This window comes from Pseudomonas sp. GW821-FHT09E12, assembly GCF_059416085.1.
Genome location: NZ_JBWKOM010000002.1, coordinates 349,055 through 405,726, shown reverse-complemented (window position 1 = coordinate 405,726; position 56,672 = coordinate 349,055). Strand labels below are relative to the sequence as shown.

Below are 56,672 nucleotides of genomic sequence, written 5' to 3'. Positions count from 1 at the left end.
GGGCCGGCTCGCTGTCCGGCAGAATGTCGCAGACATAGCGGGTGTTGGCGCCCTTGCCACGCACGCTGCGCTTCATGCTCTCGGGAAGGATCAGCCGGGGGCCGAGGCCGTTGGAGCTTTTTGCAGTAGCGCCAGGCGCGGCGCAGACGGCGATCTGCACATCGCTCAGGGCGGTGACCTGGGCCTGGCTGCCGGGCGGCAGGTAGACGGCGAAGGGCGACTTGTCCTCGAACACCGATTGCCGGTCGCCGAGGTTGTCCCAGCCGAACGCGCCCTGCCCCGGCGCCTCGCCCTGGATGCCGATGCGCCCGCTGAGCAGCACCAGGCACAGCTCCCGGTCGCCGGCATTGACCGGCAGGCTTTCGCCGAGGCTCAGGCGGTAGGCGGCGAAACCGACGTACTGCAACCGGCCCTCGGCCAACTGGACCATGGTCCGGCCCTTGGCCGCGCTTTTTACCAGCAGGCTCATTGTCCCATCCTCTCGTTAAGCAGCGCGCGCAGGGTCTGGTAACCCTTCTTCGCGTAGACATAACTCGGTGCCACCGCCGGGTCCTGCTCGGCCTCCACCACCAGCCAACCCTGGTAATCGGCGGCCAGCAACTCGTCCAGCAGCGCGGCGAAATCGATGTCGCCATCCCCCGGCACGGTGAAGGTGCCGTTGATGATGCAGTCGGGGAAACTCCACAGGTGGTTGCGCGCCAGTTGCACCACCGGTTTGCGCACATCCTTGAAGTGCACGTGGCAGATGCGCTGGATATGTTTGCGCAGCACGTCCAGCGGTTCGCCGCCGCCCATGTAGCAGTGGCCCGAGTCGAACAGCAGGCCGACTTCGCTGCCGGTCAGGCTCATCAACTGGTCGATGTCCGCCGGCGATTCGACGTAGGCGCCCATATGGTGGTGGTACGCCAGGCGTACGCCCTGGGACAGGGTGAAACGCGCAAGCTCGGTGAGCTTGTCGGCGTATTCCTGCCAGGCCTGCTGGCTGTGAAAACGCGGACGCTCCACCAGGGGAATGCGCTGGCCCTGGATCGAGTCGGCGACCTCGCCACAGACCAGCACGGTGGCGCCGTTCTGCGCCAGCAACTGCACATGGCTGGCGATGGCGTCGATCTCCTCGGCCACCGAGCGCCGGGCCAGGCGGCTGGAATACCAGCCCGAGACCAACGCCAGGTCATAAGGCCGCAGTACATCGCCGACGCCCTTGGCATCCTTGGGGAACTTGCCGTTGAGCTCGAAACCTTCGTAGCCGATCTCCTTGCCTTCGCTCAGCGCGGTGCTCAACGGCGTTTCGCCGCCAAGGGACGGCAGGTCGTCGTTGCTCCAGGAAATCGGGTTGATGCCAATTCGGATTGCGGGCATGGCTGCACCTTTTATTGTTTTCTAAAGCAGTTCTGAAAAATCCCACCCGTAGCCGCTGTAGCCGCTGCCGAGCCTGCGAGGCTGCGATCGAGCTGGGCGGCATCCCGACGCAGCGCTCGCAAAACCTGACAACGCGTAGTGTCAGGTACAACGCTTGCGGTGGCTGCGCCACCGATCGCAGCCTCGCTACGCTCGGCAGCGGCTACAGGGATTTGTGCCAGGTTTACGTTCGGATTTGCGTTTGGGGTCGGGCCGTGCGCCAGGCGTCGATCAGCTCGACGAAGGTCGCCTGCACCCGGCGGATCAGGGTTTCGTCGTCGATCTCGCTGGCCAGCCAGGCCCGGCTCGGTTCATGGAAAATCGTCCGGCCCACGGCGAAGCCGCGGCAGGTGCGGCTGTTACCGGCCTGACGGAAACCCTCGGCCAGGGTCGCCGCCGGGGCGTTGAGGCCCAGCAGCACCACGCCACGGCAATAGGGATCGCGCTCCTCGATCAGCTCGTCGAGCCGCTGCCACTGCTCGGCGCTCTGCGCCTCGATCTTCCACCAGGCCGGGAAAATGCCCAGGTTGTACAGGCGCTTGAGGGCGCGGTAGAGCACGTCCGGGTGAGTCGAGGGGTGGTCCTTGGGCGGAATGATTTCCAGCAGCAGCTCATGGCCGCTGACCTGGGACGCCTGGTACAGGCCCTTGATCTGCGCTTCCTGCTCCAGGCGCAGCAACGGCTCGTCGTCCGGGTGGTATTGCACCAGGCACTTGATGATCTGCTCCTGGGGCCAGGCGATCAGGTTGCTGCCGATCGAACGCCCGTGTTCGAAAGCCAGCGGCCGCGAGCCCTGGACTTCCACCGGCCGCGCCACCCACCAGCCACGGCCGGTGGCGGCGTTCAACGAGTCCTGGCCGAAACGCTGATCGGCCAGCAGGCCGACATCGGCTTCGATGCCCTGCGCGCGCAAATCAGCCTCGACCCGCTCCACCGCCTGGATAAACAGCTGCTTGAGCTGGCCGATGGCCCTGAGCTCGCGCCCGCCCTTCTGCGCCAGTTCCACCAACTGCCCGCGATGGTCGAAGGCGAAGATGAACAGCTGCTTCCAGGCCTTGCGCGGCACGCTGACCTGATGCAGGCGCTGCAGGGTGCTGTCCTGGTCCGGCCGGGTAATGGGCACCGGGCTGTTGAACAGGTAATCCAGCTCGGCGCGGGTCGGCATCGCCGGCGCGCAGGCATGGCGCGACACCACCAGCCCGCCGCAGGCATTGGCCAGCTGGCAGCAGCGCTCGTCGCTGGCATCCTCCAGCCAGCCACTGAGGAAGCCGGACATAAAGGCATCGCCCGCCCCCAGCACATTGAGCACTTCGACCCGCACCCCGGGGTAGATCGCGCCGTCTTCCAGGCGCGCCGGGATCGCCCCGTGGATCACCGTGCAACCCTGGGGGCCAAGCTTGACCACCAGGGTCGCGGCGGTCAGCGAACGCACGGTGCGCAAGGCACTGAGCAAGTCGTCGCTACCACCGGCGATGAGGAATTCTTCTTCGGTGCCGACGATCAGGTCGAAGCGCGGCAGGATCTTCTGCACATGGGCGCTGACGTTCTGGTCGGCGACAAACCGGGTCTCGCCGTCGGCCTTGCCCGCCAGGCCCCAGAGCACCGGGCGGTAGTCGATGTCGAGCACGCGCTTGACGTCGTGCCGCTCGGCGTACTCCAGAGCCTGGAGGCTGGCCTGGTACACGCCGTCGGTGGAGAAATGGGTGCCGGTGATCAGCAAGGCCTTGCTGGAGGCGATAAAGGCTTCGCTGATGTCTTCAGCGCGCAGGGCCATGTCGGCGCAGTTCTCGCGGTAGAACACCAGGGGGAAGGTTTCGCGGTCCTTGAGCCCGAGCAGGACCAGGGCGGTCAGGCGCTGCGGGTCGACCTTGATCGCGCTGACGTCGCAGCCTTCGCGGGCCAGGGACTCCACCAGGAAACGCCCCATGTGATCGTCGCCGACCCGGCTCAGCATCGCCGAGCGCAAGCCCAGGCGCGCGGTGCCGAAGGCGATGTTGGCGGACGAGCCGCCGAGGTATTTGGCGAAGCTTACGACATCTTCCAGCCGGGCCCCGACCTGCTGTGCGTAAAGGTCGACGCCCAGGCGTCCGAGGCAAATCAGATCCAATTGACGCCCACTGGCAAAACGAGTCTGGCCCATGCTGGCTCCTGTTATTTTTATCAGCCTGCGCGTGGCACCGAGGAAGGCGCCGAACGCTCTTGGTGGATGCAGACTAAAACGTTCACCGGCACCAATCAATATTTTTTCTATAAATTTTTTACGTGGAATATTTTTTCCAATAAACTTTTTCAAGGCCGCTCCAGGCAGCCTGCATCGTTTCAGCAAGCGCCCCGTGGCCGCGTGGCTCAAGATTTTCCCCGCGCCGACCCTGTAGACTGCGCACAGCCCACCTATTGTCAGGGAGTGGATCAACCAGCCCGCTCCCATTAAGTACAAGCCAGTAAGCACAGAAGGATTGCCTATGTCCCGCACCGATCAGCCGGCCACGACCGAGAGCCCGCAAGACAGCGACCTCGCCAGCCCCCCGATCAATGCCGAGCGCCTGCTGCAGCTGATCACCCAGGAATACGAAAGCCTGCCGCGCCAGCTCAAGCGCATCGCCAGCTACATGAGCCAGCAGAGCGACCGGATCATGGTCGACCGCATCAGCGACATCGCCGGTGAATGCGAGGTGCACCCCTCGGCCATCGTGCGTTTCTCCCAGCGCTTCGGCTTCAGCGGCTTCAGCGAAATGCAGGCGCTGTTTCGCGAGGCCTACACCCACAAGACCACCCCGGTACAGAACTACCAGCAGCGCATCCGCAGCATGATCGCCAACAAGTCGCAGAAGGCCAGCGGCGGCGACCTGGCGCGCGAGTGCATCAACGCCACCCTGTCGGGCATCGAGCGCCTGGGCCTGGAGCTGGACGACGCGGCCTTCGACAAGGCCGTGGACCTGGTGGTCAACGCCGACAACATCTACGTGGTCGGGGTGCGCCGCTCCTTCGCCGTGGCCGACTACCTGGTGTACAACCTGCAGCACACCAACAAGCGCATTCACCTGGTGTCGGGCCTGGGCGGCAGCTACCGCGAACAGATGCGCAGCATCCGCCCCAACGACCTGGTGATCGCCATCAGCTTCACCCCCTATGCCAAGGAAACCCAGCACTGCCTGCGCATCGCCCAGCACCACCAGGCCAAGACGCTGATCATCACCGACAGCAACCTGTCGCCCCTGGCCAAGCGCGCCAACAGCGTGCTGCTGGTCAACGAAGGCAGCTCCTTCGCCTTCCGCTCCCTGAGCGCGACCCTGTGCCTGTGCCAGGCGCTGTTCATCGCCGTGGCCTACCGCCTGGAACTGAAGGTCGACGAGATTCACGAGCAGGCGGGGTTCGAGGACTGAGCCTCACCCCGCCGCGTGCGTATGCGCCTGCAACGCCCCCGGCACGCCGGTACGCAGCAAGCCGCCCTCTTCGACCCAGGTCAGGGTCTGCTGGTGGGCCCGTTGCAGCAGTTGCTCGGTCTGGCTGAAGTCGAACACCGAAATGCCCAGCGGGCACAAGGGCGCGACCACATGGATCGCCGCCTGTGGCGAATACAGCTCAATGTCCCGCACCAGCTGGCGCATGCTCATCAGGTTCAGGGTGTGCAAGGCCAGGGCGATCAAGCCGCTCGGCGGTTGTGGGCAGGCGCAACCGAATCCGGTCGGCACCACGATGACCCGGGTCGCGCCCAGCGACACCGCCGCGGCGATCGGGGTGTTGCTGGCGACACCACCGTCGACCAGCAGCTTGTCGCCGATCTGCACCCACGGAAACACCAGCGGAATCGCGGCACTGGCCAGCAGGGCCTGCTCGACGCTGCCGCTGGACAACAGCTCCTCGGCGCCCGTGAGCAGGTTGGTGGTGACGATATGCAGGGGCAGTTCGGTGTCTTCGATGCGGGTCACCGGCAGCGCCCGGCGCACCAGGCTCGCCAGCGCCGACGAGGGCAACAGGCAGCCGCGACGCCTGAGCAAGGAAGACAGCGCGTCAATCAAGGAAAACGGAAACACGTCGGCCTTGCGCAAGCCACGCCAGAAATCGGCCAGTTCGGCGACCCCGCGTGCATTGGGCCTGGCGGCAAAGTAGGCGCCGTTGAGGGCACCGACCGACGCGCCGACCACCAGGTCGAACACCACATGCTTTTCCAGCAGCGCCCGCAGCATCCCCACCTGGACAGCCCCGAGGCTGCCGCCACCGGCAAGGACAAGGGCAGTTCGGGTGGGATGCATAGCGCTTCTCCTGCCGATGTTCAGCCATTGCTCCCTAAACAATAGCGCTGCCGCACCCCGCTACGAAGCCGTCTGGCGGCTCCCTCGCCCTGGCCTGCTGTTCATCCGAAAGACCGGCACCGGCTACATCGCTCACCTACGCTGGGTAACGGATGCTCCACAGCACAATCATGCTTGCGCCGTTCAATCAAGTGCTGGTCATGGGCATCAGGACAAGTCCCTCGAAGTGCCAGGGAAGTTTGAGGTTCAAACTCACGCAAGGAGCGCATCATGACCGACAAAGCATACGCAATTCTTCTGTATTCCGAAGACGAGGATAATGGCTACCTCTACTTCCCCATTAAACGCGCCAATCTCGTGTATGGCGGCATGCCGCAGTTTTTCGGCGGCACCAAAAATGCGGGAGAAACGGATCACGACACTATCGCCCGGGAGATGAAAGAGGAAAGCGACGGTAAAATCACCCTGGAGCCCGACGGGCTGACTTTGGTACACAACTCTAAAGATGGAAAACTCAGATTTTATGTCGCTGAAGAATACAAGGGAAAATATTTCCTCGGTAACCTGACCAACAACGAGATGAGCAGTATCCAGCAGTTCTTCGTTCAAATCGGGCAGAAAGACGATGCCGAAGACCTGCTGAAATCACTCAAGATCGATCTGACCGAAGAGTTTGCCGAGTCCGAAACCTATAAGGCCTTCAATGAGGCAATCGAGTGGAGTGAACGATCAAAGAAACGGATGGTGATATAGCACTCACCCGATAGCGCTTTTGCCCCTTGAACCCGCAGCGCAACACCTGGCTGCGGGTTTCCAGCCGTTCCCCCCGGACATTTGCCGCCAACGCCGCTAGATTAGCCGCTGCCCTACCCATTAGCCGCTGCCCCTCCCCTGTCTCGTTGCTCCGCACAAGGAAATGCTCAATGAAACTCATCGGTATGCTCGATTCACCCTATGTTCGCCGTGTCGCCATTACCCTCAAGCGCCTGGAGATCCCGTTCGAGCATGAGGCGTTGTCGGTGTTTCGCACCTTCGAGCAGTTCCAGCGCATCAACCCGGTGGTCAAGGCGCCGACCCTGATCTGCGACGACGGCACGGTGCTGATGGATTCGTGCCTGATCATCGACTACCTGGAAGCCCTGGCCGGCCGCAGCCTGTTGCCGGCGGCGCCCCAGGCGCGGGCCCATGACCTGCGGCTGATCGGCCTGGCGCTGGCGGCGTGCGAGAAGTCGGTGCAGATCTACTACGAGTACCAACTGCGCCCCACCGAGAAGCGGCACGAACCGTGGTTGGAGCGGGTTCGCGGGCAGCTGGCGGCGGCTTATGGCGAGCTGGAAAAAGAACTGGAGAAACGCCCGCTGGCCACCGATGGCGATATCGATCAGGCCGGTATCAGCCTGGCCGTGGCCTGGAGCTTTACCCAACTGCTGGTGGCCGAGCATCTGGATGCCGAGCGGTTTCCAAGGGTCAAGGCGTTTGCGGAGTACGCCGAAGGGTTGGCGTTGTTTGTCAGTACGCCGATGGTTTGAGGCCACCAGGCGGCGCGGTGTTACCGCAGCACCGCGTCATCGTTCAGGTTCATCGCGAGCAAGCTCGCTCCTACCAGAGAACTGCATCGTTCTCGACTTCATGTACAACGCGACCTTTGTAGGAGCGAGCTTGCTCGCGAAAAACTTCAGGGAGACGCGATGCCTCAGGCCAGCGCCACCTGCAACGGCGCCACCGCCTGCAAGCCGAAACGCTCGGCAAGGAACGGCGTGATGTCCAGCGGCAACGCCTCCTCATTCACCAACCGATCCAGCAACACGCCGGTGATCGCCGAGGTCAGGATGCCGGTGCGGAAGTGCCCGCAGGCATTGAGGTAACCCTCTACCCCGCACATCGGCCCGAGGATCGGCAGTTCATCCGGCGAGCCCGGGCGCAGGCCGGCCCAGCAGCGCTTGAGGTTGACCTGTTCGAGCTGCGGCACGCAGCGCACCGCGCCCTGCACCAGGCCCTGGATTTCCCGGTAGGTGGTGCTGATGTCGAAGCCCTTGTCCTCGGTGGTGCTGCCGATCAGTATCTCGCCGTTGTCCTTCTGCGCCATGTAGCAGTCGCTGGTGGTCAGGCAACCGTTGAGCAGTTGCGGCATGCGCTCGGTGAGCAGGATCTGGCCCTTGACCGGTTTCACCGGAATGCTCGCGCCGGTGGCTTGCAAGCTCAGCTCGGCGGCCCAGGCGCCGGCGGCGTTGATCAGGGTGTCGCAATGGAACAGCCCCGCCTCCGCCGTCTGCACGCCGCTGATCCGGCTGCCCTGGTGCAGCACCCCGGTGACGTTGGTGTTGAAGTACATGTCCACGCCGTTCTGCCGCGCGCCTTCGGTGTAGGCGTCAGCCAGGCGGAACGGGTTGACCTGGTGGTCGCAGAGAAATTCCAGGGCACCCTGGGCGTGATGGCTGACATTCGGCTCCGCCTGGCGCAGCGCCGCCTGGTCGAGCCAGCGCACCTGATGGGAGAGGTGCGGGATGCAGGCCACGATGTGCTCGGCGTAGAGCCGGTCCTCGTCGTCGTAGATCACGAACTTCAGCCCGGTGCGCTCGAACTTGAAGTCCATGCCGTGGCGCTCGCGCAGCTCTTCATGCAACTGCGGGTACAAGCCGTTGGATTGCAGGGCGAAGTCGAAGAACGACTGCGGCAGGATATGCGGCGTGCTGGAGTCCACCAGCACCGCCGAACCCTGGGCCTGGCGCTTGTTGCGCGCCGACATCATGCGAAAGAAGATCACCCCGCAGCCCAGCCCCACCGACTCGCCGATGGCCCACAGGCCGCCGGCCGAGGCGCGGGTGGCATTGCCCGGACGCTTGGCGTCGATCAACGCCACCCGCAGGTTCTTGCGCTTGGACAACTGGTACGCGCAGGAAGCGCCGATCACACCGCCGCCGGCGATGACCACGTCGTAGAACTTACTCATGATTCACAGCATCCTTGCTCGGTTGAGGGAAGGCGGAAAAAGGAATCGGGTCCAGGGGGAAACGCGGGCGCAACCAGCCCACGTCCTGGCGCCCGGTGGCCTGGCGCAGGCGGTCGCTGCAATAGCCCACGCACATGCGGCCCTGGCAGTCGCCCATGCTCACCCGGGTGCGCATCTTCAGGCTGGCCATGTCCTGCACGCCCTGCTCCAGGGCGCGGTCGATATCGCCACGGGTGGCGTGTTCGCAACGGCAGATCAGGGTGTCGGCGGCCGGCAGTTCGATCTGCCCGGTGCCGCGTTCGGTGTAGCGGTCTACCGCGGCGCGGAAACGGGTGATGGAGGCCAGTTTGTTCTGGTACTTCTGGCGCCGCGCCAGGGCCTCCTCGTTGCTCAGCACATCGCGCTGCATCAGGATCGACAGCGCGGCGATGCGCCCGGTGAGCATCGCTGCCTCGCCGCCGCGAATCCCGCCCATGTCGCCGGCCAGGTGAATGTGCGGCTCGCTGCTTTGCTGCCAGACGTTGGCCGTGGCCCGCAGGTAGCCGTCATGGCTGAAGCCGTGGTTGAGGCCCATCTGCTGGCTGAGCTGGGTGCGCGGGATAAAGCCGTAGCCCACCGCCAGGGTCTGCGCGGCGACCTGTTGCAGGCGGCTCAGGTCCGGTTCCCAGCGCGCCGAGTATGGCGCCACGCTGACGCTTTCCAGGCCGCCCGCGCCCTGGGCCTCGACCACGCCCCAGCCGTAATGCACAGGAATGCGGTGCAGCTTGAGGTAGGCCAGCATGCTCAGGCCGTCGAGGAACAGCTGCGGCTTGTTCAGCAGCGCCAGGCTTTCCTTGGCGATCCGGCCAAAGGTGCAGGCCTCGTAGACCGCCGCCACGTTCGCGCCGCTGGCGTGCAGTTGGCAGGCCACCAGCGGCAGCAACGGCCCGCTGCCGGCGATCACCACCGGCCCGCGCGGCTTGACCACGCCGCTCTTGATCTGCAACTGCAAGCCGCCCAGCAGCATCACCCCGGGCAAGGTCCAGCCGGGAAACGGCACGCTGCGTTCATGGCAACCGGCGGCCAGCAGCAACTGCGGATAGGCCACTTCCTGCAACTGCTCGTCGGCATCCAGCAGGACCAGGCTGCCCTTGCCTTCGGCCCCCACCACCCGGTGGTTGAGGCGCACATCGATCATCTGTTCACAGTCGGAAAAGGCGCCGTGCAGTTTCGCCAGGGCCTCGCAATAACGCGGCCCCAGATAATCCAGCTGCACGCCGTCGCGCAGCGGTCCGCGATAGACCACGCCGCCCAGGCGCGAGGCCTCGTCGATCAGGGTGCTGCGCACCCCGTGCTCGGCCAGTTCGATGGCCGCGGCCATGCCTGCGGGGCCGCCGCCGACGATCAGTGGGTTGAGGCTCATAGCACCTCCTCCACCGCATGGATGCGGTTGACCTCGGTCTGCACCTGCATGCCCGGCCGCACCTGGGTCTGGCAGGCCCGGCGCTTGTGCCGGCCGTCGATCTGCACCAGGCAGCAATGGCACACGCCCATGCCGCAATAGGCGCCGGCCAGCTGGCCGTGGTCGTTGCGCGCCACCTGACGCAGTCCGAGGGACTGGATGACGCTGAGTACGGTTTCACCAATCGCCGCCGTCACCGGCTGGCCATTGAGGCTGATGGTCATATCCGCCTGTTGCAGCGGCTGGATATCGAAGGTTCGTTCGGTATGGCGCATCAGGAAATTCGTCCTTGAGTGAAGAGGAATGCCAGCGTCCTGCTGTGCATCGCCGTGAACCTGGTCATCGACCCTGATCACGGTTGCGCGACGCCAGCTCCTCGGGGCTGAACACCGGGCCAATCTAGTAGGTTTGTCGAACAACAACATTGATCTGGGCCAAGCAAAGCGCAAGGCTCTGGAATGCGCCTTGCGCCGCCCTGCCCTAACTGGAAAACACGTAGCGGCCCTTGACCTTGCGCGGCCCGATGAAAGCGAAATCCGGAAAGATCAGGCTACGCACGTACATCGCAAAAAACACCACCCCCAAGGTCATGGCCGCGCCGATCAGGGTCCCCAACGGGTCCTCGGCATAACCTTCGAACAACCGCGGGAATTGTGACAGGGTCAGAAGGGCATAGAAGGTGTAGGCGTTCGCCGAAGGTTTATGGAAGCCCCAGGCAAACAGCAGCGGCACCAGGCCCCCCAAGAGCGCGAATACCCAGGCAGCCTTGGGGCCGATGACCGAGCCGAGGAAGAACCCGGCCACCGCACCGACCACCGCCTGCAGCAACATCACCGCCAGCAGGAGCTGGATCTTGCGCCGGTGCCGGGCATAGAGCGCGGGGTCGGAATAGGCCGCGATCCAGAACGCCAGCAGCCGCTCCTTGATCCCGCTGCCGGCGAACGCGGCAAAGGTTTCGCCCCTGGAGCGCCCGGCCTCAAGGCTGGCGATGACTTGGCGCTTGGCTTGCTGTTTGTCCATCCGTGTTGTCCCCGAAAGTGGCCCCCGGCGGCGCCATGCCGGCAACGCTAGTAGAGGCGCCCGGGGCTGTCCAATCGGTGTCTGCGCGGGTTATTTGCGCTTGTAGCTTTTGCTGCCGCTCGGGGTCAGGCAGTAGACCCCGCCCCGTGGCCCGGTGCAGAAACTGCCACTGCCACAGGAGCAGCCGTCGCTGCTGCGCAACAGGCTTTGTGGACGCGCGGCCTGGCCCGGGTCGCCGTAGTGCGCGGAACAGTTCTTCTTGGAACCGCTGATGGAGCCGTCGTTGCACAAAAACAGCTCGCCGTCGCAACCGGCGATCCCGCCCTTCTTGCCGGAGCAGGGTTGATTGGCGGCGAACGCCGGGGCCGCCGCCAGCAGCAACAGGCAGACGCCCAGGGCTTTCCAGTCGAGGTCATGAGGTCGGTGCATTGCGTAGCGTCCCTGCCAGCCAGTAATAGCTGGATGATATCAACGAATGCCCGACCCGGCCCGCCTGCTACCCTGCGTTGGCCAGGGCACTGGCGCGAAGATGAAAGATTTTTTAGAAAGCCCGCGGCCATTTCTTGGCAAAATGCCGGCCTGTGTCATGAAATCCCAATCAGGTAAGCCCCTATGACCCGCATTCTGACCATCGAAGACGATGCCGTAACAGCCCGCGAAATCGTGGCCGAACTGAGCAGCCACGGGCTGGACGTGGATTGGGTCGACAACGGTCGCGAAGGCCTGGTGCGCGCCGTCAGCGGCGACTACGACCTGATCACCCTCGACCGCATGCTGCCGGAGCTGGACGGCCTGGCGATCGTCACCACCCTGCGCACCATCGGCGTGTCGACGCCGATCCTGATGATCAGCGCCCTGTCCGACGTCGACGAGCGCGTGCGTGGCCTGCGCGCCGGCGGCGACGACTACCTGACCAAACCCTTCGCCTCCGACGAAATGGCGGCTCGGGTCGAGGTGCTGCTGCGGCGCAAGAGCACGGTGCAGGAATTCGAAACCAGCCTGCGGGTCGCCGACCTGGAGCTGAACCTGATCAGCCGCGAAGCGACCCGCGCCGACCAGTTGCTGAGCCTGTTGCCCACCGAATACAAGCTGCTGGAATTCCTCATGCGCAACACCGGCCAGATCCTCTCGCGGATGATGATTTTCGAGGAGGTCTGGGGCTATCACTTCGACCCGGGCACCAACCTGATCGACGTGCATATCGGCCGCCTGCGCAAGAAGATCGATCCGCCCGGCATGACCCCGCTGATCCGCACCGTGCGAGGCTCGGGTTATGTCATTGCTGAACCCCTCTAAGGGCTGGCGCTCCTCCAGCAGCCGCCTGCTGGCGCTCTACAGTTCGCTGTTCGTGGCCTGGAGCTGCATCCTCATGGGCGTCATGTACTACGAGGTGTCCGGGTATCTGGAAAGCCTGGCCAAGCACTCGCTGATGCAGCGCCAGCACCTGTTCGCGCGCTTCCAGGGCGAGCAGCTGGAAGAGGCCCTGACCACCAGCATGACCTTCGACATGCGCGCCATCGACGCCTATGGCCTGTTCGACGAGCGCCGCCACTACCTCAGCGGGCCGATCCGCGAGATCCCCGACGACCTGCCGCTGGACGGGCAGATCCATGAGCTCAAGAGCTGCATCGACTCCGACGACCCCAACCTGCCCCGCGACAGTTGCGATGCGGTGGCCACCTACACCCGCGATGGCCGCTGGCTGATCCTGGTGCGCGACAACGGCTCGCTGTTCGCGGTGACGCGGATCATCCTCCACGCGCTGCTGTGGGGCGTGTCGCTGACCATCATTCCCGGGGCCGCCGGCTGGCACCTGCTCCGGCGCCGGCCGCTGCAGCGGATCCGCGCCCTACAGGCCAGCGCCGAGGCGATAGTCGCCGGCGACATGACCCACCGCCTGCCGCTGTCCAACCGCCGCGACGAGCTGGACATGCTGGCGGCCATCGTCAACGCCATGCTCGACCGCATCGAGCGGCTGATGAACGAGGTCAAGGGCGTGTGCGACAACATCGCCCACGACCTGCGCACCCCGCTGACCCGCCTGCGCGCCCAGCTGTACCGCATGCAGCAACAGGCGGTCGAGGGCACGCCGGAAGCCTTGCAGCTGGACCAGGTGCTGGCCGAGGCCGACCGGCTGATGGCGCGTTTTCGCGGCTTGCTGCGGATTTCCGAGATCGAGGATCACCAGCGTCGCTCGGGCTTTGTCGAACTCGACCCGCTGCCGCTGCTGCGCGAGCTGTATGACTTTTATTTGCCCCTGGCCGAGGAAGGCCAGCTGACCCTGACCCTGGATGTGCCCGCCACGCTGCCGAGCCTGACCGGCGACCGCGCCCTGCTGTTCGAGGCCCTGGCCAATCTGTTGAGCAACTCGATCAAGTTCACCCCGCCGGGCGGCGAAGTGATTCTGCGCGGTGTCGAGGATGGCGACTGTACGCGCCTGGAAGTCCTCGACTCCGGCCCCGGCATTCCCGAGGCCGAGCGCAAGGCGGTGTTCCAGCGCTTCTACCGGGTCGACGACAGCAACTCCCACGGCGGCTTTGGCCTGGGCCTGTCCATCGTCGCCGCCATCGTCAGCCTGCACGGCTTCAAGCTCGACGTCGGCAGCAGCGACCGCGGCGGCGCGCGCCTGAGCCTCGATTGCCGGCCGAGCCTGATCGCCAAGGGCTGAAGTAATCCCCGTAGGAGCGAGGCTTGCCCGCGAAAAAACCTCACGGCAACGCGCTGCGTCAGGTCCCGCGCGTTATCGTTGGCCATTTTTCGCGGGCAAGCCTCGCTCCTACGAAGAGCATGTCGGCGGGGGTCAGGACAGATGCAGCAGGCTGATGGAGTTGCTGCGCAACTCGTACCGCAGCTCCTCGATCATCGCCAGCACGTCCGCCTCAGTCTCAAGCAGCCGCGGGTCGATGCCGGTGACCACCAGGTCGACCCGGCCACTCTGCGGTTCGTAGATCCGCAGGGTGAAGGTGGAGTCGGAGCCGGTGCTGAAGGCACAGGCCAGGGGCGCGAAGCCCTGTTCGATGTAGCGGCGCAACTGCGCCCGGGAAATCACCCAGGCCTTCCTCAGCGGCGACGCCATAACAGGCCGGCCAGCAGGCCGATCCCGGCGAGGATGGCGACACTGGCCATGGGCTTGTTACGGACGAAGCGGGAGACGCGGTCCAGGGCATCGCCATAGGTTTCCTGCAATTGCCCGGCGGCCTGGCGGGCCGCCCCCTCCAGGCGCATCTGCTGATCGTCCAGCAGCTCGCCTACTGCACCCTGGGCCTTGCCGGCCGCCGTGCCCACCGCACCTTTGATCTGTTCGCTACGCATGTGCATTCCTTCAGCTGATGATGTTCGGTGCACGGCCCGTGTCCGCCACGGCACCGCACATCACCCAGCCTAAGAAACCCCGTCACGCCGCAGAAGCGCCATTTGTACTGGTGGCACTGGTGCATTTGCACCGGTCAGCGCTGAGCCTTGCCGCGACGGTCGCCGCTGAACAGCCCGCGTTCGCGAGCCCAGACGATGGCCTCGGCGCGGCTGTGCACCGCCAGCTTGGAATACACCGTGGCCACGTGATTGCGCACCGTGCTAGGCGCCAGTTGCAGGCGCGCGGCGATCTCCTTGTCGGCCAGGCCCTCGCAGATCAGCCCCAGCACATCGCGCTCGCGGGCGGTCAGGTCGGTAAAAGACGCACTGGGCTGCTCGGCCTGGTTGGCGCTGCGCACATTGGCCAGCTTTTCGATCAGGGTCTGGCTGAACCACGAGGCATCGCGCATCACCTCCTCGATCGCCGACACCAGCTCCAGCTCGGAGCGCTTGCGCTCGGTGATGTCCATCAGCACCAGCAGGTAGCTGGGCTTGCCCTGGATATCCACAGTGTCGGCCGAGACCACGCAGTCGAGCAGTTCGCCGCCCTTCTTCGCCACCCGAAGGTCGACGTTGCGCACATCGGCGCTTTTCTCCAGGGCGCCGAACAGGCTGGCGCAGGCCTGCGGGCTGGCGATGAAACCGACTTCTTCCACGGTCTTGCCCAGCAGCTCTTCGGCGACATAACCGGTGCTGTCGAGAAAGGCCTCGTTGACGTCGACGATCTGCTGGCTGTCGGCACCGCAGACCAGGGTCGGCACCGGCGTCAGGCGAAACGCCTTGGCAAAGCGCTCCTCGCTCTGGCGCAGGGCGGTCTCGGCCTTGCGCCGCGGTTCCAGGTCCATGAAGGAAAACAGCATGCAGTCTTCTTCGTTGATATCCAGTGGCTGGCCGGCAACGATCACCAGCTTGCTGCCGCCTTCGGGCAGGCGCAGTTCGGCCTGCATCTGCGGAATGGTCGCGCCCTGGTTCAGGCGTTCGATGGCCAGGTCCTTGCGCTCGGCGCCCTCCAGCACATCCACTTCGTACACCGAGCGGCCGATCACCTGATCGCGGGCATATCCAGTCATTTCCAGGAAGCCCTGGTTGACCTTGATGTAGCGCAGGTCGCTGAGGCGGCAGATCACCGCCGGTGCCGGGTTGGAATTGAAGGTCTTCTCGAAACGCTGTTCGGCGCTGGCCCACTCGGTGGCGTCGCTGAGGATCAGCACCAGGGATTCCACCTCGCCGGCGCGGTCGGTGAGGATCATGCTGCGCACCCGATGCACCCAGGTGCGTTCTTCCTCGCCCTCGCCGCTGCGCACCTCCACCACCACATCGCTGAAGGTTTCCCCGGCGGCGACCCGGTTGATCGGGTAGCTGTCCAGCGCCAGCGGGTGGTTGTTGCGATAACGCAGGGCGAAACGCTCGGCGTATTGCTGGTCGTCGGCGCCCAGCTCGGCGATCTCCTCGACCCCGTGCATGGCCAGCGCCGCCTCGTTGGCCCAGACAATGCGCCGGTCCGCCTCGAGCAGGATGACCCCGTCGGACAGTCCGGAAATGATCTGCTGCAACTGCCGGCGATTGGTTTCGGTGGCGAGTAGATCCTGGCTCATGGCGACTCCTCAAAGGCCCGGCGCCACTGGCGTGACGTCGAAAAAAGGCGGGCAGAAACTACGACCACGGCGCATCGCCATCGTGCCCTGGGCTAATACACCCTTACCGCCGAAACGCATCCCTGTAGCCGCTGGCGCAGCCTGCGATAGACCCGAAGGGTCTCTGGCGCTAGCAAGACCGCCGCGAGCGTGCCGCTCGATCGCAGCCTTCGGCAGCGGCTACACAAAGCATGAGCACGGCTCCATTATCGTGCCCGGCATTGCCCTTGTAGCCGCTGGCGCAGCCTGCGATAGACCCGCAGGGTCTCCTACGCCAGCAAGATCGCCGCGAGCGTGCCGCTCGATCGCAGCCTGCGGCAGCGGCTACACAGGCATGGCGCGGGGCCGGAATGTCGAGGGGATCGCCGCATCCCTGTAGCCGCTGGCGCAGCCTGCGATAGGCCCGAAGGGGCTCCGGCGCCAGCAAGATCGCCGCGAGCGTTCCGCTCGATCGCAGCCTTCGGCAGCGGCTACACAGGCATTGAGCAGGGCCGGAATGTCGAGGGACGCGCATATCCCTGTAGCCGCTGGCGCAGCCTGCGATAGACCCGAAGGGTCTCCAGCACCAGCAGGATCGCCGCGAGCGTTCCGCTCGATCGCAGCCTGCGGCAGCGGCTACACAGGCATTGCGCGGGGCCGGGATATGGCGTGGTTCAGGAAATGCCCAGGGCCTTCAGGCGTCGGTACAGGGTGCGCTCGCTCAGGCCCAGGGCCTTGGCCAGTTCGCTGCGCGAGCCTTCGAACACTTCCAGGGCATGGGCCAGTTGTTCCAGGTCCTTGCCCGCGCGGCGCCGGCTCGGCGGCGTTGTGGCGGCGCTGCCCTCGCGCAACTCCTCGGGCAGGTCCTCGACGCGGATCACCCCGTCGTCGCTGAACAAACGCGCCCGTTCGAGAATATTGCGCAGCTCGCGGATATTGCCCGGGTAGGCATACAGGCCCAGGCGTTCCAGGGCCTGCGGCGCGACCCGCGGCACCGCGCCCGGCGCCAGGCGTTGCAGCAGGCTGTCGATCAGCAGCGGCAGGTCGTCGCTGCGCTCGCGCAGGGCCGGCAGGCGGATCGGGAAGGCGCTGATGCGGTAGTACAGGTCCTGGCGGAAGGTGCCGGCGGCGACCATTTCCTTGAGCGGCTTGTGGGTCGCCGAGACCAGGCGAAAGTCCGAATGCACGGTGCGCAGGCTGCCCACCGGGCGAAAGCTGCCGGACTCGATCAACCGCAGCAGCTTGACCTGCATCGCCAGCGGCACTTCACCGATCTCGTCGAGAAACAGGGTGCCGCCATGGGCCGCCTCGGCCAGGCCGATCTTGCGTTGCAGGGCGCCGGTGAAGGCGCCCTTCTCGTAACCGAACAGTTCGCTCTCCAGCAGCGACTCGGTCAGGCCAGTGCAATCGACCACCACCAGCGGCCCGCCGGCACGTGGGCTGCCGTCATGCAGCGCGCGAGCGAACAGCTCCTTGCCGGTGCCGGATTCGCCCTGCAACAACACCGGGATCTGCGACGGCGCCGCCCGCTGCAGGGCACTCAAGGCCGCATTGAAGGCCGGTGAACGCCCCACCAGCCCCTTCTGCTGCGGTTGCACCGAGGCCACCGCCACCGAACTCAGGCGCTCGACGTAAGCCACCACCTGCCCCGTGTCGCCGAGGATCGGCCGCAACTCCACATCCACATGCTCCGGCCCGCGCGGGGTGTGATGGATATGCAGCAGGCGCTCCGGCAGGCGGGTCTCGAAGGCCTTGCGCATCGGGCAATGCTCGCCGGCCTGGTCGCACGGCACCGCGAACTGGTGGGACACCCGATAGCACTTGGCGCCGACATGGGGTTTGCCCTCGACACCGAACTGGCGCTGGTAGGCGGTGTTGGCGGCGAGAATGTTGTAGTCAGTGTCTAACAGGATCGTCGGCTGCGCGTCATGCTCCAGATAGGACATCAGGGCTAACATTTCAGGATTGGCGAGGGCATTCGGGGACTGGGGCATGGCAACTCCTGGGCGTTGCGCGGCAGCTTAAACCATGGGCCCGGGTTCTGCCATTTCCTGCCAGAAACTGCCAATCGACTGCCACCTACAATTGACAGTGACAGCCAGAACGCCCACCCCAGGCCTTTGAATTCAATGAATGGGCGGTAAAAGCAGCGCGCGCCGGTTGGCACGCTTATTGACAGTCCAAGGGACGACTGCCCGCCTTGGCCGACGTCACCCTATTGTTCGGAGAACCCCATGATCATCGGCGCATCGCTGTGCGTAGAAGCCTTTTTTGACAGCCAGACGTGGACCATCAGCTACCTGGTGATGGACCTCGACACCCGGCGCTGCGCGCTGATCGACAGCGTGCTGGACTACGACCCCAAGTCCGGCCGCACCCGCACCGAGTCCGCCGACAAACTGATTGCCCGGGTACGGGAACTGGACGCCCAGGTCGACTGGATCCTCGAGACCCACGTGCACGCCGATCACCTGTCCGCCGCGGCCTACCTCAAGGCCCAGCTCGGCGCCCGGGTGGCGATCGGCAACCAGATCACCGTGGTGCAGCAGGTGTTCGGCCAGCTGTTCAACGAAGGCCAGGGCTTTGCCCGCGACGGCAGCCAGTTCGACGTGTTGCTCGAAGACGACAGCCGCTTCGCCATCGGCAACCTCCAGGCCCGCGCCCTGCACACCCCCGGCCATACCCCGGCGTGCATGACCTACCTGGTACAGGTTGGTGAAGAGACCGTGGCCTTTGTCGGCGACACCCTGTTCATGCCCGACTACGGCACCGCCCGCTGCGACTTCCCCGGCGCCGACGCGCGCACCCTGTACCGCTCCATCGGCAAGATCCTCGCCCTGCCAGCGCAGACCCGGCTGTTCATGTGCCACGACTACCTGCCCAACGGCCGCGAACTGCAATACATGACCACGGTCGCCGAACAGCGCGCCCACAATATCCATATTCATGAAGGGATCGACGAAGACGCCTTTGTGCGCATGCGCGAAGCCCGCGACGCCACCCTGGAAATGCCGGTGCTGATCCTGCCGTCGGTGCAGGTCAACATGCGCAGCGGCCAGTTCCCCGAGCCCGACGACAACGGCGTGAGCTACCTGAAGATCCCGCTGAACGCCCTTTAAATCCTATAACGCCACTCCACCAGGAGACGCTGCCATGCGCCCGATTTCCCCCATCCCACGAGCCGTCAACGGCAGCCACCAGGTGCTGATCGTCGGCGGCGGCGCGGCCGGCATTGCCACCGCGTCCAGCCTGATCAGCCGCGAACCGCACCTGGACGTCGCCATCATCGACCCGGCCGACACCCACTATTACCAGCCCGGCTGGACCCTGGTCGGCGCCGGGGTGTTCCGCGCCGAAGACACCGCCCGCAGCATGGCCTCGCTGATCCCCAAGGGGGTGAAGTGGATTCAGGCGGCGGTGAGCAGCTTCGAGCCGGAGCACAACGCCCTGGTACTCAACGACGATCGTGTGCTGGGCTATGACCAGTTGGTCGTCTGCCCGGGCCTCAAGCTCGACTGGAACGCCATCGACGGCCTGAGCGAAACCCTGGGCAAGCATGGCGTGACCTCCAACTACCGCTATGACCTGGCGCCCTACACCTGGCAACTGGCGCAGAACCTCAAGCAGGGCCAGGCGCTGTTCAGCCAGCCGCCGATGCCGATCAAATGCGCCGGCGCGCCGCAGAAGGCCATGTACCTGTCCTGCGACCACTGGCTGCGCAACGGCCGGCTGGGGCAGATCAACACCCGTTTCCTGAATGCCGGCGGCGTGCTGTTCGGCGTACCGGACTACGTGCCGGCGCTGATGGAGTACGTGAAGAAATACGACATCGCCCTGGATTTCGGCCACAACCTGGTAGCGGTGGACGGCCCCGGTAAGCGGGCGACCTTCGTCCGCAACGGTGCCGATGGCCAGCAGGAACGCGTCGAGCTGCCCTTCGACATGCTGCACGTGGTGCCGCCGCAGACCGCCCCGGACTTTATCCGCAACAGCCCGCTGGCCGACGCCGCCGGCTGGATCGACGTCGACCCGCACAGCCTGCGGCACAAGCGCTACAGCAACATCCACGGCCTGGGCGACGGGACCAATACCAGCAACGCGAAAACCGCGGCGGCGGCGCGCAAGCAGGCGCCGGTGGTGGCCACCAACGTGCTGGTGAACCTCAAGCGCCTGCCGACCCGGGCCCAGTATGACGGCTACGGCTCCTGCCCGCTGACCGTGGAGCGCGGCAAGATCGTCCTTGCCGAGTTCACCTACGGCGGCAAGGTCGCGCCGAGCTTTCCGGCCTGGCTGCTGGACGGTCGCCAGCCGACCCGCCGCGCCTGGTGGCTGAAGGAACGCATCCTGCCGCCGCTGTACTGGCGTGGCATGCTCAAGGGCCATGAGTGGCTGGCGCGGCCAAGCCTGGTGACGGACCTGCCGGAATCATGAGTGAGTACAGCTTGCTGGGCGCCGGCCTCGGCGCACTGATCGGCGCGATCCTGGCATTGACCGGGGCCGGCGGCGGGATTCTCGCAGTGCCGCTGCTGGTGTTCGGCCTCGGCCTGAGCATGGTCGAGGCCGCGCCCATCGGCCTGCTCGCGGTGGGCCTGGCGGCCGCCGTGGGCGCGGTGCTGGGGTTGCGCGAAGGCATCGTTCGTTACCGCGCCGCCGGCTTTGTCGCCGCCATCGGCATCCTCATGGCGCCCGTGGGCCTGTGGCTGGCCCACCGCCTGCCGAACCTGCCGCTGGCCCTGCTGTTTTCCGCGGTGCTGCTGTACGCCTGCGGGCGCATCCTGCTCAAGGCCAGCCGCGAACTGCGCCACGGCCAGCCGGCACCCCGCGCGGCCTTCCAGCCCTGCGTGCTCAACCCCTTGCAGGGCCGGCTGCGCTGGACCCTGCCCTGCGCCCGCGCGCTGACCGTCACCGGCCTGCTCTCGGGGCTGCTCTCCGGGCTGCTCGGGGTCGGCGGCGGCTTCGTGATCATCCCGGCGCTGACCCGCTACACCAACCTGGACAGCAAAAGCATCGTCGCCACCTCCCTGGCGGTGATCGCCCTGGTGTCCGCCGGCAGCGTGATCACCGCCAGCCTCAGCGGTGTGATGCACTGGGCAGTGGGCGCGCCCTTCGCCATTGGCGCAGTGCTGGGGTTGATCGCCGGCCGCCAGGTCGCCCGTTACCTGGCGGGGCCGCGGTTGCAGCAGTTGTTTGCCTTGGTGGGGATGCTGGCGGCGGTGATGCTCAGCCTCGGAGCACTCGGCGCCTGGCACTGAACCCGCAATCGCGAGCAAACGCTCTTCTGTAGGAGCGAAGCTTGCTCGCGATAGCGCCCGCCCAGGCAACAAAAACATCCCGGCAATCAATCGTTCCTACAACCAAATCAGCCACTGCGTCGACGCTTGCAGATTCCTCCTAAATCCCTGCCCCGCCATTCCCGGTACGGTTTCCAGCGCCCCTTTCGCCTGAACCAGGACCTGCCATGGCCAGCAACGGACCCGGGCCGATGCCCAATCTTCTACGGCCCGCCAATCCCAACCAGAGCCCCGCCGAACGCGCCGCAGAGACCGACCAACCCAGCTACGGCGAACAGCTCTGGGCCCAGTATGAGAAATACGCCAAAGAGCCCGCACCACCGCCCGACAAGGTCCAGGTGGCGCTGCGCATCGGTGTGTTCTTCGACGGCACCGGCAACAACGCCAGCAACTCGGCCATGGGCCAGATTTGCGGCGCGCAGCATGCCATTGAAGCCAGGGATATCGATGGCAGCTGCAAGCCGTATATGAGGGATCCGGAGAGTAGTTATGGGAATGATGTGAGCAATGTTAAGCGGTTGAGTGATTTGTACTATTCCACACAAGAGCCCGAAGGTATGGGCCTGCAAAAGCGAGCCTCCTTTGCAATTTATCTTGAGGGTATCGGTACGCAGACGGGCAAGAAAGACAGCCTGATCACCTCAGGTACGGGGCGTGGCGACACAGGAGTCGCAGGATGTGTGCAGAAGGCATTCCGTGAGATCAAGGAACGTATTGCATTTTTCTTCGAGCAATATCCCGACAGTGAAATATCCTCGTTGACCTTCGATGCTTTCGGCTTTAGCCGAGGTGCCGCAGCAGCCCGGCATTTCGCCAATGAAGTTGTACGCTGGCTGGGGCCGCTTGAACTGATCCTGCACGACCACTCCAAGGCCTTCAGCCTCCGTTTCAACCGGCAGTACGGCCACGATGTTGATATGGGTTTTATCGGCCTGTTCGATACGGTGCCGTCGGTTGCCGGGCTAAGCAATCTAGGTAATGTGCGCAGCGCCATGACCCCAGGTATCAAGCTGCACCTCGACCGTCGCTACTTTCGCTCGGTGGTGCAACTTGTTGCCCGTGACGAGTACCGCGCCAATTTTGCCCTGAGCCGGGTCAAACCCGACCATGTGGAAATCACCCTGCCCGGCGCGCATTCGGATATCGGCGGCGGTTATCTGGATGAGGTACAGGAGTGTGTACTGGTCAGCCCAATGCAGGCACTGGAGGTGCCACTCGATACTGATGTAACCCAGACCTCGATTTACCGAGACGCGGTACAGGCAAAATCGCGCTGGCTGGCCAAGGGCTGGCCCGCACAATGGCTGGAAATCGTCACACCGGCGCCGATGGTTCTACCGCAAGATCGACAGGACCGTCTTGGTTTACGACAAAAGCGGGTGTATGTCGGCTTACAGCTCAACAGGCCAATGAGCAACAAACTATCGAGAGTGTATCTCCGTGTGATGTATGAATTGGCCAAGGAGAATGGCATACGCTTCAAGGCCATCGACGAACAAGATCCGGACTACACCATCCCGCAAGAGCTTCAAGCCCTTTGTGACAGATTTGTCGCCGGTGACTACAGTACGACTCCAGTTGAGGAGATCATGCTCAAGCTGCGTTATATCCATCTTTCGGCCCACTGGAACCACCCGTTTGGTAAACAGGATGGCGGCAGCCTTAAAGTCGTCTATATCAATGCCCCCACGGTGGATGCCGTGCGTGTGCAACACCCTCACGTACCTGACTGGACGCTTTGGTAATGAGAGTATTCATCGCCCTGCTGAGCACACTGCTACTAAGTGGCTGCCTGACCACCGATCCCCTATCCGGAAAAAACGACCCCAAAAGTCCCTGGTGGGATCTCGGTTTCACCGAGCCCAATTACATGGAAGTCTGGGTTGAAGACAGCGCGGTAGAAGATATCAATGGAAAACTGTTTCGCCGCACCGGCGGCGGAACTGCAGCAGGCGGACAACCCGAGGACAACCGGGAGTCTGCAAGGGGATGGACTGGAGTCGGGGTCGCTGGCAAATCCGTGGTCGGTGCCGACCTGCCCAAACGCATTTTCGTGCGCTGGCAATCGGTGGTTGAACCGCAAGCCTATCAGGTATGGATTGATATTCCGGAAGATGCCCGACAGATCATGCGCAGGGCGACCGACCGTCGTTGCTCAAAAACTCCAGAACAAACCGCCAGCTACATGGCCTCGGTCAATCTGGGGCTCGCGCCAGGTGGAATTGTTCAGGTTTGGGTAAGAGACGAATGCCGTCACCCGATCAAAGTCGCCCGCGTCCAAGCTGAGATTGAACCGCTGGGACCACACCTGGGTAAATCAAACGGGCACTATTACCCCCTGTCCGAGAACTCCAAGCGGTACATAGAGAAATATGGCATTCCCTATGGCAGTTGGTAGGCAGAGCCCTTCTGGTATCGAAAGTGCGCTGTTCAATAATCACGTCCACTCACATACCTGACTGGACGCTTTGGTAATGAGAGCATTCATCGCCCTGCTTGGCGCACTGCTGTTGACTGGCTGTCAGACCGACCCGCTATCCGGAAAAAACGCCCCCAAAGATCCCTGGTGGGAGCTTGGCTTCGTCGAGCCGTACTACATGAAAGTCTGGGTCGAGGACAGCGCCGTTGAGGACATCAACGGCAAACTATTCACTCGTACCGGTGGCGGCTCCGCTGCGGGTGGCGACATGGGTTACGACAAAGAGTGGGCCAGAGGATGGAGTGGTGGAGTTGGAGGCAACGGTAAATCGGTAGTTGGCGCAGACCTTCCCAAGCGAATTTATGTCCGCTGGCAATCCATCGTAGAGCCACAGACTTATCGCGCCTGGGTCGATATCCCGGAAGAAGCCCGAAAAATCATGTGGACCTCGACCAACCGACGCTGCCCGGAGACTCCGCATCAGACTGCCCGCTATATGGCATCAGTCTATTTAGGCCTGGCCCCTGGCGGCATCGTCCAGGTGTGGGTAAGGGATGAATGCCGTCACCCTGTCAAAGTAGCCCGGGCCCAAGCAGAAGTTGAACCATTAGGACCGGACCAAGGAAAAAACAATGGGCGTTACGCCTATAAGGTCAGCGAGAAGTCCAAGCGCTATATAGAGCAATACGGCATTCCCTATGGCAGCTGGTAAACACCCCCTAGCGAACAATCCCCACCAAGGCTAGTGTCCAGACCTACCCCTCAAAGGACGCCCCACATGGACTGTGAAATCCGCCCCGCCCACGCGCAGGACGCCGACGCCATCAGCCGCCTGATCATCGCCGCCCTGCAGACCAGCAACGCCCAGGATTACCCCGCCGCGGTAATCGCCCAGGTGCAGGAAAACTTCAGCCCGCACGCCGTGCGCCAGTTATTGAGCAAACGCCAGGTATTCGTAGCCCAGGCGGCCGGCGAAATCGTCGGCACCGCCAGCCTCGACGGCCATGTAGTGCGCTCGGTCTTCGTCGCCCCCGCACGGCAAGGCCAGGGCGTGGGTCGCCAACTGATGGCCGAGCTCGAACGCCAGGCCCTGGGCGCCGGCCTCACCCAGCTGACCGTGCCCGCCTCGATCACCGCCGAAGGCTTCTACGCCAACCTGGGCTTTCACACCCTGCGCGAGCAACACCACGGCGAAGAACGCACCCTGATCATGCAACGCGAGCTGACACCACCCCTGTAGCCGCTGCCGAGCAGCGCGAGGCTGCGACCGACTGCAAAGCAGTCGCCAAACCTGCAAGCACGGCCTATCTGAATAAACACCCAGGCCAACCTACAAAACCGAGCCCAGCTCAAGGCAAAGCCTCAAACCGCCCACTCCCCTCATTCCACTGAAACCCCGGCAACTTGCAGTCGCTCAAACTGAGCCGCAGGCTCTCCCCCTCCGCCTGCACCTGCAACATATCCACCCCTTGATACAGACAACCCGGCGCCGCCAGCGTCAGGGTCTGCAGCGGTTTGCCGCTGGCCTTGTCCACCACCTCGATCGCCGTTATCCGCTGGTCATTGCCCTGCATCGGCACCTGGAAATACCAGCGTTTGGTCGACGCGCTCTGCAACAGCGTGGTGTTCGGCTGCGGCCACGAACGGTCCGAGTCCACCAGCGCCACCAGCTTCAAGGCGATGGGCAAGGTCTTGCCGGTGCGATAGCTGGTCCAACTGCCGCGCACCTGCTCGCTCTGGCGGCTGACCATCAGCTCGTTGAACTGCAAGCGCGCCACCGGCAGGCCCTGCTCGTCCAGCTCGTCCATGGCCAGCACTTTGTTGCTGAAACTGAAGGTAGGCTTGAGGCGGATCGGCGTGCGATAGCGCTGGTAGGCATAGGTCCCCTGGTACAGCGCATTCTGGCTGCCCAGTGTCAGCACAATGGCCTGCTTGCCCAAGGTGCCCTGATACACCCCATGGGCCGCCTGCGCCGGCACTAGCCACGACACCAGCAACAACGCCGCCAGCCCGCGAAAGACATTAACCCGCCGCATCAGAAACGCTCCTCGCCAGACTGAATGAATTCCAGCCGGTCAGGGCTGATCACGCGGTAATAGTCCCTACGCTGGGTGCCCGCACTGAAGTTGATAAAGTCCTGCTTGCTGAACTCCATCTGCCCGCCCGCAAAGCGCACAGTGCCCTCGGCGGCCAACTGCTCCAGCTGCGGATGGCGCAGATACGCCTGGGTCTGTGGGTGGTACAGGTAATACTGGGTCGGCGCGCACAGCACACTGCCGTACGGGCCGTTCAAGCTGTAGCCCTGCACCTGGAAATCGAGGGTGGAATCGGCATCGAAATGCTCGAAGGTCAGGGTGCGGGTCCCGGTCGGAGCCATGCACCACTGCCCGCCCACCTCCTGCACCACCTCGCCGGTGGCCCGGCTCAGCACCCGGATGTTGTCCACCCGCCCCCTGTCCTCCCCGGCATTGCGCACGGCATGCACACTGAAATAGAACTGCTGGTCGGCCGCCGGCTGCAACAACTCACCGTCAAAGGCCTCCCGCTGACTCCCGCCAAAACGCATCACCCGCTGCAACCGCAACGGCTGCTGCCCCCCCGTGCGCAAATCGACCAAGGCCCCCTGCAACGCCTCGGCCCCCTCGGCAAAAGGCTGCAACGACACAGCCGCCGCCGGCAAGGTCGGGTTATCCATGATATTGATCAACAGCCCCCTGTCCGGGCGATACGGCGTGAGCTCCAAAGGCATCGGCAAGCGCTCGGCCCCGCTAAACCAATAGCCGGACATCCCGCCGCCATATTGCGAGTCATACACCAGCGCCAGCTCCACCGGCGTATCGCCGAGCGTGCCGCGATAGGTGGTGACCGGGTTGGCGCTGGCCGTCGGCACACTCAGCGCCAAACCCACAAACAGCGCCGGCGCCAACCGAAATAGAAAATGCCCCAGGCGAGACACACCACCCCACTTCCCTGTCCCTACTCGCCTACAGCCACCAACGGACTGGGTCATGCCTGCGCTCCTTGCAATGGGTAAAAGGCGCGCAGGATAGCAAAGTCTTACGCCCTGTAGCCGCTGCCGAGCCCGCGAGGCTGCGATGGGGCGCGCAGCGCCCCCAAACCGGCACACCCCGATTATCCAGCTACACCTCAACGGCTGAATGGCGCCACGGCCTGGACCTGCGGTAACTGCTACGGAGTTATTGCAAGCATCCCGTTCGCAACAGGATCAACGACTCAGCCTCGCCCTACCTACAATCGAGAGCTTTCCTACAGCCCTGCCGTTGTTCCTAATCCACCCCACACCTATAGTTTTCAGGTCTGCTGATTTCGGTCAGAGACAGGGTTTCGCAGCCCAACAGATACGATTAATCTAAGCCCCCCATAAAACATTGGTCGCCCATCGCGTCCTGAGTTTTCTTATGGCGGCTGTGTGCGGGAGATCTTCGGATCTGCCGAGTTCTCGTATCTTCGGTCTGCGAACCCGCGCATAGCTGCCACCCAATTCGATTCGCAGCGAATGGCAGCCGTATTTTCCGATACGAGGAGCAATGCCATGAAGACTCAAGATGAGCCCCAACGCTTTATCCCGCTGACGCCAATCGCCAGCGACACGCCTGTACTGTTTGTCGATAGCCATGCGCCTTTAGCGGATCTACATGCATGCGCCAGCGAGCGTTTGCGCACTACCCTCGACTACCTGAATTTGATGGCCTGCACTACGTTGCGAGATTCAAGCGACAAGGATATTGGCACAGTGACCAATACCGCCCGGTTGTTGCTGCAGGATGTGCGGGATGTACTGGCAGTGATTGAGACAAGGGCTTTTGGCGGGGTGATTTAGAGCTTAAGAAAGCCGGCCACAAGCCGGCTTTTTAATCGTCCAAGATCATCCGCTCCCATCCGAGAATCCTGCAAATGGCCTAACTATTACGGGCTTTTTAGGCATACCAACGACAGCGAAGTTCGGCCTTACTTACCAAGGTTACAGTGAGGCCGGAACGTAAGGCGCTCTTGAGAGACCTGAAACTTACATAGGGTAATTCAGGATATCTCCGGAATATCGGTATCCGCTTCTGAATATCGGAATTCCTTGACCTGCAACCAACACTCGAGCTTCTTGGCCCATTCGGAAATCATCCTCCCACCCGCACCACGGTGAAGCGCTTCATTTACTTCATGGGCCCAAGTAGCCAACTGTCTTTGTAGTTCAGGTGAAATGGCCTGAGCCTGCCAAACGTGGTGAAGGTTGAGATTATGTCCGAGTTTAAGTGCAAGAACCGAGACCGTGTACACAGTGATATTGCCCTGAAATGCTGGGAACAGAGGCCTGATCACCTTCTGAGCAGACTTGAACAAAATGGCCTTTGCAATCATATCCTTGAACTGGTGTTGATCCGGAATCACATCCACTCCAGCATTTTCCCGCTCTCCTAGCTCATCCATGAAGGCCTGAAAGTTTTTCTGACTGCCCAGCCCTACAACGTGGGGCTTCTGCTCCCAAGTGAACAAAAACTTTGCCAGATCCGGTTTGGTGATCTTGCGGTAGGGGGGAATTGCTACCTGCAGCTTTTTCTTTTGAACAACCGTGGTCGCCTCTTTTTCGAGCATCACTTTGTAACTGCCAGCCGAGCGCTCATAGAACCAGCGTCCCACACCATCTGGGCAATATGTGCGCATGGATAGCTTTTCCAGCTCTCGGTGAAATGGCTTGTTTGCTGAAAGATCTGATTGCTTTACAACGTTCTGGCTATTGGCATAGCGAGAGATATTCGAGATCAATTCCTCGTCATCACCCTGACCATTCCGGAGCACGATAATCTTCGCAGGAACTCGGACATTGCCAAGATCTATATCGGGGCTTTTTTTCTTGGCGAAGTAGATGGAGGCTGTGGTCTGTCCCCCATTGACGATTTGCATTCCCTGAAGCCATAGAATGCCAGTTGATCCGTCTGATGTACGGTCCAGCTTGGCAGCATCGGCTACAACAACAATGCCATTGTTGTAGGCCATGAATCGATCTGGGTTATGCCGCAAACTGTCACGGATTCCCTTGTTTACCCCTCTGCTGCCAACCCCCAGGAATGAACGTACGTTTGCTTCAAGAATGCGCGGCCCGTATTTCTCGTAGATAAAGCGCAGAGCCTCGCCAGGAATTGCCGTCAGGGCATAGTCGTATTCATCATCGCCCGCCCCGGGGACCCATACACTCGGCAATGCCGTACCACAGAGGTCCTGAAAGTTGACCACCAGTTCATCCCGCGGCCGCCCCTGCTGCCAATGGTTGAACAAACGCTGAATATCCATGACCTCAAGGCGAATTTGTTTGCCCTCGATATCCTGGGGTGCATAGTTCCTTGTCTTAACCTGACCATCAGTAATTACGAAAATCCGGATGCTATCCAGAGTTTTGAATATACGCTCAACTTCCGTGACGAGCGGATAAGCCTCGTTCGTTTCATCAAGTTCCTTTGAAAGCTTTCCCGTGGCGCAAAACTTGAGAAAATGCAGCCCTTGCTTGGCCGCTCTACCGATTTCAGGGTCCGGAATATCTTCAATATCTTCAAGTCCCTTGTAGAGACTCACGAACAAATCCAGTCGGTCAGGGTTTCCCTGTTCGTCGGTTGTGTCCGAGACCGAGTAGCCACTGATTTTGACCTTGTAAGATCCGACCTTGGCACCGTAATGACAGACTGTTGGCTCAAAGGTTATTCCTTCGTCGGCCATATGAGTCATCACATGTTCAGTAAATACAGCCTCTGCTGGCACAGGGAGCTCCCCCGGTGCAACATCCTTCACAATTTCTTCTCGGACCGATGCTTGGGTGTCCCGCAAAAAATCCACAAGTTCCATCAAATGACTCCAAGTTGCTCAAGCACATCCGCCAGAGGATGGTTATCAGCCGGTATCAATGCCAAGTCGAGCTCGTACTGCGCTCGACGAATGGCTGTCGAGATGCTGAAAGGCGTCAGCCTCGGGAATTCCGCATCAACGAGATGCATCCTTATCTCACTCAGCGAAAAGCGACGACTGTAGTTCTCTGCCTGCATATCCAGATACCCAGCCTGGTGAAGTGCCTGTTCGAAAAGCCTGGTCGCTGCGGGATCAGGCTCCAGTAGGCAGCGCAGATCCTCCACAAACTCGGGAAGTGACATTCCCGAATCCGCTGATCCGAAGCGTAGTGCGGCAAGGAATAGTGGCGGACACTGAGACTCGTCGAGTTGGTCCAGTGAGGCAATCCTCACCGGAAAGCCTTCCGTCGCCATTGTGGACTTAACCTCTATCGCCCCCATACCAATTTGAAAGTCATGAAGCCCATCGAGCGGCCCTTTCCACCCTTGCACTGCCGAGAAAAGTAGCACGCCTTCATCAATCAGCTGCCGCAGTAAACAGAGCTCACCAACAAGCCCCAGCTCAGCTTCAAGCCCCAGCCCCTCTCGTCCTTTGCGCATGAATTCCTGCCACCCGCGCACTCTTCCAAGCAGTCGCTGATATACAAGTTCTTCGGTGCAACCAATGCCGGAATCCAGCAGTCCGCATAGGTCGGAAACTACGGCTGCAAACAGCTCTAGGCTACCTTCAGGTTGACGAACAATGGCAAGCCAATGATGTTCACCTGCGGCCTCACCCAACCCGACATTTTCAATGCGAAATCCTTGCCCCTGAGGCAACTGCGAAGTAGGCGCTGTTCTGCAGTTTGCAAAACCGACCAGAACCGCCTCTTCATTTCCCGGCGCATGTCTGGCTGCCTTGACCCTGATTGTTGCTTTCTGAAAGAGATCAATCGACCGCCATCCTGGAGCAGACGCGTTTCCGGGAAGAGCCCGCCAGATACCAAGCAACTCGCAACTAGTCACTGCCGCCATTATTGTTGCTGCTCCCACATGAGATTAGTGACGACATAGGGCACCGATTTTCCCGAATTACTGGAAGGAAAGCTGATTGCAAATGCAACTACAGGTACATCAACTCCCAAGACTTTAGATTCCGTTGGGTCGAGAAGGTACATAAGCAGAAGCCCTCTTTCGGGATGTGGTGCTACTTTCCCACGTCCCTGACCACGAACACGCCTGATGCAAGGTCCGCTTGGTATCTCAGGCAACTCCTTGCCTCTGGAACGGCCAGGGTCAGGTTTCCAGTCTGTACGAGTCCACTCAAGTGCGGCATTCCATGAAGATTCATCAAGATCAAGAGCTTCATCCTGAGGAGAAAGCAAACGACCTATCGAATACTTATGATCAGCCTCTTTAGACTTGTTTTGCCGCTTCATTCGCTTTACCGAAAAGCCTGCAACATCCTCAGCTCTAGCAACACCACCACCAATAACGGCAACCGTCCAAGAGGTAAGCTCGCCCGACCTGCTCATTTCCTCAATGAAATTCGCAAGCAGATCACTTCTCACTTTTCGGGAATCCGGATGCGTCTGGTACGCCCTCAGAAAATCAACGACAGACTGTGCCTCGATACCATTCCAACTCACACCGTTCCAGCTATCGCTCCGACCGTTTCGACTCTGCGGAAGAATCGGTGATCCCTTACCCATGGCGCATACGAGGGAGTTGAAAGCCGCGATATTTTGTTCGAGTAGGTTGGAGTCCTTGAAGAAGCTGACCGTCTCGACAATATCTCCACTGAAAGACAGATGCAGGGTTTTGGCGGTCCTCATTTTCAGGGGCGAAGTCACCATCAACACCGGGTGAGAGACGACCTTGAGACCATACTGACGTGGTGTCAGGCCGCTTTCCATCATGAAGTCAAATTCGGCTCTCAACTCTTCCGCTGCGTCGGCGATGTGCTCGAACCATTCAACCAGATCCGTCGTGGTATAGAGACGACACAAGTCTAGGTAACCCGGTCGATAGCCAAACCATCGACCCATTTGCATCAGCGTGTCGTACATTTTGGAAGCGCGAAGAAAATAGCTGACACACAGGCCTTCAAGCGTAAGCCCTCGAGCCAGCTTGTCTCCTCCAATTGCAATGACTTTCAGCCCTGTGGCGCTATCAACATAGTCCAGAGCATCTTTTGCAGTGCCATTAATCATGCGCACATCAATCTGTTCCAGCAGATCAGGTAACACTCGCTCTATCTCGAGCCAGTCTTCGGCTTTGCGCCGATAGTCCTCTCCCATCTGCGTTTCAATTTCGTGACTTGTCGCTCGGATGTCTCTGTCCCACAGACTGCGCAGCTCAGCCAACACTCCTTCATGGTCAATGCGTCTTCTGAGCCGCTGCTTCAACTGCATGATGTAATTACGAACTTGCCCGTGTACATGCTGCTGAACCAGATTGAATCGCGTGACGTGTACTAGCATCGAGCTGTGCTCGGCACCCTGCCCCCGCAACTGGCGAATGGTACATGCCAGTACGAATGCCTGTATTGCCTCGACCAGCGAAGGAGGCATGATGTCGGAAGGCACGTAATTGCTTTTGTGGCCGACAGGCATCCAACCGCCCTTTCCATCAGAGGAACAGTGATCCGTGACTGGACGAACCAGATCAAGAGTGCCGAGGCGTCCATTTTCTCCTGCCAGTCCGAACACCCTAGACGGGCCGATGTAGCTGGACGGCGCAGACAAATTGGTAATGAATGCTGCGGGGAAAAGATCGGGCCCTTCCTTTGCTGTCTCGCCCTGTTCGTGGATATAGATATTTGCAAATGGTGTGGCCGTATAACCGACGTAGGCCTTTCTTGAGAAGGAGTGCAATATCTGGCGAATCAGTCTATTGATCGCAGTGGGTTCATGTTCGAGATCAGGCTGGCCATGTTCGTCCATTACCTTCTCACCAGTATCCACAGACGCATGATCCGCCTCGTCGTCAACGATCAGCAGCGGGAGATGGGTTACCAAGGGCCGACCGGTTTCCGGTTCCGTCGTTTCTGCGACATGCTTATGAATCCATTTCAGCAGACGCTGCAGAACCGTCTTGTTCTTCTTAACGACAAATAGCCACGGTTTCTGCTCCGGCGAGACGCCAAGATTTTTTACGAATTTGGTATTGAAGTCTCCAGTCTCTGTCCTATTGGTAACGTACTGGGGACGCAATGAAGGAGAGGGGTCAATTTTTCCAACTCCAATGGCCACGTTCCCCTCTCCCTCTATGGGGCTGGTTTCATAGCCGAGAAACCCCTCATCCAGTCGCATCTGAGTCTGGGAACGCAGGTTGTTGTGAAGCCCTGCCAGCACAATGATGATTTTGTATCCAGCGTCTGCCGCCTTGCAGATAAGCCCCGTATAGTTCCCGGTCTTGCCCGACTGCACGTGGCCGACCACCATGCCACGACGATCCCAGGGACCTTCACGCCTAGGATCTTCCAACATGGAAAGAACATTGTCGGTAGTTTCATCGAGTGCCTCCACAGCACTCCATGGCAACTTCTTTTCCTGCCACTCTCTGTAGCGGCGCCAGTAACGCCATTCTTTCTTGATCTCGCTGCTCAACCAAGGCATATGCCCGGCCATGTCGACAAGAGAGGACTCCTTTCCGACCCAGATACTGAACCGCCTGATCAGTTCGTCAGTGACGGCCTCGCGATCCAACCCCTCAGCCTTGTTCGGCATGATCCTTAGCACCATGTCGATCTTTTGCGAAATGAGTGCAGGTGTAATCGCCGACTTGCCCTGCTCGTCCGCAATCATCTCTTGGACAAACTTGACCATGCTCCACTTGTTGTCTTCAGACATTCGTTGCAGCTCCTTAAAAATTGTCGGGCAGGGCATCTACCAATGAAGGGAAAGCATGAAAAGGCTCCGTTGTCCGAAGCTGCTCCCTGGCAGAAGAAGGCGAATATCCCTTTTTCTCGATCATGCTGCGGTACATGACCATCAAAACCTCATTGACCTCACTGGACGGGGTCTTCTCAAAGCCTGTGCAGGGCGTATCCCTGTTTTCCGCCGTATCGATCCATATCCTCTGAACAGGGACTGTCTCCTCGATGACTCGCAGCATCGCTCTGATCTGCGGAAGCAGCCCCCCCGCATCATCTAGGACGTCTCTTATCGCGGGATGATCGCTGTCTATCCGGTATCGTATTCCGCTCGCGAGGCGCTCGACCTTCCAGGCTTCGGCAACCTGTTTATTGCCAAGCAATGTGGGCCTGCCTCTGTGAGCAAAGGCTCGGCGCGCCCGTCCACGGGTCGCTTCGGCAAGACGGGTCAGCCAGTCGCGTAGGTAAACCGGAGGTCTGGCAGTGGATTTACGAATATCGATCTTCCAGTCGGCATCAGCAGAGTTGGGTATGTCCAGACGAATTCTTGCCAATCTGTGAGCTTCATCCTTTGTCCAGGATCTGCCGGTCCCTAGGCCTAGCCAACTACCTGCAACCAGAAGGCGTTCGTTTCGGTAAACATAAAACCCTTGCTGGGCTGTCCAGCCTTCAGGACCGCCCAACACTTCAAAATCCTCGCCCGAGAGCATGTCTTTGTGCGGCAGAACATGACACTCAGCCTCGACCCCTTTTAAGGTCGGGTGCCTGAATACGGGAGGATTGTAGGGTTTTCCCGGATGGTCCGTCATGAAGGGATCCCAGGGCTTTACTGGCTGGCCATTGAGCAGAATTCTGAGGCGTGGTCGACTCCCTTCCAGATACCTGTGAAACACCATTCCAAGATGCTGCTCAACCTTGTCGGCCAGGTTCAGAAAGTCCTGAACTGTGCTTCCCGGAGTAATGATCCGATCCAGCTCCTCCCAAAGGACCAAGGTCCCGCAGCCGGCTTCGGAAAGTGGCTCGGCAAACCCTTCAGAACCAGGGTGGGAGCCCTCCAGCAAGTGCCAGCCACCATCGGAACTGTTCGCCAGATAGTCGAGATCCCAACGCAGAGACTGCACCCCATCCACACCGATAGTTGCCACGGTAAGTCTGCGACATTGTGAAAATGATGCAGTCTTGAGACCCAGCCCGAAGCGACCAAGGTCGGATGCTGATCGCTCTTCCAGCGGGTTGCGCTCTCCCAGCCTCATCGCAAGATCAAGCTCGGCTGCCGACATTCCGGCACCGTTATCAAGGCAGGTAATTCGACTCTCTGTCTGGGCCCAGACGAACTCGACTCTGACCTCCGAAGCCCCTGCAGCAATGCTGTTATCAATGATGTCAGCCAGTGCCGTTTGCGTGTTGTAGCCCAGCCCTCGCAATGCCTCGACCATTGCACTGGCCTTGGGCGGAGCATTTCGGCTCTTGAATGTGGGTGACAAAGTAACGCTCCCTGTCGTACCTGTAATGGTGGATTTGATCCTACTTCGCGTTTTTTCCACGCCTAACGATCCGGGCAACAACATCTGCAATTTGCCGAGCCAAAAGCGGCGGAACTGCATTACCCACTTGATGGAACTGTTGTGTTCTATTTCCGAGAAAGAAGTAGTTGTCGGGGAAAGTCTGTAGTCGTGCAGCTTCGCGAACAGTCAGACTTCGGCACTGCTTTGGATCGTAATGAATAAAGTAGTGACCGTCCTTCGCGATGTGGCTGGTTATTGTGGTGGAGGGAATACCTGCTCTCTGGACACGAAAACGATCACTGAACTTTCCCGTCGTCCAGTTCTTGTGATCAGGCGCCAGCCCGGGAAGATTGAAATCCTGGTGCCCCTTGGGTGAGTCCTTGTAAATCTCGGCAAAAGCGGCAGCGTAAACATACCTGCGCAGATCGGAGCTCATGTGCCCCCTAGCCTCGTGATTAAGCCAGTACTTCAGCCTCGAGTCCTGCAGCCAGCTATCAAGAGGAGTTCCCGTTACTCCGCTCCAGGCGTTCTTTTTCAGTACCCGCAGACCACCGGGGTTCATGTCGCGGCTGTCATAACTGTTGGCAAGAATGCCGAGTCTGGTTGCCAGCACAAGTCTTTCAGGTGTATCACTTACCAACTGAAGGCACTCATGATTCAGTTCCTTCAGGTGCTGACGTACTATGTCCGCCCATGCATCAGGAGAGTCTTTCAGCCGAGTAAGGCTACTGCGCAATGGCGGCAGACTACCAATTATCTGATCTATTGTCGGTCCAGAGACAGGAGACAGCTTATGATCGCCCAGTGCATCCAGATACTCCTCGGAAACACCGAGAAGTATCACTCGATGCCTCGCTTGGGGGACGCCGTACTCCTCTGCACAAATGATGTAGTTGCTTGGTTTGATGCTGTCAGAATCTGCTCCACTTTCGTAGATATCATCGGCAACGAGAGAACAGATTCTGTACTTCGGGCCATTGCCACTTTCTCCAAACGCTGCATCCGGGTCAGCAAGATCCCGCAAAATTTGGGGGAACATCTGCTCGCCGGCGACCTGTGAGGAAAGAATGCCCTTCACATTTTCCATCACGAAAACTGCAGGTCTCTTTTTCTGAATAATTCTCAGGTATTCGCGATAAAGAAAATGTCGATGATCATTCTCTGCACGATAATCCAACTTCCCGCGGTTTCTGGCTCGACCTACGATTGAGTAGGCTTGGCACGGAGGCCCCCCAATAAGAACCCATGGCCTTGTCTCATCGAGACGGCTTGCCAGAATTTTATCGAGCCTGGTGTTCCCCTCTTCGGTACCCAGCTCCAACAGCTGCGCTTCATTGTCCGCATGCCTCCATGCTTCCAGACTTCTGGGCGTATGGGGCTCAGGCACATCCGCAGTTTCACAAAAGTTGTAGTAATCCTCGAGGGCCTCGGGCTGTTTATTCTTCAGCAGCCGATAGAAGGCCCTGAGCCGAAGGGTGGAATGCGCAGAAGCCTCCATTTCGGCCGAGACCTTGATCTCAAAGGTTTCACCATTAATGTCCGAATGAGAGGAAAATCCTTCCCCAAGACCGCCAGGGCCGGCAAAGAGATCCACAACTTGAATGGGATAGCTACGACTCATGAAACCACGCTGTTTTGAGAAAATACGAAATGGATATCGTTGACCAAGCCACAAGATCCCGCATGATGGCAGGCATCAGGGGGAAAGACACCAGACCGGAGCTGGTTGTCAGACGCTTTCTGCATGCACATGGCTACCGCTTCCGGCTTCATCGAAGAGACCTGCCGGGAAAACCAGACATCATACTGCCTCGACTGAAAGTCTGTATTTTTGTGCACGGATGTTTTTGGCATCGCCATGCCGGCTGCAGGTACGCCGTATTGCCCAAGACACGCGTCGATTTCTGGACAAAAAAACTGGAATCCAACGTGGATAGAGATCGCAAGGCACTGCAGGAGCTGGACAGCGCCGGATGGCGGGTTTTCACCGTATGGGAGTGTGAGCTCAAGACTCCCGAGGCGGCATTGCCTGCACTGCTTAAATGCTTGAGGGCGCTTGAGTCACCGTAATCGATGAACAATCTGCTCACAAAGCGTTATCCAAGATGAGCAAAATATCTGAAACCCACGGATGGCACTCCCATCCGCCAGATCCTGATTTCTTCAGATAGTAGTTCAGAGAGCCCGATAGAAGCTTATTGATATCCGTCACGTGATACCCCAGCACTAGTTCCGCGTGAGCAGCTCGATCTCCCGGATTGTCTGCAAAGTATCTCAGTACATCTTGGGCTACTGTGCTGAGCTTGGCAGTGCGCTCCACAAGAGCCCTCTCTTCAGGCGATCTTATACTTGCAAGTGAAGGAAAGATTGAACCTTCAGTCCACAGAGCGTCGTCAAAAGGTTGGGTAAGATCAGGAATTACTGCCCCCTTTTCCTCAGAAGTATAAGAGCCGATAGCTCCCTGAATTCGACTTGCAGCAACCCTTAGCTCCATATCATCTATTTCTGGAGTTTGTGCCTCCGCTGACGCAGCCCAGTCCCAATCCTGCAGGCTTTCGTCCTCGATAATTGAGCCGATTTCTATTTTCGCCCCCAAACCATCAACTGAAGGAACTGCGTTAGTACAAAGGGCAACTGCACTTGATACCTCACTAGTAAGCAGTCGAGCCTGCAACAGACTACTTAATCTTTCCGAGTCGTGTTTCTCGCATAGGAAATACACTAACAGTTCGCGGGCTTCCTGTTCGAGCCCCATGAATGTCAATGAAGATATTGCACAGACAATCCCGTCAGGCAGGTTATCTCCAAACTGCATACGAAGAAGTGAGAAACACTCCTCTCTTAGAACCGGAAGTGAGCCTGGCAATAAACGTGTGACAAGTACTCTCCATTCAGCGGCATCGAGTCGCCTATCAATACCTGCCATGCTGCTTTCGCTTTCAACGTAGATACACCCGCCCTCTACCGGCCAAAGCCGCTCTCTGTAGATGACAACAGACCGGTCTCTATCCATTCTGAAAGAGCGTGTAATGCGGTCAATTTCACGCCCGCCGTACATTACTCTTATCGTCTCTTCCATATCTTTTTCGCCTAGTCGAACGGCTAGCAATGCTCGACAACGCAATGATGGCCACATGCCGTATCATGCCTAGAAAAGCTGCTACCTCCAAGAAGAGTTGAATCGTACCGGGTTTTCACCCTCCCCCTCTAAAACAGCTCATTGCCTCCTCAAGCAAGGTCACAAAAATCTCACTGCGCGTTGGTTGGAAGAAGCTGATGAAGGAGCAGCCCCGATTTTGCACAACTACAACCGATCTCATCATCAAAAACACCTTTCGCCCCATGGTTGTCTGAGGGATGAAGGGCTGCTCCCTGTACTGCACTGATCTAGAAACGGAGCCAGCGTCTGCAGAGGATTCTACGATGGAAGATGATGCCTCCAAACATCAGATCAACGGCTCCCCCCCCAACCCCACCAACTTCTCCGGATTCCGCACAATAAAAATCCTTTCTACTCGCCCACTCTCGTCATACCCAAAACTCACCACCGCCACCACCTCCCCGTCTCCCCGCAACACCACCCCACGCCCACCATTGATCTCCACCTCCTGCCACTGATACTCCCGCCAGTACTTGCTCAACGACTCGCCCACAAACCCCAGCACCGCCTCCAACCCATACAGCGTCTCGCGAATGGCGCTGGCTTTGCCGCCGCCATCGGCGCACAGCTCGACGTCTTCGGAGAGCATGGCGGCCAGGCTTTGGGTCGAGCCGCTGGTGATGGCGCTGTGGAAGGCGCTCAGCAGTTGTTGCTGGCGTGAGGGTTCCGGCTGGTAGCGCGCTTGGGTGTTGCCCAGGCTGGCTTTGGCGCGGGACACCAGTTTGCGGCAGGTGGCTTCCTGGACGCCGAGGGTTTGTGCGACTTGGGGGTAGTCCAGGTCGAAGATGTCGTACAGCAGGTAGGCGGCGCGTTCCTTGGGGGTCAGGCGTTCGAGCAGGAGCAGGAAGGCGGTGGACAGCGACGAGGCCAGTTCATGGCTCTGTTCCGGGGAGTCGTGATGCAGGCTGTGGATCGGTTCCGGCAGCCAGGTGCCGACGTATTGCAGGCGCGAGCGCTGGGCCGAGCGCAGCAGGTCGATGCAGTGCCGGGTGCAGGCGGTGGTCAGCCAGGCGGCCGGGGTGGCGATGGAGGCCTTGTCGGCCTCCAGCCATTTGATGAACAGGTCCTGCACCACGTCCTCGGCTTCGGCGCGCGAGCCAAGGAGGCGGTAGGCCAGGCCCAGCAGGAAGCTGCGACGGCTTTCGAACACCGTCGTTTCATCGATTCGATCCATCCTTTAGTGCCTCGACACCTGCAAGCGATTCCACAGGTTGATCATGCCGATATCGGCCGTCAAGGCGGCGATCTGCGCGTCGCTGAAATGTTCGCGCAGGGCCGCGCGCAACGGGCCGAAGTCGGTGTCTTCGCGCAGTACGGTGAGGGCTTCGGTCCAGGCCAGGGCGGCGCGTTCGGCGGCGTTGAAATCGCTGACATGGCGCCAGACCACCAGGCGGTCCAGGCGGTCGTTGCTTTCGCCGTCTTCACGGGCTTCGCGAGTGTGCATCTTCACGCAGAAGCCGCACTGGTTGATCTGCGAGGCGCGCAATACCACCAAGTGGTGCAGCTTGCGCGCCAGGCCATGGGCGTCGATCAGGCCGTGGACCTGGCCCAGGCTTTCGAAGATCTCGGGGATGGTTTGCAGCAGGTTGACGGCTTGGGTCGGGTGGCTGGATGACATGGGGTGGCTCCGTTAATTGAGGGATACACCGACATGACGGGCCAGGTGGGTGGTTTGTGACGGGGTGGCGGAAAAATAATTCGGGCTCCGATAAGGCAATTCAACCCGCGATGAAACAGCAGTAGATCCAGCACAAAATCGCGCCCGCCGACCTGCAACGGGTAGCGCGAAGCGACAAAACAGAAGTCGCGGCTCATTTCGATCAGAAAGTCTTTCAATGGATGGATGAATTCGAGTTCGTAGTGAAATACACAGCTGGCAAGCAGTGGCTGCAGATCAAGGCTGGACAACCCGTTGAGCAGATCGTCCATCAGCGTGGGCACACGGCCAGGCGGCGGTGCCATATCGGACAACACCGCGCTCATGTTCATGGGGAGTTGATGAGTATGGCGATACGGACAAGATCTCCGCCAAGCCGAATATGAAGCAGACCGGGGACTATATTACCGGGCGGTTTGGATAGGTTGGCTGGCAGGGCGGGCCCAATCTTCGACACCCCATGAGCCTTCAAACGAAGTCAGCGTTGGCTTGGGGCTGATGGATGCCAGCCCCGCGCCAACGCAACGTCACAGTCGCCAGGTTACTTGGGGGCTGACTTGAAAACAAAACTGACCCGCAACGTGGGGCAAATCCTGCTGGGGGAACTCGCGCGGTGGAGAATACACCCTGGAAATATGACGATACGGCCTGGCAGAGGCGCCACGGACTTTATGATCTCCCTGCCCTCACCGTAAAACAGTAACTCGGCGCCCCAGTCTTGTTGCCAGTCGTCGTGGGCGAAGTAGATTGAAGACAGATTGTCCTCTCGATTACTGTCCGTATGCGAATACCCTTCCGTGCCGTAGGTATGTCCATTGGCGTAGGCCCTGAGCAACTTTTGCGGCGAACCAATCATCGCCTCGATCTCTAGCCATAGTGAACTGACCGATTGCAAACCCTGCCTGTCGGATAAAACAGCGGCACTGTCTGTCTCGCTACTGGTATCACCACCGGCAAAATGTGAGTGCCAGAAAAAATAATTATCGTTTTGAACATTAGAACGCCAACCGTATTGCCAGATCGGCTTTTTGGCCAGCGAGCTCAACTGAGCGCCTAATTCGGTCGATATGGCTCCGTCATAAATTTTTATATCTTCGGCACCGAGACTCATTTTTACCCCCTATCCAATCCACACGATATATTCAATATCAAGCGCGCCATGCGTTTGAGTACATGGGCGCTCGTAACCATGACTAGAAAAACTACCAAGCCCCGCATCAGCGGCAATAACACTCAGTTGCTGGGCCACGAACCCTGCGCTTAACCAGTCGATACGCCTGTCGGCGTTGGCTGCCGGTTTAGACAAAAACAAAAACAATAACGAATTCCGACCAATATCAACTTCTTCTACTAGAGATTGCTGTAGCAGCTGAAACACTTCGTCTTCTGACGACACCTGAACAATGTCCAGTTCGGGACTTGAGTAATTCTCTATGAGTGTCATGCAACGACGCTTCACTTCATCCAAACGCCAACCATTCGCTTCACGCCCCAGCCCACTACGCGAGGTTTTACGTTGCAACCAGGCATCGTCAGAAACACCCCGCATCCGTTGAGTCAACTGTACAAACTCCTGCACATTCAACGCGTGCTCATTTCGCCAGCAACTGTAAATAATCGAATACAGCGGCATATCAAACTTAACAAAGCCAAGCGTCGCTTCGTCCAGCTTTATCAGCGTGTACATAAGGAGACCTTATAGCGTAATGGTCGCTATGGATGAGCAGTAGTCACTCACGCCTCGGTTAAAACCGGTTAATGTCAGCGATAGCGGGATTATGTTTCTGAGCTGCAGCGCATGAAACAATACGGCTATCGCATGACCCGACTCAATGTAAAGTGCACTGAGACTTCGTACGTCTCGATAGCGCTCCGCCAGTCGTTCAAAATCGCATTGCACCACTAACGTGCCTGGACGTTCACCGGGCTCCGCGTCGTCGTGTATTACAAAGAACCGATCACAATACGAGTCGTATAGAAAACCATTGCCGTGTCGGTCTGTATAACAACACTCCAACGAGTGCACCGCGCCATTAGAAGGATAAACACGCCGAACACCTGGTCCCAGACCATTGATTGCCCAAGGCGTGAGCGCCGTGTTTTTGAAAGCAAACCTAATGGCCTCGAACACACTGCCCTCAACGGCTTGGCCTCTGGCCTCTATCAGGGATGGTGCATATCGGGGGCGGGGCTTGCCGAACAATACAGCCTGGGTTCGCATTCGTTGATTGATGACTGCTTTTCCACCACCTGTATAGCGGGTTCTGGAGCGTTCACTTTCATAAATCGCGTCGGCCACCCACTTCGCATCCTGTACCGTGCAATCGAATCCTTCAGCAGACAGCCTGTCCCACAAACGCTCACTCTGTGAAAACAGTAACTGTCCGGTGTCGGTGTTATACCTGAACAGTGACTTTTTTGACTTATACAAGGCATCTATTATCATTCAGAAAAATCCTTTTTCTGTGCAAGTGATACATCAGCAACAGTCTGACCATGTAACTGATGCCCACAAAATGGATAATAGACGCCGGCCCGACATACCCCAAATAGATCAACACACTCAAAGGCACAAAATACACAACTAACAGCCACTTGTTAGCGCCGGAGATAATACTGTTCATCGTCGTCAGCCGAAACACCCCATTCAGCGAGATAACAATGGCCATGGCGGGATAGTAAGCCATCGCCAGGAGCGAATGAATGAATTGCCCTGGCGACAGTTGATTGGCCAGAATAGCGACAACCAATGCAAGCCCGACCGGAACAAACCAGGTGACCTTGAATGTATAAATAATCGCTCTATAAAACAGTGAAGAATCCTGCGCTGAATAGCGGCGGATGATCAATACAGCGGCGCGCGTACAAATCATCCAGCAGGCCATTTGAAACGCAAAGGGAATGCGAAAATCAGAAAAACTTTCCTGAGATATCTTGAATGCGGCAACGCTCAGTAGCAAACCTGACAATGAAATGCTGGCCACCGTGGACAGCTCAGGCAAGACAATTTTGCTGATTTTCAAACTGAACTTAAACGAGGGCTTTATTGATCTGAGGCGAATACTCCCCGACGCCTTGAGTATCGATACAACCACCACAAACAGCGCCAGGTCGATCGCTACCATCCCCAATCCCGCCAAGACGTAGGAAAACTCTATACCGCTCAGCCAGAGTGTCAAATAAAGTGCGACATTACACAACCACACTGCCATCTGCACCCAGAACACCGTCCGACCATAACCCAACAACATCAAATAGGCTTGATTGAGTGAAGCAAACACCAGAACGCAGACAGACACCATTCTAAGTAACAAAAACACCAACAGGCCGGTGTTATGGTGACTTTCCTCAATCATGTTAAGCGAAACAACTATGTACAGAATCGAAATCACTGCCCCAACGACGATCAGCGCTGCCGCGCACTTACTGTAGGCGCGGTACCTTGACACCTTTGAAAGCTGTAGAAAGGCAATCACCCAGGGCGATGCGAACGGAATCAACGCGGACATCACGTCGATGTTCACGCTCAACACACTGAATTGATGAGGAAAAGCGACGCTGATCAACATCAGTATGCTGATACCCTTGATAACATCCACGCCGCCGGTGATGACAAAAAAGATGTCGCTGAGGGCGTCGTTACTCTTCAAGATTTCTGTTCCCCACTTTCCCCATCGTTGCCGTGTACATGGGAATCTCGTCGCTCGCCAAATCGATATGCAGAAGGGCTCGAAGTTCATCATCCCTTGTCGCTGGCGTTGTAACGCCTTGCACATTGAATTCGCTACAGGCGTTGACGTGCATGTGCATGATTCTTCCGGCCTCGATAAACAGGTTTCTCAAGGCTTTATCGTGCCGGTAGCGCCAGGCATAACAGCTGGGTGTGGCGGTTAACACCAAGGTATAGTTGGCTGTCTTGGGAGCCACCATACCCCAGATGATACGAGACATCGGCTCTCTGAAATCTCCCTCTTTTATCAGCCCGAAGCTCAGTTCTTCCAAATTGAGAAAGTAAACACCCGGCGTCAGGCCAACGATGTCATACACCACGATATACGAGGAAAATGCCGCACCGAAATTCTTGGTGTATCTTAAGCGGCTGCCATCCAGTCGTTGGCACACGTCCAGAGTTTCCAGCAATCGGGATGCCGAGTGCGACAGTATTTCCTGAAACTCAGCCACCTCAAGAGGGAGCCTTTTGAATTCTCGATGGCTCCTGCGTTTAAGTGCTTTTTCCGGAAAACCCGGTATCCAGTCATTACTGGCCGAAGCAATTTTTCGTAGTGCAAAAGCAGGTTGAGCGTTTTCGATAAATACTGGAACCTTCGGCGTCGGGCACGTTGAAGCCATCTCATATTCACAGTATTTATTATCAAGAATCTTCGCTCGATCCTTGTCATCATCAACGTACTTGATGGTCCTGGACAACAAGTAAAAAGGAATACAGGCTTCCCAACCTCTCTCGGCCCAATGGGTTGTACTGGCCGGATTAATTAGGGTGTGGGTTGCCGGGGGACGTTCATTGCGTATCGCAGCCATCCGCTCAGCATAGTCGGGGCGAATAAAAAAAGACGGTGCGATATTGAAACTTCTACCACTGCTGAGCTCACTGAATTCTAAAGTATTGTCACGATTATTCGCGAAGGATATATAAGCGTTTTTCAGGATTTCATGCTGCATTCGACTGTTCCCCGATCATGACGGCACTCATCACCCCTTCCACAAGCGGATCGAGCCCCAACAGACGTTCGAAGTTTATAACCTGAAGATTATATTGAGCCTGATTTCTATACTTCATCTTCAGCAGTGCCGTTTCAACTTGCATCGAGGCGTGCCCGGCATCCAAATGCACGGACCTGAAGGTTCTCGGCTCGCGATAGCGGAACATATTGCGCTCCCAGATGCAGGTAAAGACCACCGCAAAATTAACAGCAAAATCTATATACGAATCCCGAACGCCAAATATCGTGGTGTACAGGTCTGGGGACTCGACACGTTTGACGGTATCAAGGCTATACGTCACAGCATTAAAGTGATGGACCGTCTGGTTGGCGAAGTCCACCAGATAGGCTTCAACCGGATGTCGCCCGCCGCCGCTGGGCACTGTCTTCTTTAATATCCGGCCGCCCGTATTGAGTTGCGCTTCCCTTTGTACGCCCAGGCTCAGGCTCAATGCGCTGAGGATATTCTCCAGGTCGCCCTGCGTGCCGCCATCACTAATGAGTGCCGCACTGCACTGCGGATTGACCCCCTGCGCCGCGACTGGGGCATCAACGTAAACTTTGGAACGCTCGATTTCTTGCTCAACAGCCAGATATTCTTGCATCCGGTTATTGTCTTTGCTACGACCATCCTTGTCGTATTCAAAGAACGGATAGTTGTGCGTAACGTTCAAATAGTCTGAAGCACTCTTCCAGTTGTAGCGCTCCAGGTCAGCGGTCCTTCGGTCGCATGGTGAGGCGCCAGCGCTTAGTTTTACAAATCCGCTGCTGATCAGTTTCCCGAGTAAACCGTCCTCTCCCGTCGAGTCTGTTTGAGACGCGGCCGGACGGGCGGAAAATCCAAGAAGGTATTCAACCACAGAAAAGGAAATTTGAATTTTCTTGCTTGAACCGACCAGATAAGCCAGCGCAGAGTGTTCAAACGTAATAATTCTAAGATCGGGGTTAACCGACAGACTGGCAACCATGCCTGCTTGCTCCTGAACAATGAAACAGGGCAATTTTACTTGCCCTGCTCCGAGACAACTTATGACGAAAACAGGGCTAACTTAGTGGTTAACGCCGCCATCGCCATGTTGCAGGCAAGCTTCGTTACGCTCAATTTCCACAAAATCGGCAACATCATACTGCTCGTTGATTTTCTGGGAGTTATCTACAGCCGCTTTGATCGAGGTTTCGTTAGATGCTACGCAAGCTTTTTCAATAGACATTGTTCACATTCCTCTGTTGATTATTTTTCGTCCGCGGATAACGAACGGGTTGAATCTAGGCAAACTAAAAAATAGTGTCAACATACAAGTCTCCGTCCTAGAAACACCAACCGAGTCAACTTGTTTTTTTAAATTTGACGAATCAGCGTACGACGACTACCGACCAAAATCCGATGATCTAATCACCCTATACATTAGGTGTAACTCTGTAAAAAACCGGCCACCTAATTAATAATTATCCGCATTAAAAGAATAGAAGCACAGACACGCACCTGACTTTTAAGTCCGAAAGGAAATCAAATGACATTATGTTATTTCGTTTAAGTATCTAAAAAGTCAGCAATCCACGACGATTTCTAATTTTTTGAAGCGCTGAGGCCTCTACGCAAGCTGTTTCAGACGCTGAGAGGCCAAGAGACCGACGCTGCTCAAGCGGCGCCGCGGAGGATGGGGTTGGAAGACGTTAGCCACCAGCGCCTTCCCTGAAGGCTGACGCTGGTGTAACGGAGCAAGGAGCGAGCGGCCCTACTTCAGATGGTTACAGCACGATATTGACCAGACGACCCGGCACAATCACGATTTTTTTCGGAGTGCCCTCTATAAAGCGCGCTACCGCTTCATCCCCAAGTGCACAGGCCTCTATTTCCGCTCGGTCAGCCGTCGCAGATACCACAATTTCCCCGCGCAACTTACCGTTGACCTGCACCACCAGCTTCAACTCTGAGCGAGTCAGAACCTCAGGCGACGCCACAGGCCACTGCGATTCGAGAATGTCCTTGTCAAACCCCAGCTCGGTCCAGAGCACATGCGCGATGTGCGGCGTGATCGGGTAGAGGACTTTCAACAGGATCTCGACCCCTTCTCGAATGACGCTGCCTGAGGCGGCCTTCTCGTTTTCAAGCAGGTTGAGGATTTTCATCGCGCCGGAGACGATCGTGTTGTAGTGCAGCTTTTCATAGTCCCTGTTGATGCTCTCCAGCACGCTGTGAATCTCGAACTGAAGTTGTGCCGAACGCTCGTCCAGAGTGCTTTGCTGCGCGGCTGCCGTGAGGAGGGTGTCTTGGTGCTTGAAGGCGAAACTCCATAACCGTCGCAGATAGCGATAGGCACCCTCCACGCCACTGTCGCTCCAGACAATGCTTTGAGTGGGTGGCCCTGCGAAAATAGTAAACAGGCGAGCTGTGTCGGCACCGAATCTCTCGATGATTTCCCGTGGCTCGACAACGTTATTTTTAGACTTGGACATTTTTTCGATGCCACCCATGATCACGGGCAAACCATCTTCCTTGGCAACCGCATCCACCGCCTGACCACCATCGCCAAGCCTGACGTCTACTTCCGCCGGGTAGAACCAGCGTTTGGCGCCGTCCTGCGCTTCTCTGTAGAAGCACTCACGCAGCAACATGCCCTGAGTGAACAGGTTCTTGAAGGGCTCATCGAGATCGATCAGGCCTTCGTCGCGCATCGCCTTGGTCCAGAACCGTGCGTACAGCAAATGCAGGACGGCATGTTCGACGCCACCGATATAGTGATCCATCGGCATCCAGTATTTCGCTGGCCCAGCGACCATCGCGTCCTGGTTACCCGGATCGCAGTAGCGCATGAAATACCAGCTGGAATCGACAAACGTGTCCATGGTGTCGGTTTCGCGCCGGGCGGAGCTACCGCAGGTCGGACAATCGACATGCAGGAAATCCGCTTGTTGAAGCAAAGGATTGCCGGAACCGTCTGGTATGCAGTCCAAAGGCAAAATGACAGGCAGGTCCTTGAGCGGCACGGGTACATCGCCACACTTGTCGCAATAAATCATCGGGATCGGCGTGCCCCAGTAACGCTGGCGGGATATACCCCAGTCCCGGAGTCGCCAATTTATTTTTTTCTCACCACCGTGGCTGGCAAGTCGGGCACTAATAGCTTCGCTCGCCTCTTTGAGTCCCAGGCCGTCAAATTCGCCAGAATTGATCAGCACGCCTTTATCCTTCGCGGCGTATGACGCATCCCATGAACGGTCGTCGTACTCCACCCCATCAATATGAATGACCTGCCGGATCGGCAGGCCTTTTTTGCGGGCCAACGAAAAATCACGCTCATCGTGTGCCGCCACCCCCATGACCGCACCCGTGCCGTACCCCGCGACCAGGTAATTCACCACCCAAACCGGGATAGAAACGCCGCTGATTGGATGCTCCACCGTGAAGCCGGTGAATACGCCATCCTGATCAATGCCAGACAATTGTGCTTCGCTGGTGCCGCCACCTTTGAATTGTTCGATCACCTGAGCCAATTCAGCATTGAGCTCTACCGCCCGCAGGGCGATCGGATGTTCCGGGGGAATCGCGCAGAAAGTCACGCCCATCACGGTTTCGGCGCGAGTGGTGAACACCGACAGCCATCCGTCCTCGATAAGTGTTCCATTCTTGTCTTTTATCTGGTGAGGGAACCCGAAACTCACCCCTTCACTTTTACCAATCCAGTTGCGCTGCATGGTCTTGACCATTTCCGGCCACCCATCCAGGCTATCGATATCCCTCAACAACTCTTCAGCATATTGAGTGATAGCCAAGTAATAACCAGGAACTTCTTTCTTTTCGACCAGCGCGCCAGACCTCCAGCCCCGACCATTAATAACCTGTTCATTCGCCAGCACGGTCTTATCGAGAGGGTCCCAATTAACAATCTGGGTATGTTTGTAAGCAATACCCTTTTCAAGCATTTTCAGAAAGAACCATTGGTTCCACTTGTAGTAATCAGGATCACATGTTGCAACTTCACGGCTCCAGTCAATACTCAGCCCAAGGGGACTCAACTGCGCCTTCATGTCTTGTATGTTTTGACGTGTCCAGGCGGAAGGTGACTGATTAGAAGCCAATGCGGCGTTCTCTGCGGGCAATCCGAAGGCGTCCCAGCCCATTGGCATCAGAACGTTGAAGCCTTTCATGCGCTTCTGCCGTGCCAGAACATCATTGATGGTGTAGTTACGAACATGCCCCATATGCAACTTACCCGACGGGTACGGCAACATGGAACATGCATAATATTTGGGGCGCGAAGGATCCTCGAAAACTTCAAATGTCTTTCTGGCAGCCCAATCAGCCTGAGCGCTTGCCTCGACGTCGGCCGGATTGTAGTGTTCCTGCATAAATTTCTCTCTTTACTTATCGATAAGTAGAAAGATCTCATGACCTTCCATTAGTCAACCAACCCGTATTTCGTTAACGCCTTACCATACAATACAAATCCAAAGGCTTTCTAGTCGCGCTCCTACGCTATGCATCTATATAGACGTGGGCATGTGCGGTGCGGATGACGTCACACGTCGGCACCTGGTCGGCGTTCAGTCTGCTCTGAGCGAAGTCCGCCGGCACGCCCAGTCGTTGCGCGGCCGACACTTTCTTCCCCTGCGATAGGTCCCCAGCCGCGTCAACATCACCCCGGCATACACTCAAAATCCCGCACCCTCGCCACCTGCTTGCCCTCCCCGTCATACAACCTCGCCCGCACCTCAGTCCCCAAGGTCGACTCCACCAGTTTGTAATGCTCCCCCGCCTTGAAGCTCGGGTAGCTCACCTGCCCGCGGCAATCGACCTGGTTGGAGTCGCCGCCGACCTCCTCGAACAGGGTCACGTCCAGGCGGTGGGCGCCGGGTTGGACTTCGAAGTAGCGGCCGTCGTCGACGTTCTTGCCGTCGACGCGTTCGGCCATCAGGTCGCTGGGGCCCTCTTCTTCCAGGCTGATCCAGGCTTGCCTGGGGTCGGGCTGGGGCATCGGGCCAGCGCAGGCGGAGAGCAGCAGCACCAGACTCAGGGTGGGAATCAGCAGCAGCGGTTTGGCGTTCATGGCAGGTACCTCGGCAGTAAAAAAAACGACACAGGGCGGAGCGAAAAAAGCGCTCGCGCCGATTGCCATCCAGAGTGTCGAGGCACCCGCCACAGGACAAATGAATCCCCGTGAAAGGAAGTTCAGGCCCAACCTAAAACTTCCTTCACCTGGCTGAAAGCCGCGTGTTAGGTGGGTCGCGGCAGGCTGCCGAGGTTCGTTTTCCCTCGGAGGTCCACCGCATGCTCGGGCTGGTCAAGACCGCTCTGCTCAAGCCCTACACGTTTATCGTGCTGGCGATTTTTATCTGCATCATCGGGCCGCTGGCGGCCCTGCGTACCCCCACCGATGTGTTCCCCGATATCGGCATTCCGGTGGTGGCGGTGGTCTGGCAGTACACCGGCCTGTCGCCGGACGCCATGGCCGGCCGGGTGATCTACACCTACGAGCGCTCCCTGAGCACCACGGTCAACGACATCGAGCACATCGAGTCGCAGTCGCTGCCGGGCATGGGCATCGTCAAGATCTTCTTCCAGCCGGGGGTGGATATCCGCACCGCCAACGCCCAGGTCACGGCGGTGTCGCAGACCGTGCTCAAGCAGATGCCGCCGGGCATCACCCCGCCGCTGATCCTCAACTACAGCGCCTCGACGGTGCCGATCCTGCAGATGGCCTTTTCCAGCCCGATCCTGTCGGAAGCCAGAATCCGCGACCTGGTGCAGAACAATATCCGCCTGCCCCTGAGCTCCGTGCCGGGGCTGGCGATGCCGACGCCCATGGGCGGCAAGCAGCGGCAGATCACCCTCGACCTGGACCCGCAGGCCCTGGCCGCCAAGGGCCTATCGGCGCAGGACGTGGGCAATGCCCTGGCGGCGCAGAACCAGATCATCCCGGTGGGCACCGCCAAGCTCGGCGCCAGCGAATACACGGTGCTGCTGAACAACAGCCCGACGGCCATCGACGAGCTCAACGACCTGCCGATCAAGACCGTCGACGGCGCGCTGATCACCATCGGCCAGGTGGCCCATGTGCGCGACGGTTCGCCGCCGCAGAGCAATATCGTGCGGGTCGACGGCCACCGCGCGGTGCTGATGCCGGCGCTGAAGAACGGCAATATCTCCACCCTGTCGATCGTCGATGGCATCCGCCAGATGCTGCCGCGCATCGACGAAACCCTGCCGCCGGCGCTGAAGACTTCGCTGCTGGGCGACGCCTCGGTGTTCGTCAAGCAGTCGGTGTGCAGCGTGGCCCGGGAAGGCATCATCGCCGCGCTGCTGACCAGCGCGATGATCCTGCTGTTCCTCGGCAGCTGGCGATCGACCCTGATCATCGCCGCCTCGATCCCCCTGGCGGTGCTCGCGGCCATCGCCCTGCTCGCCGCCAGCGGCCAGACCCTGAATGTCATGACCCTCGGCGGGCTGGCGCTGGCGGTGGGGATTTTGGTGGACGACGCCACGGTGACCATCGAGAACATCAACTGGCACCTGGAACAGGGCAAGGCGGTGAAGGACGCAATCCTCGACGGCGCGAAACAGATCGTCGGCCCGGCCTTCGTCTCGCTGCTGTGCATCTGCATTGTCTTCGTGCCGATGTTCCTGTTGCAGGGCATCGCCGGTTACCTGTTCCGCCCCATGGCGCTGGCGGTGATCTTCGCCATGGCCAGCTCGTTCATCCTCTCGCGGACCCTGGTGCCGACCCTGGCCATGTACCTGCTCAAGCCCCATGTGCCGGAGCCGAGCCCGGGGCATCACCCGGAAGACGCATTCATCAACCACCACGAAGGCGAGCAACACGCCCGGCCGCGGCATGCCCTGGTGCGCGGGCTGCTGGGCTTCCAGCAGGGGTTCGAGCGGCGCTTCTCCAACGTACGCGACACCTACCACGGCCTGCTGACCCTGGCCCTGGCCCACCGCAAGCGCTTCCTGCTGGGCTTCCTCGCCTGCGTGCTGGCCTCCTTCGCCCTGCTGCCGAACCTCGGCCAGGACTTCTTCCCGGCCACCGACGCAGGCGCCCTGGCCCTGCATGTGCGCCTGCCCCTGGGCACGCGGATCGAGGAAAGCGCGGCGGCCTTCGACCGCATCGAGGCGCGGATTCGCGAGGTGATTGCGCCGGAGCAACTGGACAGCGTGATCGACAATATCGGCATCCCCCTGAGCGGCATCGACATGGCCTACAGCAGCAGCGGCACCATCGGCCCGCAGGATGGCGACATCCAGGTGACCCTCAAGCCCGGCCACGCGCCGACTGCCGACTACGTGAAGCGATTGCGCGAAGCCCTGCCGGAGAGTTTTCCCGGCAGCCAGTTCGCCTTCCTGCCGGCGGACATCAGCAGCCAGATCCTCAACTTCGGCGCGCCGGCGCCGCTGGACGTGAAAATCTCCGGGCCCGACAGCACCGCCAACCGCGCCTATGCCCTGGAACTGCAACGGCGCCTGCAGCATGTGCCGGGCATCGCCGACCTGCGTATCCAGCAGTCCACCGGCTACCCGTCGCTGGCGGTCAAGGTCGACCGCCTGCGGGCCAATGGCCTGGGGATTACCGAGCGCGACGTGACCAACAGCATGGTGGCCTCCTTGGCCGGTAGCTCCCAGGTGGCGCCGACCTTCTGGCTCAACCCGCAGAACGGCGTGTCCTATTCCATCGTCGCGGCCACCCCGCAGTACCGCCTGGACAGCCTGCCGTCCCTCGAGGCCCTGCCGGTGACCGGCAGCAACGGCCAGTCGCAGATCCTCGGCGGCCTGGCCAGCATCTCGCGGGTGGACAGCCCGGCGGTGGTCACCCACTACAACATCCAGCCGACCCTGGACCTCTACGCCAACATCCAGGGCCGCGACCTGGGCGGCGTGGCCCGGGATATCCAGCACGTCCTCGACCATAGCCAGGCGCTGCGGCCCAAGGGCGCGACCATCAGCCTGCATGGGCAGATCGACGCCCTGCACGAAGCCTTCAGCGGCCTGAGCCTGGGCCTGCTGGGCGCGGTGGTGCTGATCTACCTGCTGATCGTGGTCAACTTCCAGTCCTGGCTCGATCCGTTCGTGATCATCACCGCGCTACCGGCGGCCCTGGCCGGCATCGTCTGGATGCTGTTCTTGAGTGGCACCTCGCTGTCGGTGCCGGCGCTGACCGGGGCCATCCTCTGCATGGGCGTGGCCACGGCCAACTCGATCCTGGTGGTGAGCTTCTGCCGCGAACGCCTGGCGGAACACGGCGATGCCCTGAAAGCCGCGCTGGAGGCCGGCTACACGCGCTTTCGCCCGGTGTGCATGACCGCCCTGGCGATGATCATCGGCATGCTGCCCCTGGCCCTGTCCGAGGAGCAGAACGCGCCCCTGGGCCGCGCCGTGATCGGCGGCCTGATCCTCGCCACCACCGCCACCCTGTTGTTCGTTCCCGTGGTGTTCAGCCTGGTCCACGGGCGTCACCCCACTCGCGCTGTCGCTGGAGAAAGTACCCATGTCGCCTGAACACACCCCCTCGCGCAAACGCCTGCTGTGGCTCGGCATCGGCGGCCTGACCCTGGCCGCCCTGCTGGTGGCCAACGGCCTGGCCGCGCGCACCCGCCATGAACGCGCGGTGGCCGCCTGGACCGAAACCGCCGCCGTGCCCCAGGTGCTGGTGTTGCAGCCGCAGCAAAACCGCCAGGGCGACACCCTGTGCCTACCGGCGCACCTGGAAGCCTGGAGCAAGGCGCCGATCCACGCCCGGGTCAGCGGCTACCTGAAAAGCTGGAACAGCGACATCGGCGCCAAGGTTCAGGCCGGGCAAGTCCTCGCCGAAATCGACAGCCCCGACCTCGACCAGCAACTGGCGCAGGCCCATGCCCGGCTGGTGCAGGAACAGGCCAATGCGCGCCTGGCGCAGACCACCGCCGTGCGCTGGCAGAACCTCGTGGCCAGCCACTCGGTGTCGCGCCAGGAGGCCGATGAAAAAACCTCCAACGCCGCGGCCGCCAAGGCCAATGCCGAAGCAGCCGCTGCCGACTATGCGCGGCTCTCGGCCCTGGAGGCTTACAAGACCATCCGCGCGCCCTTCGCCGGCACCATCACCGCGCGCCACACCGATATCGGCCAGTTGATCAAGGCCGACAACGACAGCGACCCGCAGCTGTTCGATCTGGCCGACACCCGCAAGCTGCGGCTCTACGTGCCGGTGCCGCAGAACTACGCCAGCGTGATCCGCCCCGGCCTCAGCGCCGAGCTGACGGTGCCGGAACACCCCGGCCAGCACTTCAGCGCGCGGCTGATCGGCGACTCCACCGCCATCGATCAGCGCTCCGGCACCCTGCTCGCCCAGTTCGTCGCCGACAACCCCGACGGCGCGCTGCTGCCCGGCGACTATGCCGAAGCCGCCCTGGCCCTGCCCGCCGACACCCGGGGCGTGAGCATTCCGGCCAGCGCCTTGATCTTCCGCGCCCAGGGCACCCAGGTGGCGCTGCTCGACGAGCACAACCACGTGCACCTGCGGGACATCCATATCGGCCTCGACCTCGGCGCGCGGCTGGTGATCGACCAGGGCCTGCAGGCCGCCGACCGGGTCATCGACAACCCGCCCGATGCCCTGCGCGAAGGCGACCTGGTGCAACTGGCCGACGCCGGAGGTGAGCATGCGCCCAAGGCTTGAGCCGCTTGCGGTGTTGCTGATGCTGGCCCTGCAAGGCTGCTCCCTGGCGCCCGGCTATCAGGTGCCAACCGTGGAGCTGCCGGCCCACTACCGCGAACAGACCAGCGGCGGCCCCTGGCATCCGGCCCGACCGGCGGATCAGCTGGCCAGCCAGTGGTGGCTGCTGTACCAGGACCCGCGCCTGGATGACCTGCAACAGCGTCTGCTCAAGGCCAACCCGGACCTGGCGGCGGCGCTGGCGCACTTCGACGCGGCCCAGGCCTATGCCAGCCAGCTGCATGCCGGGCTGTTCCCGCAGATCAGCGCCAGCGGCCAGTCGCTGCGCCAGCGCCAGTCGGACCACCGGCCGTTGCGCGGCGGCAGCCAGCCTTCGCTGTACAACAGCAACAGCGCCGGTTTCTCGCTGAGCTTCGACCCGGACCTGTGGGGGCGGATTCGCAATCAGGTGGCCGCCGGCGATGCCCAGGCCGAAGCCTCGGCCGACGACCTGGCGGTGGCGCGCCTGAGCCTGCAACAGCAGCTGGCGACGCTGTATGTGCAGCTCAATGGCCTGGATGCGCAGCGCACGATCCTCAGCCAGTCCCTGGACGACTACGCCCAGGCCCTGCAACTGACCCGCAGCCGCTACCAGGGGCAGATCGCCTCGGAACTGGACCTGACCCGCGCGCAAAGCCAGCTGGCCAGTGCCGAGGCCGAGCTGGACGAAGTGCGCGGGCAACGCAACCTCACCGAACACGCGATCGGCGAACTGGTGGGCGAACCGGCCAGCCAGTTCCAACTGCCCACGCCCCAGCAAACCCTGGCCGTGCCCAGCGTGCCGCAACAACTGCCCAGCGCCCTGCTGCAACGCCGCCCGGACATCGCCGCCGCCGAACGCCGGGTGTTCGCCGCCAACGCCAATATCGGCGTGGCCCGGGCCGCCTGGTACCCGGACTTCAGCCTCACCGGCCTGCTCGGCGGGCAGACCCAGGGCAGCGGCAACCTGCTGGCGGCGGGCAATCGCTACTGGGCGCTGGGGCCTCTGGTCAACCTGCCGATCTTCGACGGCGGCCGCCTGAGCGCCAACGAACGCCAGGCCCACGCCGAATTCGAGGAAGCCGCCGCCCATTACCGCGGCCAGGTGCTGCGGGCGGTACGTGAGGTGGAAGACAACCTGGGGCAACTGCGGGACTTGCAACAGGAGGCCCTGGACCAGCAGGCGGCGGTAAATGCCGCCGAGCATACGCAGGCCCTGGCGATGAACAGTTATCAGGCGGGGGCGGTCAGTTATCTGGAGGTGGTGACGGCGCAGACTGCGGCGTTGCAGGCGCAACGGGGGTTGCAGGCGCTGCAGACGCGGCGGTTGCAGGCGAGTGTGGGGTTGGTGGGGGCGTTGGGTGGGGGGTGGAAAGCCGGGGGCTGATGCCAGAGGCAGGGCTATGGAAAGCTCGATCCTGCTGTGTACATATCCGTTTCTGCGGTAACGGCGGCTTAGGGTTCCGCCCTTACGGCGGCTCACTTTTGAAGAGCGCAAAAGTAAGCAAAACGCTCTTGCCCCACCACTTGGTGCCTCGCTGAGGCTCGGCATGCCCGAACGAAGGCATTGAGCCGTGGGTAACCCGGCAGGACGCCGGGTTAGCCGCACTGGGCCATGGATGGCCCATTGCGGCGGCCCACGGATCAATGCCGGAGTGAGGGTATGCCGAGCCTAGGCGAGGCACCGAGTGGTGGGGCAAAGCGTTTTTTGGTTCCTTTTTTTGGCGTTTGAAAAAAAGGGACTCGCCGTAAGGGCGAAACCATAAGCAGCCGTTACCGCAGGAATGGATATGTACCCCGTCCAAAAAATGCAGTGCCCGACGCAAGCAATCAAGCGTCGACCGGCTGCTCCTACAGATGCCCAAAAAACATGACCCGAGAACGAAACCACCAGCAGCCAATCCCTCAGATATGGCAACTACTCAACCCATTCTTCTCCAAATACCGCTGATGCCCCTCATCCGCCAACTCAAACCGCCCCAACGGCACAACCACCGTCGCCACAGGTCTACCCAGCCGTCCCGACTCCTGCAACGCCACCTTGGCCAACCGCGCCTCCTGCGCCTGCCCACCATCCTGATAAAAAATCGCCGAGCGATATTTCACCCCACCATGCACCCCCTGCCGATCCACCGAAGTCGGATCATGCAGCCCCCAAAAGTGCTCAATCAGACTCGGATAAGCCAACACCCGAGGATCGAAATCCACCTGCACCACCTCGATCCGCAACGACTCGTCGCCCGCCTCCACCGCATAGCCCACCCGTGTCTCCACCACCCCCGGCAGTGCCCGGAACGCGGCTTCCGCGCCCCAGAAACAGCCCGCGCCGAAGGTCGCCTGTTTGATCCCGCTCATGTTCCGATGCTCCTCGCTCACTGCACCGCTCCGACTTTCTCGCCGCTGGCGCCCAGCCATTGATCGACGATCGCCGGGTTGGCCTGGACCCAGGCTTTGGCCGCTTCCGCCGCCGGTTGCTGTTCCTTCTCGATCCTGAGGATCAGGTCGTTCAACACCTGCGGGTCGATG

At 60.0% G+C, this 56,672-nt stretch carries 51 protein-coding genes and 1 pseudogene (2 of these 52 running past the window's edge); 18 read left to right on the top strand and 34 right to left on the bottom strand.

The features are described from left to right. From iolB to AC07PQ_RS06910, 3 genes are all read right to left on the bottom strand, one after another. On the bottom strand, positions 1-469 hold the 5' portion of the coding sequence (gene iolB, locus AC07PQ_RS06920; protein WP_101337607.1) for a 5-deoxy-glucuronate isomerase. The gene continues 350 nt to the left of window position 1, outside the view; the window shows 469 of its 819 coding nt (coding positions 1-469); it begins with the start codon at positions 467-469; its stop codon lies off the left edge, out of view. Continuing rightward, complete coding sequence (iolE, locus tag AC07PQ_RS06915; protein WP_493185034.1) at positions 466-1,359, bottom strand: myo-inosose-2 dehydratase; 894 nt, start codon at positions 1,357-1,359, stop codon at positions 466-468. Before iolE ends, iolB begins: the two co-directional genes overlap by 4 nt. A gap of 223 nt (positions 1,360-1,582) precedes the next feature. Further along, complete coding sequence (locus tag AC07PQ_RS06910) at positions 1,583-3,538, bottom strand: bifunctional 5-dehydro-2-deoxygluconokinase/5-dehydro-2-deoxyphosphogluconate aldolase (protein ID WP_493185035.1); 1,956 nt, start codon at positions 3,536-3,538, stop codon at positions 1,583-1,585. Here AC07PQ_RS06910 and AC07PQ_RS06905 point away from each other — a divergent pair. Together AC07PQ_RS06905 and AC07PQ_RS06900 are read left to right on the top strand one after the other, a co-directional pair. Then, complete coding sequence (locus AC07PQ_RS06905; protein WP_157173178.1) at positions 3,537-3,773, top strand: hypothetical protein; 237 nt, start codon at positions 3,537-3,539, stop codon at positions 3,771-3,773. The two genes, AC07PQ_RS06910 and AC07PQ_RS06905, sit on opposite strands and share 2 nt — an antisense overlap. A gap of 87 nt (positions 3,774-3,860) precedes the next feature. Beyond that, complete coding sequence (locus AC07PQ_RS06900; RefSeq protein ID WP_053260725.1) at positions 3,861-4,781, top strand: MurR/RpiR family transcriptional regulator; 921 nt, start codon at positions 3,861-3,863, stop codon at positions 4,779-4,781. 3 nt (positions 4,782-4,784) lie between these two features. Here the strand turns inward: AC07PQ_RS06900 and AC07PQ_RS06895 are convergent, their stop codons facing one another. Further along, positions 4,785-5,651 carry a patatin-like phospholipase family protein gene (locus tag AC07PQ_RS06895; RefSeq protein ID WP_493185036.1) on the bottom strand — a complete coding sequence of 289 codons (867 nt, stop codon included), beginning with the start codon at positions 5,649-5,651 and terminating at the stop codon, positions 4,785-4,787. 270 nt (positions 5,652-5,921) lie between these two features. On the opposite strand from AC07PQ_RS06895, the gene AC07PQ_RS06890 reads away from it, so the two are divergent. Together AC07PQ_RS06890 and AC07PQ_RS06885 are read left to right on the top strand one after the other, a co-directional pair. Continuing rightward, entirely contained in the window at positions 5,922-6,404 is a 483-nt protein-coding gene (locus tag AC07PQ_RS06890; RefSeq protein ID WP_493185037.1) for an NUDIX hydrolase, read from the top strand. A 170-nt stretch (positions 6,405-6,574) separates the two neighbouring features. Next, the gene (locus tag AC07PQ_RS06885) at positions 6,575-7,180 is read left to right on the top strand and encodes a glutathione S-transferase (RefSeq protein WP_493185038.1); all 606 of its coding nucleotides are present in this window, start codon (positions 6,575-6,577) and stop codon (positions 7,178-7,180) included. Positions 7,181-7,344: 164 nt separating this feature from the next. On the opposite strand, the gene hcnC is transcribed toward AC07PQ_RS06885, so the two are convergent. From hcnC to AC07PQ_RS06860, 5 genes are all read right to left on the bottom strand, one after another. Then, positions 7,345-8,601: a cyanide-forming glycine dehydrogenase subunit HcnC gene (gene hcnC, locus AC07PQ_RS06880; RefSeq protein ID WP_007930723.1), complete on the bottom strand. Its 1,257-nt coding sequence runs from the start codon at positions 8,599-8,601 to the stop codon at positions 7,345-7,347. Continuing rightward, complete coding sequence (hcnB, locus tag AC07PQ_RS06875) at positions 8,594-10,003, bottom strand: cyanide-forming glycine dehydrogenase subunit HcnB (protein WP_053260721.1); 1,410 nt, start codon at positions 10,001-10,003, stop codon at positions 8,594-8,596. Before hcnB ends, hcnC begins: the two co-directional genes overlap by 8 nt. Further along, the gene (gene hcnA / locus AC07PQ_RS06870; RefSeq protein WP_009043369.1) at positions 10,000-10,317 is read right to left on the bottom strand and encodes a cyanide-forming glycine dehydrogenase subunit HcnA; all 318 of its coding nucleotides are present in this window, start codon (positions 10,315-10,317) and stop codon (positions 10,000-10,002) included. Before hcnA ends, hcnB begins: the two co-directional genes overlap by 4 nt. 205 nt (positions 10,318-10,522) lie before the next feature. Continuing rightward, the gene (locus AC07PQ_RS06865) at positions 10,523-11,062 is read right to left on the bottom strand and encodes a hypothetical protein (RefSeq protein WP_007930719.1); all 540 of its coding nucleotides are present in this window, start codon (positions 11,060-11,062) and stop codon (positions 10,523-10,525) included. A 90-nt stretch (positions 11,063-11,152) separates the two neighbouring features. Next, a complete protein-coding gene (locus AC07PQ_RS06860) occupies positions 11,153-11,491 on the bottom strand; it encodes a YdcA family protein (RefSeq protein ID WP_493185039.1) in 339 nt (112 codons plus the stop codon). 183 nt (positions 11,492-11,674) lie between these two features. On the opposite strand from AC07PQ_RS06860, the gene AC07PQ_RS06855 reads away from it, so the two are divergent. Both AC07PQ_RS06855 and AC07PQ_RS06850 read left to right on the top strand, forming a co-directional pair. After that, the gene (locus tag AC07PQ_RS06855) at positions 11,675-12,358 is read left to right on the top strand and encodes a response regulator transcription factor (RefSeq protein ID WP_007930717.1); all 684 of its coding nucleotides are present in this window, start codon (positions 11,675-11,677) and stop codon (positions 12,356-12,358) included. Beyond that, a complete protein-coding gene (locus tag AC07PQ_RS06850) occupies positions 12,336-13,730 on the top strand; it encodes a sensor histidine kinase (RefSeq protein ID WP_493185040.1) in 1,395 nt (464 codons plus the stop codon). Before AC07PQ_RS06855 ends, AC07PQ_RS06850 begins: the two co-directional genes overlap by 23 nt. Positions 13,731-13,862: 132 nt before the next feature. Here AC07PQ_RS06850 and AC07PQ_RS06845 read toward each other — a convergent pair whose 3' ends face one another. The 4 genes from AC07PQ_RS06845 to AC07PQ_RS06830 form a co-directional block, all read right to left on the bottom strand. Next, a complete protein-coding gene (locus AC07PQ_RS06845) occupies positions 13,863-14,111 on the bottom strand; it encodes a DUF1652 domain-containing protein (RefSeq protein ID WP_081002271.1) in 249 nt (82 codons plus the stop codon). A gap of 11 nt (positions 14,112-14,122) precedes the next feature. After that, positions 14,123-14,374, bottom strand: a complete 252-nt coding sequence (locus AC07PQ_RS06840) for a CsbD family protein (RefSeq protein ID WP_101337598.1) — start codon at positions 14,372-14,374, stop codon at positions 14,123-14,125. Positions 14,375-14,508: 134 nt separating this feature from the next. After that, positions 14,509-16,008: a helix-turn-helix transcriptional regulator gene (locus AC07PQ_RS06835; RefSeq protein ID WP_007930713.1), complete on the bottom strand. Its 1,500-nt coding sequence runs from the start codon at positions 16,006-16,008 to the stop codon at positions 14,509-14,511. A gap of 692 nt (positions 16,009-16,700) precedes the next feature. Further along, a complete protein-coding gene (locus AC07PQ_RS06830; RefSeq protein ID WP_493185041.1) occupies positions 16,701-18,020 on the bottom strand; it encodes a sigma-54 interaction domain-containing protein in 1,320 nt (439 codons plus the stop codon). Between the two features lie 240 nt (positions 18,021-18,260). Between AC07PQ_RS06830 and AC07PQ_RS06825 the strand changes: the two genes are divergently transcribed. From AC07PQ_RS06825 to AC07PQ_RS06795, 7 genes are all read left to right on the top strand, one after another. Beyond that, positions 18,261-19,145, top strand: coding sequence for an MBL fold metallo-hydrolase (locus AC07PQ_RS06825; protein WP_123363498.1), 885 nt, complete (start codon positions 18,261-18,263; stop codon positions 19,143-19,145). A gap of 34 nt (positions 19,146-19,179) precedes the next feature. Further along, positions 19,180-20,457 (top strand): NAD(P)/FAD-dependent oxidoreductase, encoded by a 1,278-nt coding sequence (locus AC07PQ_RS06820; RefSeq protein WP_493185042.1) that lies wholly within the window; start codon positions 19,180-19,182, stop codon positions 20,455-20,457. Then, positions 20,454-21,278 carry a sulfite exporter TauE/SafE family protein gene (locus AC07PQ_RS06815; RefSeq protein ID WP_253363673.1) on the top strand — a complete coding sequence of 275 codons (825 nt, stop codon included), beginning with the start codon at positions 20,454-20,456 and terminating at the stop codon, positions 21,276-21,278. Before AC07PQ_RS06820 ends, AC07PQ_RS06815 begins: the two co-directional genes overlap by 4 nt. A 206-nt stretch (positions 21,279-21,484) precedes the next feature. Then, the gene (locus AC07PQ_RS06810) at positions 21,485-23,062 is read left to right on the top strand and encodes a phospholipase effector Tle1 domain-containing protein (protein WP_493185043.1); all 1,578 of its coding nucleotides are present in this window, start codon (positions 21,485-21,487) and stop codon (positions 23,060-23,062) included. After that, on the top strand, positions 23,062-23,715 hold the full coding sequence (locus AC07PQ_RS06805; protein ID WP_493185044.1) for a DUF2931 family protein: 654 nt from the start codon (positions 23,062-23,064) through the stop codon (positions 23,713-23,715). The genes AC07PQ_RS06810 and AC07PQ_RS06805 overlap by 1 nt, the downstream gene beginning before the upstream one ends. 76 nt (positions 23,716-23,791) lie before the next feature. After that, on the top strand, positions 23,792-24,448 hold the full coding sequence (locus AC07PQ_RS06800) for a DUF2931 family protein (protein WP_493185045.1): 657 nt from the start codon (positions 23,792-23,794) through the stop codon (positions 24,446-24,448). A gap of 66 nt (positions 24,449-24,514) precedes the next feature. After that, positions 24,515-24,976: a GNAT family N-acetyltransferase gene (locus AC07PQ_RS06795; RefSeq protein WP_493185046.1), complete on the top strand. Its 462-nt coding sequence runs from the start codon at positions 24,515-24,517 to the stop codon at positions 24,974-24,976. Positions 24,977-25,085: 109 nt separating this feature from the next. Here the strand turns inward: AC07PQ_RS06795 and AC07PQ_RS06790 are convergent, their stop codons facing one another. Together AC07PQ_RS06790 and AC07PQ_RS06785 are read right to left on the bottom strand one after the other, a co-directional pair. Then, positions 25,086-25,772, bottom strand: coding sequence for a hypothetical protein (locus AC07PQ_RS06790; RefSeq protein WP_493185047.1), 687 nt, complete (start codon positions 25,770-25,772; stop codon positions 25,086-25,088). Beyond that, complete coding sequence (locus AC07PQ_RS06785; protein ID WP_493185048.1) at positions 25,772-26,746, bottom strand: hypothetical protein; 975 nt, start codon at positions 26,744-26,746, stop codon at positions 25,772-25,774. The genes AC07PQ_RS06790 and AC07PQ_RS06785 overlap by 1 nt, the downstream gene beginning before the upstream one ends. Before the next feature lie 543 nt (positions 26,747-27,289). On the opposite strand from AC07PQ_RS06785, the gene AC07PQ_RS06780 reads away from it, so the two are divergent. Beyond that, positions 27,290-27,577: a fructose-bisphosphate aldolase gene (locus AC07PQ_RS06780; protein ID WP_493185049.1), complete on the top strand. Its 288-nt coding sequence runs from the start codon at positions 27,290-27,292 to the stop codon at positions 27,575-27,577. 200 nt (positions 27,578-27,777) lie between these two features. Here the strand turns inward: AC07PQ_RS06780 and AC07PQ_RS06775 are convergent, their stop codons facing one another. From AC07PQ_RS06775 to AC07PQ_RS06755, 5 genes are all read right to left on the bottom strand, one after another. Further along, complete coding sequence (locus tag AC07PQ_RS06775; RefSeq protein ID WP_493185050.1) at positions 27,778-29,586, bottom strand: AIPR family protein; 1,809 nt, start codon at positions 29,584-29,586, stop codon at positions 27,778-27,780. Continuing rightward, positions 29,586-30,599 carry a PD-(D/E)XK motif protein gene (locus tag AC07PQ_RS06770; RefSeq protein WP_493185051.1) on the bottom strand — a complete coding sequence of 338 codons (1,014 nt, stop codon included), beginning with the start codon at positions 30,597-30,599 and terminating at the stop codon, positions 29,586-29,588. Before AC07PQ_RS06770 ends, AC07PQ_RS06775 begins: the two co-directional genes overlap by 1 nt. Further along, positions 30,599-33,418: a Z1 domain-containing protein gene (locus tag AC07PQ_RS06765; RefSeq protein ID WP_493185052.1), complete on the bottom strand. Its 2,820-nt coding sequence runs from the start codon at positions 33,416-33,418 to the stop codon at positions 30,599-30,601. Before AC07PQ_RS06765 ends, AC07PQ_RS06770 begins: the two co-directional genes overlap by 1 nt. A gap of 13 nt (positions 33,419-33,431) precedes the next feature. Further along, complete coding sequence (locus AC07PQ_RS06760) at positions 33,432-34,877, bottom strand: ATP-binding protein (RefSeq protein ID WP_493185319.1); 1,446 nt, start codon at positions 34,875-34,877, stop codon at positions 33,432-33,434. Positions 34,878-34,965: 88 nt separating this feature from the next. Then, positions 34,966-36,567 carry a DNA cytosine methyltransferase gene (locus AC07PQ_RS06755; RefSeq protein ID WP_493185053.1) on the bottom strand — a complete coding sequence of 534 codons (1,602 nt, stop codon included), beginning with the start codon at positions 36,565-36,567 and terminating at the stop codon, positions 34,966-34,968. 29 nt (positions 36,568-36,596) lie between these two features. On the opposite strand from AC07PQ_RS06755, the gene AC07PQ_RS06750 reads away from it, so the two are divergent. After that, positions 36,597-37,016 (top strand): very short patch repair endonuclease, encoded by a 420-nt coding sequence (locus tag AC07PQ_RS06750; protein ID WP_493185054.1) that lies wholly within the window; start codon positions 36,597-36,599, stop codon positions 37,014-37,016. A 16-nt stretch (positions 37,017-37,032) separates the two neighbouring features. Here the strand turns inward: AC07PQ_RS06750 and AC07PQ_RS06745 are convergent, their stop codons facing one another. The 12 genes and pseudogenes from AC07PQ_RS06745 to AC07PQ_RS06690 form a co-directional block, all read right to left on the bottom strand. Next, positions 37,033-38,025: a hypothetical protein gene (locus AC07PQ_RS06745; RefSeq protein WP_493185055.1), complete on the bottom strand. Its 993-nt coding sequence runs from the start codon at positions 38,023-38,025 to the stop codon at positions 37,033-37,035. Between the two features lie 367 nt (positions 38,026-38,392). After that, positions 38,393-39,280 (bottom strand): RNA polymerase sigma factor SigJ, encoded by an 888-nt coding sequence (gene sigJ / locus AC07PQ_RS06740; RefSeq protein WP_493185056.1) that lies wholly within the window; start codon positions 39,278-39,280, stop codon positions 38,393-38,395. 3 nt (positions 39,281-39,283) lie between these two features. Next, positions 39,284-39,724, bottom strand: a complete 441-nt coding sequence (locus tag AC07PQ_RS06735) for a carboxymuconolactone decarboxylase family protein (RefSeq protein WP_493185057.1) — start codon at positions 39,722-39,724, stop codon at positions 39,284-39,286. Positions 39,725-39,801: 77 nt separating this feature from the next. Further along, positions 39,802-39,951, bottom strand: a pseudogene (locus AC07PQ_RS06730) (PDDEXK nuclease domain-containing protein); the annotation flags it as partial. 353 nt (positions 39,952-40,304) lie between these two features. Then, complete coding sequence (locus AC07PQ_RS06725) at positions 40,305-40,874, bottom strand: 2OG-Fe(II) oxygenase (protein WP_007920747.1); 570 nt, start codon at positions 40,872-40,874, stop codon at positions 40,305-40,307. Between the two features lie 9 nt (positions 40,875-40,883). After that, entirely contained in the window at positions 40,884-41,450 is a 567-nt protein-coding gene (locus AC07PQ_RS06720) for a hypothetical protein (protein WP_493185058.1), read from the bottom strand. Between the two features lie 736 nt (positions 41,451-42,186). Then, positions 42,187-43,413, bottom strand: coding sequence for a hypothetical protein (locus AC07PQ_RS06715; protein WP_493185059.1), 1,227 nt, complete (start codon positions 43,411-43,413; stop codon positions 42,187-42,189). Next, the gene (locus tag AC07PQ_RS06710; protein WP_007920754.1) at positions 43,403-44,443 is read right to left on the bottom strand and encodes a SagB/ThcOx family dehydrogenase; all 1,041 of its coding nucleotides are present in this window, start codon (positions 44,441-44,443) and stop codon (positions 43,403-43,405) included. Before AC07PQ_RS06710 ends, AC07PQ_RS06715 begins: the two co-directional genes overlap by 11 nt. Continuing rightward, positions 44,433-45,452 carry a nitroreductase family protein gene (locus AC07PQ_RS06705; RefSeq protein WP_007920756.1) on the bottom strand — a complete coding sequence of 340 codons (1,020 nt, stop codon included), beginning with the start codon at positions 45,450-45,452 and terminating at the stop codon, positions 44,433-44,435. The genes AC07PQ_RS06710 and AC07PQ_RS06705 overlap by 11 nt, the downstream gene beginning before the upstream one ends. Positions 45,453-45,533: 81 nt before the next feature. Then, positions 45,534-45,695, bottom strand: a complete 162-nt coding sequence (locus AC07PQ_RS06700) for a hypothetical protein (protein ID WP_007920763.1) — start codon at positions 45,693-45,695, stop codon at positions 45,534-45,536. A 538-nt stretch (positions 45,696-46,233) separates the two neighbouring features. Continuing rightward, the gene (gene leuS / locus AC07PQ_RS06695) at positions 46,234-48,834 is read right to left on the bottom strand and encodes a leucine--tRNA ligase (RefSeq protein ID WP_493185060.1); all 2,601 of its coding nucleotides are present in this window, start codon (positions 48,832-48,834) and stop codon (positions 46,234-46,236) included. Between the two features lie 287 nt (positions 48,835-49,121). Further along, the gene (locus tag AC07PQ_RS06690) at positions 49,122-49,532 is read right to left on the bottom strand and encodes a PA0061/PA0062 family lipoprotein (protein ID WP_493185061.1); all 411 of its coding nucleotides are present in this window, start codon (positions 49,530-49,532) and stop codon (positions 49,122-49,124) included. Between the two features lie 221 nt (positions 49,533-49,753). Between AC07PQ_RS06690 and AC07PQ_RS06685 the strand changes: the two genes are divergently transcribed. Genes AC07PQ_RS06685 through AC07PQ_RS06675 form a run of 3 tightly spaced genes read left to right on the top strand, consistent with a single transcriptional unit; the run spans position 49,754 to position 55,533 of the window. Next, positions 49,754-52,975: an efflux RND transporter permease subunit gene (locus tag AC07PQ_RS06685; protein ID WP_493185062.1), complete on the top strand. Its 3,222-nt coding sequence runs from the start codon at positions 49,754-49,756 to the stop codon at positions 52,973-52,975. Next, positions 52,965-54,131: an efflux RND transporter periplasmic adaptor subunit gene (locus tag AC07PQ_RS06680; RefSeq protein ID WP_493185063.1), complete on the top strand. Its 1,167-nt coding sequence runs from the start codon at positions 52,965-52,967 to the stop codon at positions 54,129-54,131. Before AC07PQ_RS06685 ends, AC07PQ_RS06680 begins: the two co-directional genes overlap by 11 nt. Then, positions 54,115-55,533: an efflux transporter outer membrane subunit gene (locus tag AC07PQ_RS06675; protein WP_493185064.1), complete on the top strand. Its 1,419-nt coding sequence runs from the start codon at positions 54,115-54,117 to the stop codon at positions 55,531-55,533. The genes AC07PQ_RS06680 and AC07PQ_RS06675 overlap by 17 nt, the downstream gene beginning before the upstream one ends. A 518-nt stretch (positions 55,534-56,051) precedes the next feature. On the opposite strand, the gene msrA is transcribed toward AC07PQ_RS06675, so the two are convergent. After that, on the bottom strand, positions 56,052-56,501 hold the full coding sequence (msrA, locus tag AC07PQ_RS06670) for a peptide-methionine (S)-S-oxide reductase MsrA (RefSeq protein ID WP_493185065.1): 450 nt from the start codon (positions 56,499-56,501) through the stop codon (positions 56,052-56,054). A 17-nt stretch (positions 56,502-56,518) separates the two neighbouring features. Continuing rightward, a protein-coding gene (locus AC07PQ_RS06665) for an ABC transporter substrate-binding protein (RefSeq protein WP_493185066.1) crosses the window boundary here: on the bottom strand, positions 56,519-56,672 show its end. Its footprint extends 902 nt past the window's final position; the window shows 154 of its 1,056 coding nt (coding positions 903-1,056); the start codon falls outside the window, past its right edge; the stop codon is at positions 56,519-56,521.

What these genes read in the sequence shown, in the direction of transcription:
- AC07PQ_RS06855 (WP_007930717.1), top strand. Translation starts at nt 11,675, where the DNA reads ATGACCCGCATTCTGACCATCGAAGACGATGCCGTAACAGCCCGCGAA.
- AC07PQ_RS06835 (WP_007930713.1), bottom strand. Translation starts at nt 16,008, where the DNA reads ATGAGCCAGGATCTACTCGCCACCGAAACCAATCGCCGGCAGTTGCAG.
- AC07PQ_RS06895 (WP_493185036.1), bottom strand. Translation starts at nt 5,651, where the DNA reads ATGCATCCCACCCGAACTGCCCTTGTCCTTGCCGGTGGCGGCAGCCTC.
- AC07PQ_RS06760 (WP_493185319.1), bottom strand. Translation starts at nt 34,877, where the DNA reads ATGGTCGAGGCATTGCGAGGGCTGGGCTACAACACGCAAACGGCACTG.
- AC07PQ_RS06905 (WP_157173178.1), top strand. Translation starts at nt 3,537, where the DNA reads ATGCTGGCTCCTGTTATTTTTATCAGCCTGCGCGTGGCACCGAGGAAG.
- hcnB (WP_053260721.1), bottom strand. Translation starts at nt 10,003, where the DNA reads ATGAGCCTCAACCCACTGATCGTCGGCGGCGGCCCCGCAGGCATGGCC.
- AC07PQ_RS06820 (WP_493185042.1), top strand. Translation starts at nt 19,180, where the DNA reads ATGCGCCCGATTTCCCCCATCCCACGAGCCGTCAACGGCAGCCACCAG.
- AC07PQ_RS06755 (WP_493185053.1), bottom strand. Translation starts at nt 36,567, where the DNA reads ATGAGTCGTAGCTATCCCATTCAAGTTGTGGATCTCTTTGCCGGCCCT.
- sigJ (WP_493185056.1), bottom strand. Translation starts at nt 39,280, where the DNA reads ATGGATCGAATCGATGAAACGACGGTGTTCGAAAGCCGTCGCAGCTTC.
- AC07PQ_RS06735 (WP_493185057.1), bottom strand. Translation starts at nt 39,724, where the DNA reads ATGTCATCCAGCCACCCGACCCAAGCCGTCAACCTGCTGCAAACCATC.
- AC07PQ_RS06910 (WP_493185035.1), bottom strand. Translation starts at nt 3,538, where the DNA reads ATGGGCCAGACTCGTTTTGCCAGTGGGCGTCAATTGGATCTGATTTGC.
- AC07PQ_RS06775 (WP_493185050.1), bottom strand. Translation starts at nt 29,586, where the DNA reads ATGGAACTTGTGGATTTTTTGCGGGACACCCAAGCATCGGTCCGAGAA.
- AC07PQ_RS06800 (WP_493185045.1), top strand. Translation starts at nt 23,792, where the DNA reads ATGAGAGCATTCATCGCCCTGCTTGGCGCACTGCTGTTGACTGGCTGT.
- AC07PQ_RS06750 (WP_493185054.1), top strand. Translation starts at nt 36,597, where the DNA reads ATGGATATCGTTGACCAAGCCACAAGATCCCGCATGATGGCAGGCATC.
- leuS (WP_493185060.1), bottom strand. Translation starts at nt 48,834, where the DNA reads ATGCAGGAACACTACAATCCGGCCGACGTCGAGGCAAGCGCTCAGGCT.
- AC07PQ_RS06825 (WP_123363498.1), top strand. Translation starts at nt 18,261, where the DNA reads ATGATCATCGGCGCATCGCTGTGCGTAGAAGCCTTTTTTGACAGCCAG.
- hcnA (WP_009043369.1), bottom strand. Translation starts at nt 10,317, where the DNA reads ATGCGCCATACCGAACGAACCTTCGATATCCAGCCGCTGCAACAGGCG.
- AC07PQ_RS06790 (WP_493185047.1), bottom strand. Translation starts at nt 25,772, where the DNA reads ATGCGGCGGGTTAATGTCTTTCGCGGGCTGGCGGCGTTGTTGCTGGTG.
- hcnC (WP_007930723.1), bottom strand. Translation starts at nt 8,601, where the DNA reads ATGAGTAAGTTCTACGACGTGGTCATCGCCGGCGGCGGTGTGATCGGC.
- AC07PQ_RS06890 (WP_493185037.1), top strand. Translation starts at nt 5,922, where the DNA reads ATGACCGACAAAGCATACGCAATTCTTCTGTATTCCGAAGACGAGGAT.
- AC07PQ_RS06765 (WP_493185052.1), bottom strand. Translation starts at nt 33,418, where the DNA reads ATGTCTGAAGACAACAAGTGGAGCATGGTCAAGTTTGTCCAAGAGATG.
- AC07PQ_RS06810 (WP_493185043.1), top strand. Translation starts at nt 21,485, where the DNA reads ATGGCCAGCAACGGACCCGGGCCGATGCCCAATCTTCTACGGCCCGCC.
- AC07PQ_RS06745 (WP_493185055.1), bottom strand. Translation starts at nt 38,025, where the DNA reads ATGGAAGAGACGATAAGAGTAATGTACGGCGGGCGTGAAATTGACCGC.
- AC07PQ_RS06710 (WP_007920754.1), bottom strand. Translation starts at nt 44,443, where the DNA reads ATGCAGCATGAAATCCTGAAAAACGCTTATATATCCTTCGCGAATAAT.
- AC07PQ_RS06720 (WP_493185058.1), bottom strand. Translation starts at nt 41,450, where the DNA reads ATGTACACGCTGATAAAGCTGGACGAAGCGACGCTTGGCTTTGTTAAG.
- AC07PQ_RS06900 (WP_053260725.1), top strand. Translation starts at nt 3,861, where the DNA reads ATGTCCCGCACCGATCAGCCGGCCACGACCGAGAGCCCGCAAGACAGC.
- AC07PQ_RS06780 (WP_493185049.1), top strand. Translation starts at nt 27,290, where the DNA reads ATGAAGACTCAAGATGAGCCCCAACGCTTTATCCCGCTGACGCCAATC.
- AC07PQ_RS06805 (WP_493185044.1), top strand. Translation starts at nt 23,062, where the DNA reads ATGAGAGTATTCATCGCCCTGCTGAGCACACTGCTACTAAGTGGCTGC.
- AC07PQ_RS06690 (WP_493185061.1), bottom strand. Translation starts at nt 49,532, where the DNA reads ATGAACGCCAAACCGCTGCTGCTGATTCCCACCCTGAGTCTGGTGCTG.
- AC07PQ_RS06865 (WP_007930719.1), bottom strand. Translation starts at nt 11,062, where the DNA reads ATGGACAAACAGCAAGCCAAGCGCCAAGTCATCGCCAGCCTTGAGGCC.
- AC07PQ_RS06785 (WP_493185048.1), bottom strand. Translation starts at nt 26,746, where the DNA reads ATGACCCAGTCCGTTGGTGGCTGTAGGCGAGTAGGGACAGGGAAGTGG.
- AC07PQ_RS06725 (WP_007920747.1), bottom strand. Translation starts at nt 40,874, where the DNA reads ATGAGTCTCGGTGCCGAAGATATAAAAATTTATGACGGAGCCATATCG.
- AC07PQ_RS06770 (WP_493185051.1), bottom strand. Translation starts at nt 30,599, where the DNA reads ATGGCGGCAGTGACTAGTTGCGAGTTGCTTGGTATCTGGCGGGCTCTT.
- AC07PQ_RS06680 (WP_493185063.1), top strand. Translation starts at nt 52,965, where the DNA reads ATGTCGCCTGAACACACCCCCTCGCGCAAACGCCTGCTGTGGCTCGGC.
- AC07PQ_RS06885 (WP_493185038.1), top strand. Translation starts at nt 6,575, where the DNA reads ATGAAACTCATCGGTATGCTCGATTCACCCTATGTTCGCCGTGTCGCC.
- msrA (WP_493185065.1), bottom strand. Translation starts at nt 56,501, where the DNA reads ATGAGCGGGATCAAACAGGCGACCTTCGGCGCGGGCTGTTTCTGGGGC.
- AC07PQ_RS06795 (WP_493185046.1), top strand. Translation starts at nt 24,515, where the DNA reads ATGGACTGTGAAATCCGCCCCGCCCACGCGCAGGACGCCGACGCCATC.
- AC07PQ_RS06860 (WP_493185039.1), bottom strand. Translation starts at nt 11,491, where the DNA reads ATGCACCGACCTCATGACCTCGACTGGAAAGCCCTGGGCGTCTGCCTG.
- AC07PQ_RS06850 (WP_493185040.1), top strand. Translation starts at nt 12,336, where the DNA reads ATGTCATTGCTGAACCCCTCTAAGGGCTGGCGCTCCTCCAGCAGCCGC.
- AC07PQ_RS06705 (WP_007920756.1), bottom strand. Translation starts at nt 45,452, where the DNA reads ATGGTTGCCAGTCTGTCGGTTAACCCCGATCTTAGAATTATTACGTTT.
- iolE (WP_493185034.1), bottom strand. Translation starts at nt 1,359, where the DNA reads ATGCCCGCAATCCGAATTGGCATCAACCCGATTTCCTGGAGCAACGAC.
- AC07PQ_RS06675 (WP_493185064.1), top strand. Translation starts at nt 54,115, where the DNA reads ATGCGCCCAAGGCTTGAGCCGCTTGCGGTGTTGCTGATGCTGGCCCTG.
- AC07PQ_RS06700 (WP_007920763.1), bottom strand. Translation starts at nt 45,695, where the DNA reads ATGTCTATTGAAAAAGCTTGCGTAGCATCTAACGAAACCTCGATCAAA.
- AC07PQ_RS06830 (WP_493185041.1), bottom strand. Translation starts at nt 18,020, where the DNA reads ATGCCCCAGTCCCCGAATGCCCTCGCCAATCCTGAAATGTTAGCCCTG.
- AC07PQ_RS06815 (WP_253363673.1), top strand. Translation starts at nt 20,454, where the DNA reads ATGAGTGAGTACAGCTTGCTGGGCGCCGGCCTCGGCGCACTGATCGGC.
- AC07PQ_RS06685 (WP_493185062.1), top strand. Translation starts at nt 49,754, where the DNA reads ATGCTCGGGCTGGTCAAGACCGCTCTGCTCAAGCCCTACACGTTTATC.
- AC07PQ_RS06840 (WP_101337598.1), bottom strand. Translation starts at nt 14,374, where the DNA reads ATGCGTAGCGAACAGATCAAAGGTGCGGTGGGCACGGCGGCCGGCAAG.